The 57,671-nt window shown below is 42.2% G+C and carries 37 protein-coding genes and 1 pseudogene; 22 read left to right on the top strand and 16 right to left on the bottom strand.

What is annotated here, in order from left to right:
- Positions 1-261: 261 nt before the first annotated feature.
- The 5 genes from F824_RS0113130 to F824_RS0113100 form a co-directional block, all read right to left on the bottom strand.
- A complete protein-coding gene (locus F824_RS0113130; protein WP_139189820.1) occupies positions 262-975 on the bottom strand; it encodes a hypothetical protein in 714 nt (237 codons plus the stop codon).
- A 277-nt stretch (positions 976-1,252) separates the two neighbouring features.
- Complete coding sequence (locus F824_RS0113125) at positions 1,253-1,756, bottom strand: thermonuclease family protein (protein WP_019598362.1); 504 nt, start codon at positions 1,754-1,756, stop codon at positions 1,253-1,255.
- A 528-nt stretch (positions 1,757-2,284) separates the two neighbouring features.
- Positions 2,285-3,406 (bottom strand): endo-1,4-beta-xylanase, encoded by a 1,122-nt coding sequence (locus tag F824_RS0113115; RefSeq protein WP_019598360.1) that lies wholly within the window; start codon positions 3,404-3,406, stop codon positions 2,285-2,287.
- A gap of 189 nt (positions 3,407-3,595) precedes the next feature.
- A complete protein-coding gene (locus F824_RS0113105) occupies positions 3,596-5,737 on the bottom strand; it encodes an alpha-glucuronidase family glycosyl hydrolase (RefSeq protein WP_019598358.1) in 2,142 nt (713 codons plus the stop codon).
- Positions 5,738-5,823: 86 nt separating this feature from the next.
- Positions 5,824-6,858, bottom strand: a complete 1,035-nt coding sequence (locus tag F824_RS0113100) for a LacI family DNA-binding transcriptional regulator (protein WP_019598357.1) — start codon at positions 6,856-6,858, stop codon at positions 5,824-5,826.
- Between the two features lie 757 nt (positions 6,859-7,615).
- Between F824_RS0113100 and F824_RS0113085 the strand changes: the two genes are divergently transcribed.
- The 6 genes from F824_RS0113085 to cas6 all read left to right on the top strand — a co-directional run bounded on the left by F824_RS0113085 (position 7,616) and on the right by cas6 (position 16,798).
- A complete protein-coding gene (locus F824_RS0113085; protein WP_019598354.1) occupies positions 7,616-9,004 on the top strand; it encodes a glycoside hydrolase in 1,389 nt (462 codons plus the stop codon).
- Positions 9,005-9,239: 235 nt separating this feature from the next.
- Positions 9,240-10,406 carry a mannonate dehydratase gene (uxuA, locus tag F824_RS0113070; RefSeq protein ID WP_033405356.1) on the top strand — a complete coding sequence of 389 codons (1,167 nt, stop codon included), beginning with the start codon at positions 9,240-9,242 and terminating at the stop codon, positions 10,404-10,406.
- 561 nt (positions 10,407-10,967) lie between these two features.
- Positions 10,968-12,611: a sodium/sugar symporter gene (locus F824_RS0113065; RefSeq protein WP_026333696.1), complete on the top strand. Its 1,644-nt coding sequence runs from the start codon at positions 10,968-10,970 to the stop codon at positions 12,609-12,611.
- 15 nt (positions 12,612-12,626) lie between these two features.
- Entirely contained in the window at positions 12,627-14,120 is a 1,494-nt protein-coding gene (locus F824_RS0113060) for a xylulokinase (protein ID WP_019598350.1), read from the top strand.
- A 103-nt stretch (positions 14,121-14,223) separates the two neighbouring features.
- Positions 14,224-15,537, top strand: a complete 1,314-nt coding sequence (xylA, locus tag F824_RS0113055) for a xylose isomerase (protein WP_019598349.1) — start codon at positions 14,224-14,226, stop codon at positions 15,535-15,537.
- A gap of 472 nt (positions 15,538-16,009) precedes the next feature.
- Positions 16,010-16,798 carry a CRISPR-associated endoribonuclease Cas6 gene (gene cas6, locus F824_RS0113045; protein ID WP_019598347.1) on the top strand — a complete coding sequence of 263 codons (789 nt, stop codon included), beginning with the start codon at positions 16,010-16,012 and terminating at the stop codon, positions 16,796-16,798.
- A 211-nt stretch (positions 16,799-17,009) separates the two neighbouring features.
- Here the strand turns inward: cas6 and F824_RS0113040 are convergent, their stop codons facing one another.
- Positions 17,010-18,569: an SDR family NAD(P)-dependent oxidoreductase gene (locus F824_RS0113040; RefSeq protein WP_019598346.1), complete on the bottom strand. Its 1,560-nt coding sequence runs from the start codon at positions 18,567-18,569 to the stop codon at positions 17,010-17,012.
- Between the two features lie 422 nt (positions 18,570-18,991).
- On the opposite strand from F824_RS0113040, the pseudogene F824_RS0113035 reads away from it, so the two are divergent.
- Positions 18,992-19,849: pseudogene (locus F824_RS0113035) on the top strand (alpha/beta hydrolase); the annotation flags it as partial.
- A gap of 519 nt (positions 19,850-20,368) precedes the next feature.
- Here F824_RS0113035 and F824_RS0113030 read toward each other — a convergent pair.
- Complete coding sequence (locus tag F824_RS0113030; protein WP_236613234.1) at positions 20,369-21,199, bottom strand: glycoside hydrolase family 16 protein; 831 nt, start codon at positions 21,197-21,199, stop codon at positions 20,369-20,371.
- Between the two features lie 677 nt (positions 21,200-21,876).
- On the opposite strand from F824_RS0113030, the gene F824_RS0113015 reads away from it, so the two are divergent.
- Entirely contained in the window at positions 21,877-23,415 is a 1,539-nt protein-coding gene (locus F824_RS0113015; protein ID WP_019598340.1) for a GH3 family domain-containing protein, read from the top strand.
- A gap of 363 nt (positions 23,416-23,778) precedes the next feature.
- Here the strand turns inward: F824_RS0113015 and F824_RS0113005 are convergent, their stop codons facing one another.
- The 3 genes from F824_RS0113005 to F824_RS0112985 all read right to left on the bottom strand — a co-directional run bounded on the left by F824_RS0113005 (position 23,779) and on the right by F824_RS0112985 (position 27,235).
- Complete coding sequence (locus F824_RS0113005; protein ID WP_033405355.1) at positions 23,779-24,357, bottom strand: hypothetical protein; 579 nt, start codon at positions 24,355-24,357, stop codon at positions 23,779-23,781.
- Positions 24,358-24,705: 348 nt separating this feature from the next.
- Positions 24,706-25,866, bottom strand: coding sequence for a lactonase family protein (locus F824_RS0112995; protein ID WP_139189822.1), 1,161 nt, complete (start codon positions 25,864-25,866; stop codon positions 24,706-24,708).
- Between the two features lie 271 nt (positions 25,867-26,137).
- Complete coding sequence (locus F824_RS0112985; RefSeq protein ID WP_019598335.1) at positions 26,138-27,235, bottom strand: glycoside hydrolase family 43 protein; 1,098 nt, start codon at positions 27,233-27,235, stop codon at positions 26,138-26,140.
- Between the two features lie 587 nt (positions 27,236-27,822).
- On the opposite strand from F824_RS0112985, the gene F824_RS0112975 reads away from it, so the two are divergent.
- Entirely contained in the window at positions 27,823-28,323 is a 501-nt protein-coding gene (locus F824_RS0112975) for a hypothetical protein (protein ID WP_019598333.1), read from the top strand.
- Between the two features lie 207 nt (positions 28,324-28,530).
- Here the strand turns inward: F824_RS0112975 and F824_RS0112970 are convergent, their stop codons facing one another.
- Positions 28,531-30,096 carry a PKD domain-containing protein gene (locus F824_RS0112970; protein WP_019598332.1) on the bottom strand — a complete coding sequence of 522 codons (1,566 nt, stop codon included), beginning with the start codon at positions 30,094-30,096 and terminating at the stop codon, positions 28,531-28,533.
- Between the two features lie 1,145 nt (positions 30,097-31,241).
- Between F824_RS0112970 and F824_RS0112955 the strand changes: the two genes are divergently transcribed.
- On the top strand, positions 31,242-31,442 hold the full coding sequence (locus F824_RS0112955; RefSeq protein WP_026333693.1) for a hypothetical protein: 201 nt from the start codon (positions 31,242-31,244) through the stop codon (positions 31,440-31,442).
- 171 nt (positions 31,443-31,613) lie between these two features.
- Here the strand turns inward: F824_RS0112955 and F824_RS0112950 are convergent, their stop codons facing one another.
- Positions 31,614-32,429 carry a hypothetical protein gene (locus F824_RS0112950; RefSeq protein ID WP_019598328.1) on the bottom strand — a complete coding sequence of 272 codons (816 nt, stop codon included), beginning with the start codon at positions 32,427-32,429 and terminating at the stop codon, positions 31,614-31,616.
- 607 nt (positions 32,430-33,036) lie between these two features.
- Between F824_RS0112950 and F824_RS0112945 the strand changes: the two genes are divergently transcribed.
- From F824_RS0112945 to F824_RS28080, 3 genes are all read left to right on the top strand, one after another.
- On the top strand, positions 33,037-33,843 hold the full coding sequence (locus F824_RS0112945; protein WP_019598326.1) for a metallophosphoesterase family protein: 807 nt from the start codon (positions 33,037-33,039) through the stop codon (positions 33,841-33,843).
- Between the two features lie 385 nt (positions 33,844-34,228).
- Positions 34,229-34,399 carry a hypothetical protein gene (locus F824_RS27515; RefSeq protein WP_019598324.1) on the top strand — a complete coding sequence of 57 codons (171 nt, stop codon included), beginning with the start codon at positions 34,229-34,231 and terminating at the stop codon, positions 34,397-34,399.
- A gap of 10 nt (positions 34,400-34,409) precedes the next feature.
- Entirely contained in the window at positions 34,410-34,532 is a 123-nt protein-coding gene (locus F824_RS28080) for a hypothetical protein (RefSeq protein ID WP_262500765.1), read from the top strand.
- A 1,377-nt stretch (positions 34,533-35,909) separates the two neighbouring features.
- On the opposite strand, the gene F824_RS0112910 is transcribed toward F824_RS28080, so the two are convergent.
- The 3 genes from F824_RS0112910 to F824_RS0112895 all read right to left on the bottom strand — a co-directional run bounded on the left by F824_RS0112910 (position 35,910) and on the right by F824_RS0112895 (position 43,086).
- Entirely contained in the window at positions 35,910-40,772 is a 4,863-nt protein-coding gene (locus F824_RS0112910) for a sacsin N-terminal ATP-binding-like domain-containing protein (protein ID WP_019598319.1), read from the bottom strand.
- Positions 40,773-41,104: 332 nt separating this feature from the next.
- The gene (locus F824_RS0112900; RefSeq protein WP_019598317.1) at positions 41,105-42,277 is read right to left on the bottom strand and encodes an IS91 family transposase; all 1,173 of its coding nucleotides are present in this window, start codon (positions 42,275-42,277) and stop codon (positions 41,105-41,107) included.
- Positions 42,277-43,086, bottom strand: a complete 810-nt coding sequence (locus F824_RS0112895) for a tyrosine-type recombinase/integrase (protein WP_019598316.1) — start codon at positions 43,084-43,086, stop codon at positions 42,277-42,279. Before F824_RS0112895 ends, F824_RS0112900 begins: the two co-directional genes overlap by 1 nt.
- 453 nt (positions 43,087-43,539) lie before the next feature.
- Here F824_RS0112895 and F824_RS0112885 point away from each other — a divergent pair, with 453 nt between their 5' ends.
- Positions 43,540-45,435 (top strand): sialate O-acetylesterase, encoded by a 1,896-nt coding sequence (locus tag F824_RS0112885; RefSeq protein ID WP_019598314.1) that lies wholly within the window; start codon positions 43,540-43,542, stop codon positions 45,433-45,435.
- 60 nt (positions 45,436-45,495) lie between these two features.
- On the opposite strand, the gene F824_RS0112880 is transcribed toward F824_RS0112885, so the two are convergent.
- The gene (locus F824_RS0112880) at positions 45,496-46,281 is read right to left on the bottom strand and encodes a hypothetical protein (protein ID WP_019598313.1); all 786 of its coding nucleotides are present in this window, start codon (positions 46,279-46,281) and stop codon (positions 45,496-45,498) included.
- Between the two features lie 520 nt (positions 46,282-46,801).
- Between F824_RS0112880 and F824_RS0112875 the strand changes: the two genes are divergently transcribed.
- From F824_RS0112875 to F824_RS0112825, 8 genes are all read left to right on the top strand, one after another.
- The gene (locus F824_RS0112875) at positions 46,802-47,395 is read left to right on the top strand and encodes an RNA polymerase sigma factor (RefSeq protein ID WP_022582335.1); all 594 of its coding nucleotides are present in this window, start codon (positions 46,802-46,804) and stop codon (positions 47,393-47,395) included.
- A gap of 67 nt (positions 47,396-47,462) precedes the next feature.
- Positions 47,463-48,425: a FecR family protein gene (locus F824_RS0112870; RefSeq protein WP_019598311.1), complete on the top strand. Its 963-nt coding sequence runs from the start codon at positions 47,463-47,465 to the stop codon at positions 48,423-48,425.
- Between the two features lie 227 nt (positions 48,426-48,652).
- Entirely contained in the window at positions 48,653-52,114 is a 3,462-nt protein-coding gene (locus F824_RS0112865; RefSeq protein ID WP_019598310.1) for a SusC/RagA family TonB-linked outer membrane protein, read from the top strand.
- 33 nt (positions 52,115-52,147) lie between these two features.
- On the top strand, positions 52,148-53,608 hold the full coding sequence (locus F824_RS0112860) for a SusD/RagB family nutrient-binding outer membrane lipoprotein (RefSeq protein WP_019598309.1): 1,461 nt from the start codon (positions 52,148-52,150) through the stop codon (positions 53,606-53,608).
- A gap of 35 nt (positions 53,609-53,643) precedes the next feature.
- Positions 53,644-54,087 (top strand): hypothetical protein, encoded by a 444-nt coding sequence (locus tag F824_RS0112855; RefSeq protein ID WP_026333692.1) that lies wholly within the window; start codon positions 53,644-53,646, stop codon positions 54,085-54,087.
- Positions 54,088-54,221: 134 nt separating this feature from the next.
- Positions 54,222-55,397 (top strand): pyridoxal phosphate-dependent aminotransferase, encoded by a 1,176-nt coding sequence (locus F824_RS0112850; RefSeq protein ID WP_026333691.1) that lies wholly within the window; start codon positions 54,222-54,224, stop codon positions 55,395-55,397.
- A gap of 12 nt (positions 55,398-55,409) precedes the next feature.
- On the top strand, positions 55,410-56,546 hold the full coding sequence (locus tag F824_RS0112845; protein ID WP_019598306.1) for an AEC family transporter: 1,137 nt from the start codon (positions 55,410-55,412) through the stop codon (positions 56,544-56,546).
- A gap of 866 nt (positions 56,547-57,412) precedes the next feature.
- The coding region (locus F824_RS0112825) for a transposase (RefSeq protein ID WP_019598302.1) at positions 57,413-57,671 on the top strand (259 nt) is incomplete at its 3' end.

Raw genomic sequence — 57,671 nt, 5'->3', positions numbered from 1 at the left:
CCCGTTGCTGTCGGGTTTGAATAAATTTTGTGCATCATCAATCCAGTTATAGACTGTAAATTCCTAATAATCAGTTAGATGTTTACTTTTTTTGACTCCAGCATCTTGGTAGCATGCATTATTCTTCAATGAGTCTGATTTACTTGTAGTTGTAACCCTCATTTAAAAAAACCAATGTATGTTTAGGGTAAAAATCCAGATATTTGCAGATTTGTCCACGATTCTTAGGGGGTACAATTTTAAGCTTTCAAAAAAAAATCACTACCAAGATCTGCCGAAATATCTTTTGATTACAATCTGGAATTGTCCCATCATGTCTGGTTTGATTCGTTTGGTTTTCATGTTGTTGCCGTCCAATCCAGAATCTAAAGCGGTAAAAAGTGAGAAATCAAAAGAATAATCCCAGTCGCTTTCCAGGTTTGTGCTGACACCAACCCTGAATGGCAGGTAAGCCAATGTGGTGGATTGTTTTGATTTTATGATTTCCCCTTCCAATAAAATCTCATTTTCAATTCTTCCGTTCTTGAGCACCTCCTGATCTCGATTGACATACATGACACCGAGGCCAAGGCCTGCATAGAAGTTGGCGATTTCACCGGCTCTTCCCGGAATGTTCGGGTTGAAATTGACAACCGACATGATGTCCCCAAAGTATGCATTTCCCTTGAAATCGAAGGCTTGGTCATTGTCACCCCACCGCACCACCCTTCCAGTGTTCAATGGATCATATCCACCACTGTTGAGCATTTGGACACCAAAGGTGGCCCTCAAGTCCATGATATCCGCAATTTGGTTGTTGTAGGCAAGAGTGGCAGAAGGCAGGATTTTGAATTTAAAGGCAGTGTATTCCCCGGCATTGTCGCCATACAACATGGAGGGGCCAATGCCAATAGATATATGGTCCCTGATATATTGGGCATTTGAAATTTTCAGGGTACATAACAAAATCAGGATTGAAATGAATGTTCTCATCATACCGGTTATACAAAAAAAGGAAATTAAAAATATAAAAAATCATGTTTAAAGGCTAATTAAACATCCCTAAATAATTTTAAGTTGAAATAATATGAATATATTTAAACCCATGACCAATTGAATTGCAGCCTGTAATTTTTTAAAAATCAATGAATGAAGAATCGCATTAGGCAAGCTCCCTTGGTATATGGGTTGGTTTTTGGCTTCCGTTCCAGTTCAATTCATTTCGAGGTATTGGCAAAATTGTTCAAAGACGCTGGATGCAACTGTCCTTCTTTCAAGGAATATTCCAAAGCCCTTTTTTCTTTTTTCGTGCCATTCTTTGGAGATCGACAAAGAGATCAGCGTGTTTGACGTTGGGGGGGATTGTCATGACAGCGGCATAGCCTTCCTTCACCAAATGTGCATTCAAAAAAGTCCCGTCCTCCAAGTAAACATAGGCAAGGGTTCTTTTGTAGCGGTCGTATTTTGCCACATCATATTCCAGGCGAACCCGCTGGCCATCGAGAAGGTTTTTGACAAAGTCGGAGGCTTCCTTTCCGTAATGTCCGATTTCCTTGTTTTTGGACCGTCTTACTTCCGGAGTATCTACCCCGATCAACCTGATTTTTTCCCGCTCACCTTTTTTGTTGATTACCCAAAAAGTATCGCCATCGACGACCTTTTCCACCTGAAAGAAATCATCATTTTTCGCAGTTCCATTGGTGGCATCGAGATTCCCCGCAATAGAGAATATCAAGAATATTAAAAAAAACCAAGAAAGAGATTTTTGGAGATGCATGGATAAAGGAGTTTTGATCAAAATGAGTGTGGAAGTCGGCGAGGTCTCAAAAGTAATCCCAAAATGCTCAAATTCACGAAAAAGGGATGGATTAAACCATGTCACGCATGAACAATTCTAATCCGGCCTGAAATTGCTGCATATTCTTCAGTAGATTCTGATTTTTGACTTCACCCTATCAGCAATCTGTGGTATGCTCTTAAGAATTTGAATTTTTTGCAATTTCAACTCCAATAGGAAACCCATTGCATTCATCTATCGGGTTAAACCCGTTTTATGCATTGCGAACTCCATTTAATATTTTAATTTGCTGATAATCAATTAGGTGTTGACTATTTTTGACTAAATCCTATTGGTGTCGGGAATTATTCTCCCAATAGTCTGATTTCTTTTTAGTTTCAACCCCATTTGGAAACCTATTGCATATTTCGGGTTCAACTGAATGTGGCAATCAGAAAGGAAGACTTCAGGGAGATGTTTAAGAGAGATCCCGCACCAGAAACTAGAGGGTATAAAGGGGAAATATTTTTATCTGAGGACGCCAAGAATTTCTTTCAGCACCGCTTCTTTCTCTTTGTACTCCTTGTCAAAAGGCAGGGGATAAGCGGTTCGACCTTTGATTGGCCAGTTGTTCAACCAGCTGCCCCCATCGTTGACGCCCCAAAAGGTAATCCGGCTGATTTTGTCACTGTGTTTGACAAAAAGCGCAAAAAGCGCAGCATATCTTTTGGCAAGCTTTTCCTGGATTTCTTGGGGTAGTTCGTTTTTGTAGGGGTTGTATTTTTCATCCGCCTCAAATGTGGCGTCAATATCTGCCCCTTGTCGGTTGACGGGATTAGGGAGGACATCGATATCTACCTCCGTAAACATCACCTGGAATCCAGCCGCTGCGATGGCAACGATCGATGCTTCTATTTGGTCCAAGCTTGGAGAGTCTAGCCCATAATGCCCCTGCATCCCAATTCCGTCAATCTTTATTCCTTCGGAACGCATTTCTCTGGCCAAGGCGATTGCAGCTTCTCTTTTTTCAGGCTTCCACATGTTGTAATCGTTGTAATACAACTCTGTTTCGGGGTCTACCTGATGTGCTTTTCGGAATGCCGCCTTGATGAAATCCTTTCCAGCGGCATTGTACCATTTTGAAGTTCGGTACTGGCCATTGTCGAAGAACACTTCGTTGACCACATCCCATCCATGGATACGCCCCTTGTATCTGCCCGCTACCGTTTCGATATGGTCTTCCATTCTTGCGATCAATTCCTTTTTTTCAAGCAATTCTCCATTGTCATTTTCAAAGACCCAATCAGGGGTCTGCTGGTGCCACACCAAGGTATGCCCGACAATAAAAGCCCCCAATTGCGCTCCCATTTCCACAAATTGATCGGCTGGGGTGAAATTGTAAACGCCCGGCATGGGATGTACAGGACCCCACTTCAGTAGGTTCTCGGGAGAAATACTGCTGAAGTGTTTTTCCAATACGGGAAGTGCCGCCTGGTCCATTCCTGAGACTTGCCGGTTATTGACCGCTGCACCTATTAGGAAATGGTCTTTGAATGCAATCTTCAGGCTGTTGTCTACCGAAGTGGATTTGGGAATGAATGCCAACAAGACAAATGAAATTAAAATCAAAAGGGAAATTCGTTTTTGCATCGTAAAGAAGGATAGGGTTAAAATCATCTCGCAATTAAGGAGCTGTCTTTGTCATTGATTTTTAGAGGAATCGATTGGAAAAGTACATCCGCATGAGACCAGTTGGTTCCATGTACTGGTTCCAATACGAAGGATTCAAGCCAATTCAATACAAAAATGGACCAACTGTATGTTGGTCCCACAAATTCCTCAACCGTTGCCAGGAACAAATTTCGGATTGAAATTCAAGTAGTAATCCAAGTCGTGTTCTGGTTTGTCCACACCATCTGGTAATGGCATTTTAGAAAACTGTTGGAAATAAAGTAAGCAGGCATCTCTCCACCAAACAGCTTCTTCGGCTTGGATTTTCATAAAGGAAAGTACATGTTTGAATCTTTCAGCATCTACATGAGCTTCCATCGATTCCCAGATGGCTACGTTGGCTTTTGCTTCTTCGACCCCCTTTTGGTAATGCAGTGCGATACCGTCCCACAAAGTATTTCCATTGGCCAGTCGGTGGTCCCAAGGCAAGTGATGGAACCAAAGCAAGAATTTTTCCGGTGCAGTTTTCAGGTTTCCCCATTCTTTTTGGATTTCCGGGGCATATTGGCCCAAGGCATCGCTGCCTGATGCGGTTCTGTCAAAACCAACACCTTTTTCGGTTGCTTTGTGATAATAGGTAGCCGTCCAGTCATCTCTTCCGCCACCAGTAACCCATGGCCCAGGTCCATAATGATGGCCCCTTGCCATGATGTGGTGCAAGCCCAGAGGGGTCATGTAGTTGACCACCATTTCATGCGAGGCCAACATCATTTTCTGAATGGGCTCTGTAAATTTTTTATCGGTAGTGAAGGTGAGTTTCAGCCACTCTTCGGCGATATCGGCAGAACGCGTTTCCGGATCCCATGCCAGCTTGCCGAAGGCAAACCAATTCGCTTGATGGAAATGGTGTCCGGTCCAGTTGCGGTCTGTCCCGATATTGGCAACGCCCGCCATGGCAGTCAAGGGATATTTGTGCAGGGAACCGTCGATTACCTTGCTGACCAAGCTTCCCTTTCCATTGGCATAGGTGTCACTTTTCAGGGTTTCTTCAAACATGGGGGCTAAAAATGCCAGGTGTGTGTCGTGACCCAGGTATTCTTGCGTGATCTGGAATTCCATCATCAAGGGCGTCTTGGGCATAGCGCCAAATAAGGGATGGAAAGGTTCTCTGGGTTGGAAATCTATGGCTCCGTTTTTGACCTGGACGATGACATTCTCCCTGAATTCCCCATCGATTTTTTTAAACTCATTGTACCCTTGTTTGTGTCTGTCATCGGGCGTTTTTTCATTGTAGACAAATGCGCGCCACATCACGATTCCACCATAGGGTCTAACCGCATCGGCAAGCACATTGGCGCCTTCCGCTTGGGTTCTCCCATAATTGTGGGGTCCCGGTTGTCCTTCAGAATCCGCTTTCACCAAAAAGCCGCCAAAATCAGGGATGTATTGGTAGATTTCCTTTGTTTTTTCTTTCCACCAAGCTTGTACTTCGGCGTTGATGGGATCAGCGGTGGGAAGTCCACCGATTTCCATTGGGGAAGAAAACCGTGCCGTCAGGTAAAGCTTGATGCCATACGGACGGAATGCATCGGCAAGTGCTTTGGCTTTCGCCAAATATTCAGGTGTCAGAACCAGGGCATTTGCGTTGACATTGGTGACCGAGACGCCGTTGATCCCGAGAGAAGCATTGGCTCGGGCATAATCCAGGTATTGCTGGTCGATGTGCCGGGGCAAACGGTGCCAGTTCCAGATACTGGAACCGGAATAGCCGCGTTCTACGGATCTGTCGAGATTGTCCCAGTGGTTGAGTACCCGATGTTTGATTTTTGGGGAATTGCTAAGTCCTGTATTGGGGATTTGTTCGCCTGTCTGGATGGTTTGCAAGAGTTTGAAAGTGCCATACAACAAACCGATTTCCGAATTGGCGGTGATCAGAATTTTGTTTTGGCCCGCTTCGCTGAATTTTTTGATCAAGTAACCTTCCTCGCCCAATACAGCCATTTCTTCAGGTGTGGTATTTTTGTTGATCGCCGGATCTGTATCTTTAAGGGCAATGATCAACTTTGGGCTATTGCTATCCTTTTGCAGCGTGGCCGGGCCAAAAAATCCCGATCGTGCAATTTCGAGTTCTGTTTTGATGATGGATAGGGTCGGGGATTCTCCGGGTACCCGTGCATTTCCAAGGATTTCCCGGTATTCACTCTTGGGGTTTTCCAAGGGGTAATACTGGAGCCAAAGTTTGTAACCGTCATTGGCCATCAGCAGGTAACTTGCCAAAAGCAAGGTGAAGGTTAGGAATGATTTTTTCATGCTTTTGGGTTTAGGTTTTAAGGATTTGAGAGGATGCTCCACCAACTTCCGTAGCAGTTGGATCACATCGTTTGGGTTGATGTATTTTACTGTTCTTTTTTTCGTTTCGAGGAATCCCGGATGATCAGTTCTGATCTCAGGGTGATTTTGTTGGTATTGGTAAGAATCCCTATTGTTTGCCCTTCCAAATGATTGATTAGGTTTTTCATCGCCACTTCTCCCATTTCAAATCCGGGATAGTTAACCGTGGTGATGTTGGGTTCGATCAATCTGGAAATGACGTCATTGTTGAAACCAACTACGGCGATGTCTTCCGGGATTTTTATCCCTTCCAGTTTAAGGTGTCTGATGCAGCTCGCCGCGCAGGCATCGTTAGACACAAACAAGCCGTCCGGCAATGGTTTCAAAGCCATGATTTTTTTGACTATAGCTTCTCCCGCTTCCTCATTGAGGTCGGAGTAGATAACCAATGCGTCTTCGAAGGCAAGGCCTTTGTCCAATAGTGCGTATTTATAACCTTTCAATCGATCCGCATAGACGTTGATTTTGATATTGCCAAGGACATGGACGATTTTTTTGCAACCCTGCTCTATCAAATGGTTGGTGGCTTTGTAAGCAGCTTGGATGTTGTCAATGGTGACTCCAGTGCAATCCTCACACTCGGCGATCCTGTCAAAGAAAAGAACGGGAGTGCCTTTTTTCATAAATGGCTTGAAGTGGTCGATCTTTTCGGTGTTGGCGGCCAAGGAGACCAGAAGTCCATCTACCCGGCTGTTAAACATCGTGTGGACATTGGCTATTTCTTTGTCGTAAGATTCAAGGGATTGACTGATGATCAGGTTGAATCCCGCATCTGTTGCCACTTTTTCCATTCCAGCGATGACCGAGGATTGGAAACTGCTGTTCAGTCTGGGCACAATCACACCGATGTTGTGTGTTTTTTTGCTCCTCAGGTTGGCGGCAAAAACATTGGATTGATAGCCCATTTTCAGTGCTGCCTCAAAAATCCTCATTTTTGTTTTTTCCTTGACGGCCGGATGGTTATTGAGGGCCCTGCTGACGGTGGTGGGGGATACACCAAGGTCCTTTGCGATGTCGTAGATGGTTATTTCTTTTTCCATGGTTATTGATTGGAATGCTTTATCGGGAGCATGTGCCTGATTGATTTTGATTGCATTCTCTTGGGTAAATCAAGATACCTTTTTTATTCAATATTCGCTTTTCCTTCTTTACTGGGAAAAAGCGTGGTTTTCAAAAGTATCTGATTTTAATTTTATTTCAAAATAAAAATATGAAATCGGTTGTATTAAATTTATTATTTTGTTTTTGATCTCAATTCAATTTTTTGAGTTTATAAAGTGAATAAAAGAAAGCTATTATTTTTCTGTCGGCAAATCGTTTTAGGGTTTTTATGGAGCGCAATGAATTTAAAGTCTTAAAAGCTATGCTGCAACTCGGTCCAATTCTGTTGGGATTTAGAAGTCAAGCTTGATTGTCCAGGATGATAATATTGTCAATTCTACTTAAACGATCTTAAAAACTGAAAATAGCGTCTGTTTTGTGGGATAACGGAACAAAATTCCAATTATTAATTTCAAGAAATTGGAAGGATTGAACCGCTGTTGAATTTTTATAAAATAAAAATATGAAATCGGTTGCAAAAATAAATCGATTTCCTCAAGTTTATGGGCGCAAATCGTACCAATTGACCATCTTCCCATTGCCGAATCAACCTTGTCACGGCCGTAGGGCAGGAAATTGGAGCAATTGGAGGGATAGAATTGGCAATGCACAACAAGGGTTTAATCCTCCGTATTTGATCATTCCGGGGGTTCACAAAGTCATCTGCTGTTTTTCTATTTTTAAAATCAATATAACATGAAGTTTAGTTTAATAAATACTTTCTTTTTTATTCTTGCCCTGGGCGCCGTGGGTTGTGGCGCCGAAATCTCCGTGGATCCAGCACCCAATCCAAGCCCAACTTCACCACCTGCTGCCACCGCTGATATCCTTGCCAATCCCAACGTGACCCATCAGGAAATGATCGGTTTTGGGGGAGCATTGACCTGGTGGAGTGATCGGATCGTTTCCAGTCCCAAATCGGAGGAAATCTATGCATTGATTTTTGATGATTTGGAAATTGATATCCTCCGGCTAAAAAACTGGTACTACCCAAGTGATTATCCCAACAATAAATCGCCGGAACAAATGGTCAGCAACGGTGACCTCACGATGTTCAACGCCACCAATGTTTTTTATGAAAAAGCCAAAACCCGCAACCCGGATATTGAAGTCATGCTGTCTTCCTGGGGACCTCCAGCAGCCTTGAAAAGCAATGACAATTTAAGGGAAGGAACGCTGAGAAAAGATGGAGATCGGTTTATGTACACCGAGTTTGCCCAATATTGGGAAGATATTTTGGACAATATTGCCTTTTCGCCGGATTACCTGAGCATCCAGAATGAACCGGGTTATGTCAACGCTGGCTGGACAACCTGCGCATGGGCCGCAACAGAAAATGAAGCCATGGCAGGCTATGACAAAGCCATCGAAAGTGTTTGGGAGAAAATAAAAAACAGAGCGGAAGTCCCGAAATTGATAGGTCCCGAAACCGAAAACCAAACCGCTTGGAGCAATTTCATGCCCTTCCTTGCCCAGAAGGATTACATTTCCCATTATGGCTGGCATCCCTACAACTTCAACGAGGGCACACAGATCGAGCACACAGACCTATGGTTGGGAGATATCAAAACCAGATTTGGCAACAAACCCAATATCATGACGGAATATTCCAATATGTCTTGGTTCAAGACCGGAAGATTCATCCACAGGTCCCTGACATTGGCCAATGCTTCGGCCTATGTTTATTGGGAGTTGGTCTGGGGTGATCCCAACCGGACAGATTTCCCCTTGATCAATATCGATGCCTCCGGAAATTACAATACCACCGGTTACTATCATTTGATCAAACATTTCTCTAAATTTATCCACAAGGGATATCGGAGGATTGAGGTGACTTCCAGCATCACTTCCCTGGAGGTGTCTGCCTATATCAACCCTGCGGGAACCCAAATCACCTATGTGATTCTCAATCCCGATTCGCGGGAATTGGATTACAAAATTAAAGTGAAGGACAAAGTGGTAAGTGGTCTTAAGGGGTTTCAGAGTACCGAGGGGATTTACTTTCAAGAAATCAAAAACCTTAGTCCGGATTCCTCCATCAAAATCACCCAAAACTCCATCACCACGATCGTAGCTGATATTTGATGGAGTGGCTTGAAAGGAGGAATGCTTGTCAGGGTCAATTCCTGGAAAAACGGTCTTGATCCAATTGGGAAACGCTTCCAACAATTGCATCCAAGATGAAGGGTAAAAATGCAATTTGAATCTGCCAGCAAAATGAATCCAGGGAATAGTCAAATGCGCATGGCTGTCAAGATTTCCTTGGGCAAACACAAAAAGTATAAAGTAAGATTTTAGAATGATCAATAAAAAAGGTTCTATGAAGTTAACACAATCTTGGCGCTGGTACGGACCAAATGATCCGGTGTCCTTGTCCGATATCCGTCAGGCTGGCGCTTCGGGCGTAGTGTCCGCTTTGCATCAGTTGCCACATGGAGAAATCTGGCGAGAAGATCAGATCATGGAACGCAAAAACATGATCGAAGCTGCTGGTTTGGAATGGGTGATCGTGGAGAGTTTGCCGATTCACGAAGCCATCAAAACCCGAAATGGGGATGTGGAGCACTATCTGGAAAACTACCGGATTAGCCTTCGGAATCTTGCTGCTTGTGGACTCAAAACCATCTGTTACAATTTCATGCCGGTCTTGGATTGGACCCGAACGGACCTTGCCTATGCGTTGCCCAATGGGGCAAAGGCACTTTATTTTGATTGGACGGACATTGCTTTCTTTGACCAACATATATTGAAAAGGGCAGGGGCAGAAAAAAGTTACTCCCCCGAAATAAATGCGGAACTGCTAAAAAGGCTGGACGAATTTGACAATGAAAAAAGAAGACAACTCGAAGAAGTCGTCTGCATGGGCGTGCCCACCGAAGGCAGCGTCAGTGTGGAATCCCTTAGGGAAAGCCTGGAAATTTACCGGCCCATCGGGAAATTGGGCTTGAGGAAAAACCTTGCTTATTTCCTGGAATCCATTGCAGATGTTTGTGAGGAAGAAGGGATCAAGATGACGCTGCATCCCGATGATCCACCTTTCCCGATTTTGGGTCTGCCTAGGATCGCCTCCAACCTCGAAGATCTCCAATGGATACTCGAAGAGGTGGATAAACCTTTCAATGGCATTTGCTTCTGTACAGGTTCATTGGGTGCTGGACCTTTCAATGACCTTCCCAGAATATTGCGGACCATTGGAGGCAGGGTTTATTTTGCCCACCTGCGAAATGTGAAAAAGGATGCTTTGGGAAATTTTCATGAATCGGACCACTTGGAAGGCGATGTGGATATGGTGACGGTGATGCGGGAATTGGTGCGGCTCAACCAAGAACGTTCCGAGCCGATCCCTTTCCGACCTGATCATGGACATCAAATGCTGGATGACCTCGAAAAAATCACCAACCCCGGCTATTCGGCCATCGGAAGATTGAAGGGGCTGGCAGAACTGAGAGGATTGGAGTTGGGGATTTTGTCCTCCCAGAACCAATAAACCCCGAAATATGCATTGGATTTCCAAATGGGGTCGAAACTGAAAGAAATTCACATCACTGGAAGACTAATTCCTGAAGATATGAGCATGACGCCAAAAATTGTAAAGGAACGTTGATCATCAAGGGATTTCAGGCTGGTACTGAATGGGCAATGCACCATACGGGTGGAATACAAGAAATCTGGTCTGAGGAGAAACAGACTTATGAGATAGGCATTTCTATTTGTTTCTCAAATTCTTGTCTTCAGGTCTGTGAGGGTACAAAACTGTGGTTGGAGAGCAATTCACCTGTGGGTTTCAAGCATTAGCGTCCAGTATTTTAAGAGATTTTCAATTCAAGCAAATCTATGGTATTGTTGGGATAGTGAAATAAAAACAAACTAAAAATAAAAAATGAATCGATTATATTGGGAGCACCTCCTTTTTTCCCTTATAAAGAGAAGGTTTTGTTTAAGATCGTATGGGAATGTCCAGCATAATTATCAAAAAACTTCAAAATCATAGTTTGAAAAGTTTATCTTTGAAATTCTCAAAATCAAATAACCCCAACCTCGTTTACTTATGTTATTAGAACCTTTAGACCTAGCAGTATTCATAGGGTATTGCCTACTCATTATCGGCATGGGTCTTTTTGTCTCCAGGGAGAAAAAAGGCCATGTCAAAAACTCACAGGATTATTTCCTTGCCTCTAAAGCACTTCCTTGGTGGGCTGTAGGGGCATCGCTGATCGCATCCAACATTTCTGCTGAGCAGTTTATCGGGATGTCGGGTTCTGGATTTGCCCTGGGTTTGGCCATTTCCACTTACGAATGGATGGCGGCGATAACCTTGTTGGTGGTTGCGATTTTCTTCCTGCCGATTTACATGAAAAAGGGTATTTATACAATGCCTGGATTTTTGCTTGACCGATACGATACAAGGGTTAGGACCACGATGGCCATTTTCTGGTTGTTGTTGTACGTTTTTGTCAACTTGACCTCTGTCCTTTATCTGGGTGCTTTAAGTTTGAACACGATATTGAATGTGCCAATGGTTTACGGGATCCTTGGTTTAGCGGCTTTTGCCATGGTTTATTCCATCTATGGTGGTTTGAAGGCAGTTGCCTGGACAGATGTCGTTCAGGTTTTCTTTTTGGTTGCGGGTGGATTGGCCACGACCTACATCGCATTGACGATGGTGGGATCGGGCAGCGCTTGGGATGGAATTACTTTGTTGAGAAATGAAGTTCCCGGACATTTCTCCATGATCCTTTCCAGAGGTGAAATGATGATTCCTGACGGACAGGGAGGCACAAGGGATGCTTATCAAGATCTTCCCGGCATCTCCGTTTTGGTCGGGGGCATGTGGATTACCAACCTGAGTTATTGGGGATTTAACCAATACATCACCCAAAGGGCTTTGGCGGCAAAGAATTTGGATGAGGCGCAAAAAGGGATGATTTTCGCAGGTTTCCTGAAATTGTTGATGCCCTTGATCGTCGTTATTCCAGGAATTGCAGCATTTGTGATTGTACAGAATGGGATTGATGTAGGGTTTGTCGAATCGATGAAAGATCCTGTGACAGGCATCATCAAATCGGATAGGGCTTATCCTACCTTGTTGCAGTTGTTGCCTACGGGCTTGAAAGGATTGGCATTTGCAGCCTTGACTGCTGCGATTGTTTCTTCGCTTGCTTCGATGGCGAACAGTACTTCCACGATTTTCACCATGGACATTTACAAGAAATATTTTGGTCAGAATGCGTCTGAAACCAAGCAAGTAAAAGTGGGAAGGATTACCGCGGCAGTTGCGTTTATTGTGGCTGCACTTGTTGCCCCGGCATTGGGACAATTGGATCAGGCCTTCCAGTTTATCCAGGAATATACCGGATTTATCAGTCCAGGTGTTTTTGCCATCTTCTTTTTCGGGGTTTTCTGGAAAAAAACCACTTCCAATGCGGCCTTGACAGCAGCAGCATTGAGCATTCCGCTTTCGGTTGTGCTCAAAATAGGCTTCCCAAATCTTCCATTCCTGGATAGGATGGGGGTTGTTTTCTTGGTTCTAGCCTCCTTGATGATTATCATCAGTTTGGTAGAAGGAAAAGGCAAAGACCATCCAAATAGCATTGAAATCTCCAAAGACCTGTTCCAAACCAGTACAGCTTTCAAGATTGGTGCTTTTATCATTGTAGGGATTACAGCAGCACTATACATCGTGTTCTGGTAAAATGAACAATTTAAAATGAGAAGATTATTAATAGGATATGATATTGGGAGTTCTTCGGTAAAAGCCACTTTATTGGATGCTGATTCCGGTAAAGTCGTTGTCTCAGAGGGTTTGCCCAAGATAGAAATGACCATCGATGCACCACAAAAAGACTGGGCCGAACAGGATCCCATGATGTGGTGGAAATACATCGTGGAGACCACCCAAGCCATTGTGAAGAATGGCCATATCCAAAAAGGAGAACTGAAGGCAATCGGGATTTCTTACCAGATGCATGGCTTGGTTTTGGTGGACAAAAACCAGGAAGTGATCCGCCCCTCCATCATCTGGTGTGACAGCCGGGCGGTGGAAATCGGAAACAAAGCTTTTCAGGAATTGGGAGCGGACTTTTGTCTTCCCCATCTCTTGAATTCCCCGGGAAATTTTACTGCCTCCAAGCTCAAATGGGTCAAAGAAAATGAACCTGAGAAGTATGCAAGGATTCATAAGGCCATGCTCCCCGGTGATTTTGTCGCCATGCAACTTACGGGAGAAATCCTGACTTCTGAGACAGGTCTTTCTGAAGGGATCTTTTGGGATTTCAAAGCCAATGGCCTTTCCCAAAACTTGCTTGACCATTATGGCATTGATGCCTCTATTTTGGCGAAGGCAGTTCCTTCTTTTTCCGAACAGGGAAAAGTGACTGAAAAGGTCGCTGCACTTTTGGGCATTGAAGCAGGTGTACCCGTGACCTACAGATCCGGTGATCAACCCAACAATGCATTTTCATTGAATGTCTTGGAAGAGGGAGAACTGGCCACCACGGCCGGAACATCCGGGACTGTTTATGGCGTAAGTACACAAGCGGTATATGATCCGAAATCAAGAGTAAATACCTTTGTACATGTCAATCATCGCCAGGAAAACCCCCGTTATGGTGTCTTGCTTTGCGTGAACGGCACCGGGATTTTAAATTCATGGCTGAAAAAAATACTTGGTGGCGAAAGCATTTCCTATGAGGAAATGAATGTTTTGGCCTCGGAAGTTCCGGTTGGTGCAGAAGGATTGAATTTCATCCCCTTCGGCAATGGAGCGGAAAGGATCATGGAAAACAAAGGCCTTGGTGCCCATCTTTCAGGTCTGAATCTATTGAAGCACGACAAGAGACATGTGCTCAGGGCTGGACAGGAAGGAATCGTCAGCGCCCTGACCTATGGTTTCAACATCATGAAGGAAATGGGGATGAACATGAAAACGGTCAAGGCGGGAAGGGCAAATATGTTCTTGAGTCCACTATTCAGGCAGGCTTTCATCAACATGAACCAGGTTTCGCTGGAACTCTATGACACCGATGGTGCTCAGGGAGCCGCTAGGGGCGCAGGAATCGGAGCGGGAATTTATGCTTCTCCGAAAGAGGCTTTTGGCGGTCTGGAAAAACTCGCCTCCCTCGACCCAGAACCGAAATTGGTCGCTCAATATGCCGAGGTGTACGCCAACTGGCTGAGTGCGCTGGAGAAGGTGCGGAGCTGATCAGGAAATGCCAGCGATCTTGTCAAAACAATAATTTTATACAACAAACAATATCCGGAGCCCAAGATGGTCTTCGGTCTATCACAACAAAACCTATTTAACCATGTCGAAAACATTTTTCCCAAACATCGAAAAGATCAAGTTTGAAGGAAGGGATTCCAAGAATCCTTTGGCTTTTAAATTTTATGATGAAAACAAAATCATCGCAGGAAAGTCCATGAAGGACCATTTCAGATTTGGCATTGCCTATTGGCATTCCTTCTGCGGAAATGGCGGAGATCCATTCGGTCCCGGTACCATCGTACATCCTTGGGATGCCGCCGCCGATCCTATCCAACGTGCCAAAGACAAAATGGATGCGGCATTTGAATTCATCACCAAAATCGGAGCGCCTTATTATTGTTTCCATGACATCGATTTGATCGACGAAGGCGCTGATATCGCCGAATACGAACATAGAATGAAAACCATCGTGGAATATGCCAAGCAAAAGCAGGCAGAAACCGGTGTGAAATTGCTTTGGGGCACAGCCAATGTGTTCAGCAATCCACGGTACATGAACGGTGCTTCCACCAATCCTGATTTTGATGTGGTGGCTTGGGCCGGTACGCAAGTAAAGAACGCGATAGATGCTACCATCGCCCTTGGCGGAGAGAACTATGTGTTCTGGGGTGGGAGAGAAGGATACATGTCCTTGCTCAACACCGACATGAAAAGGGAAACCGAACATCTTGCCCAGTTCCTGACCATGGCCAGGGACTACGCACGTTCCAAAGGGTTCAAAGGTAACTTCCTGATCGAGCCGAAGCCGATGGAGCCTACCAAACACCAGTATGATTACGATGCAGCCACTGTCATCGGGTTTTTGAAGCAGCATGGATTGGACAAGGATTTCAAGTTGAATTTGGAAGTCAACCATGCCACGCTTGCAGGTCATACCTTCCAACATGAGTTGCAGGTAGCGGTGGATGCAGGAATGCTCGGCAGTATCGATGCCAACCGTGGTGATTACCAAAACGGCTGGGATACCGACCAGTTCGCGATCAACTTGCAGGAGTTGACCGAATCGATGTTGGTGATCCTGGAAAGTGACGGTATTCAAGGGGGTGGTGTAAACTTTGATGCGAAGCTGAGAAGAAATTCCACCGACATGGAAGATCTGTTTCATGCCCATATCGGCAGCATGGATGCCTTTGCAAGAGGCTTGTTGATTGCCAGTGAAATCCTGGAAAAATCCGAGTACAAGTCGATGAGAAAGGAAAGATATGCCTCTTTCGACGCAGGCAAAGGAAAGGAGTATGAAACCGGTAAACTCAAACTGGAAGACCTTAGGGCACATGCCTTGTCAGTTGGGGAACCCAAGCAAACCAGCGGAAAGCAGGAGCGGTATGAAAACATTTTGAACCAGTTTATTTAGTCTCGAAAGGGTATAAGCTTTAGAAAAGGACCGATGATGGAAATCATCGGTTTTTTTGTGGCTTGGAATTTTTCATAATCCTGTGAAAAACGAAAAATATAGATATATGGATTTTATATAAGATTAAACAGGTAAATGGGGTTGAAAAATACCCTGTTTCAGGTATTTTTTATTAAGAACGGAATGTCTACTTTGCATTACGAAAGATTTAGTCTTTTATCGAAATTTATCGAGACAGGTAGCGTCAATTTGTTGCAGTCGGATCGGTTTTGTACTAAGTTGTTGGCGTTTCCAGACTGTTTTAGGGAAAACAAGTTGTCAGTCGCTTTCTTATGGATGAGGAATAAATTGGTTGTTGCCGCAACGTGGAGCTTGGCAATGGGGCATTGAGAAGCACATAAAGATGTGCGAGGAGGTGGACAAATACAGCAGTTCAGAATTTATTTTTACAGCGTTTTATTTAACATAACAGATGCAATTTTTACTTCAATTACAAAGGATTGGGAAAAGTGGGTTTTTGCCTTTGAATTATCAATATGAATTGTCTTCCGCCATTTATAAGGTTTTGGAGCAGGCGGATGCGGAATACAGTCAATTCCTTCATTTTGAGGGTTATCAATACGAAAACAAGCATTATAAACCTTTTACCTTCTCCTTGTTGAAATTCGATAATTTTATCATCCATCCTGAATTCAACAGGTTGGAACATACCGGAACAAATGTCACTTTGGATATCCGCTTTGCTGTGGATCGGGCAGCGGAAGGATTCATCAGGGGTCTGTTTTTAAACCAAAAGATAGGATTGGGCGACAAGCTGAGCCAGGTGGATTATGAGGTTGTGCGGATTGAAGCAGCAGCCCCGGTTTATTTTTCGGATGAAATGCAATACAGTTGCCTTTCCCCGGTTTTTTTGAGTGCTGTCCGAAAAGATGGAGGAGCGGATTATCTTTCGCCAGAGGACGAACGATACTCCTGCGTTTTTAAGACCAATCTGCTCAGAAGATTTTTGAGCTTTCATCCAGAGGTCGTCGGTTTGAAAGATCTGGACAGCTACTGTCCCGAAATTTCCTTTTCGCTCATAGGTAAGCCAAAAAAGAAAGGAATCACCCTAAAATCCTTCAGCGAAAAACCCATCAAAGTCATCGGTTATCAGTTCGATTTCAAGCTGAAAGCTTCCCCGATCCTTCAGGAGCTCGGGTATTACGGCGGGTTTGGGAGCAAGAATGCGATGGGCTTCGGATGCGTGGGGGTTTTGGCTTGATGGGAGATTGAAATTCCCGCTGTCTTACATTTAAAATCTCGCATCCAGATTTTCAAAAAATGGCAATAATGGTCCTCTTCAGCTTAGGGGATTACAAATCGCTTGTGTCTGGATGCAACATTTCATATATCGAATAGCGTCGGCTGGTCAAGATTTATAATCTTGACCTACAAATGACCAGAATTGAAAATTCTGGTCATATTTCCCGGTGCTACCAGCTCGTGGGCTTATAATCCTTCAGAAACTTTCCGCACCAATGTTTGCCGGTATTGATGCCGTCAAAAAGTGGATCCATCACCCGCGCTGCACCATCGACAATGTCGAGGGGAGGCTGGAAATCATGCAATTCCTGCTTGATACGCGCAAGGTCTGCAGGATCCTCGTCGGTCACCCAGCCGGTATCGACGGCATTGGTATAGATCCCGAACTTCACGAAGTCGGATGCTGCTGTGAGTGTCATCATGTTCAAAGCGGCTTTGGCCATATTGGTATGCGGATGGCGAGATTCCTTGTGGAACTGGTGGAATTTACCCTCCATGGCGGACACGTTGATGATGTGTTTCTTGCCGGTATTCTCTCTTTTCATCAAATTGACCAGCCTGTTGCACAAGACAAATGGAGCCACGGAATTGACCAGCTGCACTTCCAGCATCTCGTTGGTGTGGATTTCTCCAAGTTTCAGCCGCCAGCTGTTCGTTTTCCTCAGGTCCACTTGCTGCAAGTCTGCATCCAGCTTGCCAAGGGGAAAAATCTCCTCCGTACTGATCGAATCGTCTATGCTGTAAGGAATCTGGGTCAGCTTGGCAGAGGAACTCAGGCCTATGCCCAGCTGCTTTCCATGCCAGGAAACCGGCAGGTTTTTGTATTCGCCTTCGGAATATCCCTGACTCAATGTCTTCAGTTCCTGCAGGCAGGCGCCATGATCTGAAAGCAGGTGCTGCGCATCCAAAGAAAGGTCTTTCAGTTCCAGGATTTCATTGGCCATCAGGTGTTGGTAAAATCCTGAAGGTCTCCTTACCGTTTGTGCGGCATTGTTGATCAGGATGTCCAGTCGGTCGTATTGCTGCTCGATAAAATTGCAGAAAATTTCCACACTGGGAATATGTCGCAGGTCCAAGCCATGGATTTTCAATCTGCTTGCCCATTCCTTAAAATCGGGCTCTTTGGCAAAGCGCAGGGCTGAATCCACCGGAAATCGGGTAGTGGCAATGACGGTTGCTCCGGCCCGCAACATCATCAGCGTGATGTGGTATCCGATTTTCAACCTGGAGCCGGTCACCAAGGCAACTTGCCCGGTAAGATCTGCATTTTGGAAGCGTTTGGCATAATTGAAATCCCCGCACTCGGGACACATCGTGTCATAGAAATGGTGGAGTCTGTTGTAAGAAGCCTTGCAGACATAGCATTCCCGGGGAGAATCGAGGAGGACAGCTTTCTCGGCCTCGTCACCCGTCAATGTCAACATGGCCGGCGCGATAAAAATGGATGCTTCCCGTGCACTTCGAATCCCCGTTGCATTGCGGGCTTGAATAGCAATGGCCGCAATTTTCTTTTGATTGACTTTTTTAGCGCCTCTTTTCCGCTTTTTCAATTCCTCCTTGCTCGGGCGGGAAAATTTACCGGCAGCCATCAGCAAAGCCACCCTTTGCTCTTTCGGAATGTCAAAAATCTGATTCGTATCTGCATTCAGTTGCTCCAGAATCGCAATGCACTGTTCTATTTGTCCTTGGCTGATCTTCACTGATTCGCCAGATTCTATTTCCTTCTCCATGCTCCTAAACTTTCAAGGGTGCAAAAGTAGAGATTTTAAAAATGGAAACTGCGGATAAGCATCTTTCTACAGGAGAGAAAGATGTTTCATTACCAACCCGGCTGTTCATTCAGGAAATGAGATTGGAATTTGAGGATTCATTTAATTGTAAATGCTATATTGGCGTCGTTTTGGGCATTTGAGTTTTAATTGACCTTACATCTTGGATCTCCGCTTCAGCGATTGATCAATTGGTAGTCAAGGCCATTTGTTGCCAGGGTTTCTTTATTCTGAATAGATCTCTCTTGGACCAAGCAAGGGTTGTAGGATTGGACTAAAGGAATAATCTTTACGCTACTTGAATTTTACAGTCAAACTATCCTAGCGAGCAGATTAATTTAAAAACAGAATTTGGATCACCTTCAAAAAAAATAAGCAACACAATGAGAAAAATAATTTATTTACTATTTGGTTTCTTTATGATCAGTTCACATGTCCAAAGCCAAGATTTGGGGTTAGAGGCGCCTCAGGGCTTTGACGTCAAGAGAACCGGAATCACCCACGGAAGTATTGATAAAGTCACCTATCAATCGAAAACCGTTGGCGTTTCGAGAAAGGCCTTGGTCTATACGCCTCCCGGCTATTCAGAAAGCAAACAATATCCTGTTTTGTATCTCTTGCATGGGATTGGTGGGGATGAAAAGGAGTGGCTAAACGGTGGGAATCCTCAGGTGATTTTGGACAATCTTCAAGCGGACAAAAAGATGGAGCCCATGATAGTGGTGATGCCCAATGGGCGCGCCATGAAAGACGACAGGGCTATTGGTAATATCATGGACCCCGAGAAAGTCCAAGCCTTTGCAACCTTTGAAAAAGATCTGTTGCATGATTTAATCCCTTTTATCGAAAAAAAATATTCAGTGATAAAAGATAGGGAAAGTCGTGCCATTGCAGGTTTATCAATGGGCGGTGGGCAATCCCTCAATTTTGGGTTGGGCAATTTGGACCAATTCGCTTGGGTTGGTGGTTTTTCTGCTGCACCGAATACCAAGGAACCGGAAATATTGCTTCCCAACCCAAGTGAAGCCAAGGAAAAACTGAAGCTGCTTTGGATTTCCTGCGGTGACGCCGATAATTTGATCCGGTTTAGTGAAAGAACCCATCAGTATTTGCTGAAAAATGATGTTCCCCATATGTATAGCATTGAACCGGGAGCACATGATTTTAAGGTTTGGAAAAATGGCTTGTATATGTTTTCCAGTCTATTGTTTAAGCCGGTGGACCAATCTCTTTTCGCCAAGTAATGTCCCTTGGGCAGAGCTGTATTTACAAGTACTCCAATTGAAAAATCCCTAAAAATTTGTCGGAGAACTGTGTTCTTTTCTAATTTATACCCGATTTATGCATTAACAATCTCTTTCCATCCTGAAAAATCTTCATCATCAGTCTATGTTTACAGTTTATGACTTCACCATTTTGGCACTATAGCGTATTCTCCTAATGGTCTGATTTTTTTGCAGGTTCAAGATCCCTTGGGAAACGGAATGGATATTTCAATCGAACTCACCTCAAGTTAGACGCTTTGCGTTACTTTTCCGCGGTCTTAGAATTCGGGTTAAAATCGTCCGATGCCCAAAAAGAAGTACTTTTTTGAAAGAAAAACAGGGTCTGGTGAAGGGTTTTTTCGGGTGAAGACAAATTCCGTATTGAGTATTCATTCATATTTGCATACCATTTGTACCATATTGGCTATGCATCTAGCAGGTAAAGCTTTTGTGGAATGGGAAGTATTTCGAATGGAAGTGAAGTCTCTGTATCGTTTAGCCGGGGGTTTTTTGAAACACCCGGATGTAATCGATTTTCATTTGTTGTGGAAAAACGGTGCTTGCATCTGGATTCCCCACATAGTCACCCCCTACGGCAACATTAAACAATAAAAAGAATGGTTTTCTAAAGGCATCAAAACTTGCGGACCGAATATCCATTTCAAAATAGGGGCTATTGTCCAAAAGCCAAACGATTTTCTCATTGTCCCAAGAGAGTGAAAAAACATGGGGTTTATCGTTGAATACACCCTTGCTCAGCCTCTTTGTACCGGTTTTATAACCCGAATCCCCATTATTTCCCCAATAAATTGCCCCGAAAATGGTATTGTCCTTTCCATCGGCTTTTCCTCCGATCATTTCGGCAATATTGATTTGCCCTGCGGATGGCCATCCCACCTCATTGATATTTTCCCCCAACATCCATATTCCAGGCCATATTCCCTGACCTTTGGGTAACTGGGCACGAATATCGATTCTGCCAAATGTAAATGTCTTTTGGTTTTCTGTTTTGATTCTGGAAGAGGTGTAATTGCTATTCAGGACGGTTTCTTTTTTGGCGGTGATAATCAAAAAACCTTCTTTTATCTCCGTGTTCTCCGTTTGGTAATATTGCAATTCATTCGTACCCCATCCGCAAATTAAAGGACAACCATCTCCAAAATCTGAAGTCCAATTTGCAGAAAGATTTGACCCTTCGAATTCATCATTCCAAACCAAATTATAACCTTCATAACTCAGAGGGCTTTCACAAGGATCACACAATACTTCCTCTACCTTTTCATCCTCTTTGCATGAAATGAAAGTCAAAAGTAATAAAACCAACAAAAAGGGCAATTTAATTTTACAAATCATATAGGTTATCCAAACAGTAAGATTTAACCAAATAAAAACGCCACCAATTCTCACGTTTTTTTGTTATTAAACCCACTTTTTTCATGCCAAAAGCGATATCGAATGGATGTGACGTGGGGATGTCGAGAAATTTTCAATGGGCAAAGAGCATTTTACCTTAAATAAAACACATTAATTTTTAATATCCTCTTAGTTAAATAAAAACTTATTGAATTCAGTCTTCATCGGGTTTCCCTATAAACAAAATTCCATAAAATTGATTTTTGTTGTAGAAAGCAATATTGAGTTTTGACCTGCTTCGATTGTGAAAATGCAATCTGTCTTCCCAAGTTGTGGATTTTGCAGAGTGAAAAAAGTTAAAATTAACGGCTTTAACTTCCAAAAAAGGAATGGTCTTTGATGAATTTCAAGATCTTGAATTTCAAATTGGAAATTTGCATTTATGCCACTGAAAACTGCCAAGCAAACTCTTTTTTGCCGAAAGGATTGGTTTCAAAGTTGAAATTCAAGGTGCATTTTCGGAAGCAAACAAAAGGGAAAGAATTTTGCAGAATTATTTTTCTTTAATTATTTTTCACGAAAAAAATCCTAAAAGATTGGTTCCAGATTTTAATTTATCCTAAATACCATCATTAAACCAGCCCAGTACCATGCCCATTATTGGAGAAATAATTAAAAAGGCAGTTGAAGTATCCGGTAAAATCTTCAGCCATCCCGATCCTGTCGAGGCACAGGAAACGGTTTTGAAGGATTTACTCAAAAAAGCCAAAGGAACGGCTTTTGGTAAATATTATCAATTTGAGAAAATCCTCAATGAGGAGGACCTTCACCAAGCATTTGCCGCGGAGGTTCCCTATTTCAGTTATGACACCCTCCGGGAGCAGTGGTGGCAAAAGGTGATCGACGGAGGGGAAGACATCACTTGGCCCGGAAAGGTGAGTTATTTTGCGGTTTCCAGTGGGACCACGAGTACCAAGAAACACATTCCCGTGACCGAGGACATGTTGATTTCCATCCGAAAAGCCGGAATGCAGCAAATCAAGGGGATCGCTGATTTTGACCTTCCTGCAGAGTTTTTTGAGAAGGAAATCCTGATGTTTGGCAGCAGCACGGACCTGAAGGAAGTCAACGGCCATCTGGAAGGGGAAATCAGTGGCATCAGTGCCAGTCAGATCCCGTTTTGGTTTGATGGATTTTACCGTCCGGGAAAGGAGATTTCATCCATCAACGATTGGGATGAAAGGGTGGAAGCATTGGCCAAAGAGGCGAAAAATTGGGATATCGGTGGGATTTCCGGGATTCCTGCTTGGATTGAACTGATGATGAAGAAGGTGATTGCCTACCACAACGCAAGCGATATCCATGAAATTTGGCCAAATTTTCAAGTATACACATCCGGTGGCGTGGCCTTTGAACCTTATAGAAAGAGTTTCGAAAAAATCACCTCAAAACCCATCACGGTCATCGATACTTATCTTTCTTCGGAAGGATACCTCGCTACCCAGATCAGAAAGGACACCGATTCCATGGCGCTGATTACGGACAATGGGGTGTATTTTGAGTTTGTCCCTTTCCTTCCCGAAAACATGAACGATGACGGGACAGTGAAGCCGGATGTGAAGTCGCTTAAAATCGGGGAGGTTGAAGTAGGTGTGGATTATGTATTGATAATCAGTACAGTATCTGGTGCTTGGAGATACATGATCGGGGATACCGTCGCCTTTACGGATAAGGACAAGGCGGAAATTAAAATCACCGGCAGGACCAAGCACTTCCTGAATGTGGTGGGTTCACAATTGTCTGTCATCCAAATGAACAAGGCTTTGGAACAAATTGGGGAAGAATTTGACTGTGACATCAAAGAATTCACGGTTTCGGCGATCCTGGAAGAGGGCGAATACTTGCACCGATGGTATCTGGGATTGGATGGAAATATCGATCGGGACGAAAAAGCAATTGCCAATCGCATAGATGCGCTTCTTCAGGAAAACAACAAAAATTATAAAGTAGCAAGAGGCAAAGCCCTCAAATCTGTTGAGGCCAAATTGATCCCTGTGAATTTATTCCAAGAATGGACCGAGGAAACCAAACAAAAAGGAGGGCAGGTCAAATTCCCAAGGGTAATGAAAGAAGCCGATTTTAGGGACTGGGAAAAATTTGTGCTTGACAAAACAAAAGGTTCAACCTAAAATATGCATTCTGCTTCCAGGGGATTGACACTTCAACCCGAAATATGCAATAGGTTTCCAAATGGGATTGAATTTGAAAGAAAATCAGACAATTGGGAGATCAATTCCTGATACCGATAGGGTGAAGTCAATAGAAGTCAACAAGGGACCAATTATCAGATAAATAAAGTATTGAAAGGCATTCGCAATGCATAAAACGGGTCCAAGAAAGTCTGTCGATTGGGAGAATACTTCATGACACCCAACTGCGAAAGTCAATAAGAGTCAATAACTAACCGATGATTAGGCAATTTCAGTCGCACGTAGCGCTTGGAATGCATCGCATGGGTTCAAAACAGGTATCCGGGGGAGGATTTGGTTGATTTAGATTTCCTCCTCCGATATTTTGTTTTCCATCAATTCCATGATGACTTCCGGAGAAAGATAAAGCCGTTTGATTTTTTGGATATATTTTTCCGACATTCCTGCCTGATGCAGGATAAAATCCTTTGTGGCCAAAATATAGTCGCCCAATCCATGGTTGACAGCATAAGTGTCCGCATCCCTTTCTGCTGAAATCACAAAACGTTTGGAAGACAAATAGCCAATGCCAAAATAGACCATGGCCAAATTGCTTTTGTTCAAATAATCCATGATATGGCCCAATTCGTGCCCAATCCATCCGATCAGGACCGCTTCAGGCAGATCTTGGATCGGGGTACTTTTGCCCTTCAAGGAAAAATTCCTGCTCACCTTGATCACATAGGTCCTGTTTTCCTTGGCCCCGAGCATGCTGGTGAATTTTGGTTGCGCCTGCATGACGGACTTCCGGATATTTTCATTGAACAAAAATTCAATTCCAACCTCCTTTAATTTCGGGTAGTGGGAAAGTGCCTTCAGGGTGACTTCCCTGATTTCCAATGGAATGTTGTGGTGGAAACTGATGTGGGGTTCTTTGGACATATTTGGGTCTGCAATTGATCCGAATTGCAATTTCAGCATAAAAAAATGGCTGGGGGCATGGATGTGATATTTTTTGAAGATTGCGATCCGATTCATGACAAATCCCATCCAACATGGATTTTCGGTAATTCACCTGAGTCATGCATTCCTTTTCAAACTGGGATTGAAACTGTATGAAAATCAGACTGTTCGGTGAATAAGGCGAAGTACCTGTAGGGTGAAGTCAAAATACCGAAGCAAATGAAGGATTTTCATTCAATTTCAGGCTGAAATTGAATGGGCAATGCAGTTCCCGGGTTTAAGATGCTATAATTGATAAATTCAGACGGAGGCAAATTGTCCAAACAATCATGGATAAAGGACCATTTGCTTGATCACCACTGCTGCGGGAACCTGCACTTCCATGGTTGTTGGACTTAACAATCCCGTATCCAAATCCCTTTTGAAAATCACCAAATTGTCCGAATCTCGGTTGGTGACAAACAGAAATTCTCCTAAACTGTCCATCGCAATTCCCCGTGGGTGCTCGCCTGCGCTTTTGATTTGGCCGACATATTGGATTTGTTTTTTGCTGGCATCCACGGCATAGATGACGATATTGTCCAAGCCACGGTTGCTTGCATACACAAATCTCCCATCTGGGGAAATGGCGAGGTCAGCGGCTGTATTTTCCAAAGCGGATGCTTCTTCCGAAACGAGCATCGCTTCCCTGTCCAGAAAATTGAGGCGTCCCGACCTTGAATCGATTTCATAGACAGCCAAAGTGGAATTCAGTTCCTCAACTGAAAATGCCAAGGGGGCATGAGGATGCAGCTGGAAATGCCTCGGACCGGAGCCTGGCAATACTGCGGTCGAAACTGCTGTGGATAGTTTTAAGCCTTTGTTTTTTCTGTCCACTTCAAACTGTAGGATTTTATCTGTTCCCAAATCGGAGATGTACACAAAACGGCCGCTTGGATCCGGGATAACCGAGTGGGTATGCGCGCTGCTTTGTCGCTGTGGATGGATACTGGAACCCTGCAGCTGCATGGAAAACGATTGCTTCCCTAATCTTCCGTTTTTTTTGATTGGAAACATAGAAACATGGCTACTGGCATAATGCGAAATGTAGAGGAATTCACCAAAAGGATCCACGCTGAGGTGACAGGGGCTTATTCCGCCGGAAGCCTTCGTGTGGATCGGTTTCAATTTCCCGGATTTCTGATCGATTTTGTAGCCACTGACTGACCCTTCATCTGAGGAGCGTTTTATTCCTTGGCGGTTGGCGGCATAGAGAAAGCTTCCATTGTTATGAAATTCCAAATAGGAGGGACTGTCTTTTTGGGTTAAAGATTGGATTTTTTCAAGTGCATTTGATCTTCGATCAAATGAAATCACATAAATTCCTTCACTTCCTCTTTCTGAAAAAGTCCCGATGTATAGGATTTCCTGAGTCCCTTGGGCAAAAAGACCTTTGCCCATAAAAGGAAACAAAAGAAAAAGGACAGCTGCAATACGGTTCAATTTCATGCTTTGAATTTGAGGAAATACTTTGGAACAAAGGACTTTTGGAACGAAAATATTCCCAATGGAGGCGTTTGATGAAGTAAAATACCTTATGGCGAAGCCAAAAGTAATAGACAAATAACCGATGCTATAGAAATTATACCCTGAAATTGAATTGGTAATGCATAACACGGGTTGAAACCCGAAAGAAAACGGGTTAAACAGGTTTGGATTTGGAGCAAAAAAAATCCCATCCAATTGAGGGATGGGATTTTAGAGTCCTGGATTTGACTGTTTATTTTCCTGTCAAAGGAGAAATAGTTTGGATGGTACCATCAGGATTGTGTGTCAATTCGGTCATCTTGATGTTTCTAAGATGTGTTTTGTCCGTAAGTTCGGTGTCGTGATAGAAGATGTACCATTTGCCTTCAAATTGGACAATGGAATGGTGGTTGGTCCAGCCTTGTACAGGTTTGAGGATGACGCCTTGATAGGTAAAGGGTCCGTAAGGACTGTCACCTGTGGCATAGGCAATGTTGTGTGTATCTCCGGTGGAATAGGAGAAATAGTATTTGTCATTGTATTTGTGGACCCATGCGGCTTCGAAAAACCTTCTTTCATGGTCACCGGCAAGAATAGGCGAACCATCCTGGTCCAGTATTTTTATTTCCCTTGGTTTTTCTCCGAATTCCAACATGTCGGCGCTCAACTTTGCCACAACCGGACTGATGGCAGGCTCATCGTCGGCAGGCTCATCATCATAAGGTAGATTTCCGGTGGAGAGGTATTTCCCGGTTCTCCATTTCTGCAATTGGCCGCCCCAAATTCCACCCCAATAGATGTAATACTCATTTCCATCCTGAAATACTGCAGGATCGATGCTGAAACTCCCTTTCATGGGTTCAGGCTGTGCCTTGAAAGGACCTTCTGGGCGATCCCCTACGGCCACACCAAGTCTGAAGATGTCATCCTTGTCTTTGGCGGGGAAATAGAAATAATATTTCCCATCTTTTTCTGCTGCATCGGGAGCCCACATTTGTCTTTTTGCCCAGGGGACATCGTCCACATCCAAGGCACGACCATGGTCGAGTGGCGTTGCACCTGGTGAATCCATCGAAAACACATGGAAATCCCGCATATTGAAATGCGCCCCGGAATCATCCTCCTTGACATCCGATTCCACATCATGCGAAGGATAGATGTAAATTTTCCCTTCAAATACATGTGCAGATGGATCGGCAGTGTACATGTGGCTGATCAGCGGGGAATTGAGATAGGGATTTACCTTCTCTTCAACCGTTTCTACCTCGGTTTTTTGGGGAGAATTGCAGGAAATCATGTAGGTAGAGGCCATTACCAGAAGGGCCGTGTTTCCGAGAAATTTCAGGTTCATAATAGGAGTGCGTTATAGATTTCAATTTATTTTATTTTGAAAAACCTAAATTATAAAAATTGAAATCGGTTTCAAAATAAAAAAGCATTAGAAATATACTTTAAACTCCAATTAAAGAAATTACCCGAAAACAATAATCTGCTGGATTTTTTGGAAGGGTTTTGAGCGAAATCGATTGGGATTATAAGGCCGCATCGTTTGGTCTCTTTGCCGAACATTAAGGCATTGATGAAGGATAAGCTTTTTTTTGAATTTCCATCTTCAATTAGGACCATTTGGAGCAGAGAAATCTTCAAGTAGCCACTTTAACTTTATTTATTTTAAAATCTTTTCCGGAATGCTTGCGGGTGTTTTAAGAAAATCATTGGATTTAGTTTTAAAATAATTAAAATTTAAATTAATATTAAAATAAAACAATTAGTATAAAAAAAATGATAAATAATGATTTTTTATAAAACAATAATAAAATTAAACTGTGTTTATGGTTTTTTATTACTTAATAATCAATTAAATTTATAATGAATTCTAATGTACTAAAAATTAATGTTTCCAATTTTTCTCATTAAAAACTAAAACACCTAAAAGTCATGAAAAAAATCATTCTTGTTTTGTTCGTTTTTGGATTTATGATCCAATCTTTTGCTCAGGTGATCACATTGCCTGAGGTTGAGGTACTTGCTAGAAACTACAAATACCTCGATGACGTAAATTTGCCTGGTGTGGGGTCGGCGGTGGAAGCACTCCAACGCTATGCGACTGAATTTGACTTAAAAAACTCGGAGTATTATGAGGATGAATATGAAAAATATTTCATCTCTTTCTTTATTCCAGATGGTAAAATTCTTGCGGCCTATGATAAAGATGGAAATATTCTAAGGACCGTCGAAAAATACAAAAACATGAAACTTCCGATTGAAGTTGCGCAATCCATCACGAAAAATTATTCGGGATGGACCATTGCGGAAAATGTGTATCTCGTCAATTATCATGACAATAGAGGAGTGATGAAAAAAGAATTCAAGATTTTATTGGAGAGGGGGAATCGTCGGATGAGAGTCAAGACCGATGAACTCGGAAATATCCTCTAATAAAAACAGGCTTTGTTTGCGCCATGACATTAGAGTTTGATCGTCAAGGAAAGGAACAATCATTTTTTCGAGAATTGAAAGAGGAAGGATAGGGGACATACTCCCTATTCTTCCTCTCTTTTTTGATCCGAGATTTGCCAGAGATTTGAATTTGATAAAATTATTGGTCCCTTGGCTGATTGGTCGTTGGAAGCTGATCAGTCTACCCTAACGTTTGAAGATTTTCAGGATTTCAACCCGGTTTCCATACTGGATTTCAACCAGCAATAGTCCCGCGGGGAACAATTGGATGGGTCCATCCAGTTGAATGAAATTGCCAGTGGCTTGCGTCTCAAAGGTTTTTTGAAGTTGTGGGGATATTATTTTGATTAGGATTTTTTCGTCCTTTGCTTCCAAACTTCCTGAATAGGCCAATTGAAGTTTGTTATGGACTGAAGGATTTGGAAATGCCTTCCAACCTATTTTGTCAGTCAGTCCGGACACCATGATCGATGAAACATGGGTGAAGGATGCCTGCATGTTTCCGTCAACTTGTTTGATCCGGTAATAGACCCGGACCTCATGGCTTGGCAAGTGATCGTCGGTAAAGCTGTAATCACTTCGCATTTCACTGAAACCCGTACTTTTGATCTCCGCAATTTCCTGGAAGTGAGTAACGTCTGCGATTGCCCTTTCCACTATAAAGGTACAGGCTGTTCGCTCTGATTCGGTAGACCAATTGAGGATGGACATTCTCTTGGATTTGTCTATTTCTACCTTAAAATCACTCATGGGATTGCTTAAAATCTGGGCCCAATCTATAAATACACTGATGGTTTCTTTGCAGCCAATGGCATCTGTTACGGTAATGGAATAAGTCCCATTGCCAAGATTGTAGATGGTGTAAGTGTTGTCGACGGTGTTTGCCGAGCCAGAAAACCCTTCCGGATCACTGAGCCAATCGATGGTGTAGGGTGAATTTCCTCCGCTGATATCGACTTTGATCGATCCGGTATTGGCATTCAGTTTGGAAGGCGTCGCGTCCACCAGGATGGTGAGTGTCGGAATTGTGACGTTTTGGATAATGGTGTTGGAATTGCCGTTCACATCCGTGGATGTCAAAGACACCGCATAGGTTCCTGTTCCCGGAAATGTAAAGGATGGATCTTTTAACGTGGAAGTCCCCCTGCCGGCAAAGTCCCAAAGGTAGGTGTAAGGTGGTTTTCCTCCCATGGTCAAGTCTTTGAATTGGACCACAGGGTTACATACCGAGGCAGTATAGGAAAAGTCCGGAAGGACAGGAAGTTCTGCCGTAAATCCTGGAATGGAAGTATAGCATTGCGAATTACTGGTTTCATCCAATTCTGAACATGCCTTACCGGCACTTGTAAACCAGCTCATGTATAAATTTTTAACCTCCACCAAATTTCCCCATTTCCAGCTGAGGTCGATTACATAGATGGAAACACCGGTTGGCAATTGTGTTTTATCAGAAATACAGATTGATTTTCTTCCGGTATTGACGCCTCCAACAATCAAGTCAAAAAATATCTTGGTGGAATACGCATTTCCGGAACTACTCACATTTATAGTAACAAATAATTTACCATTGACGACCTCTCCTAATTCATAATTGCTGCCGCTTGTAAATGGATTGCCGTTGCTATCCAAAAGCAAGAAATTTTGAACACTTACGTTATTTTGGCTGCAGTTTTGTCCAGACGCTTCGCCTGTATTCAGTAAAAAACCGAATACAAAAAGTAGGGGCAATATGATGTTCCATTGGAGTTTCACTTTGAGGAACGTTTTGTGAAATTAGGGCGAATCCTTTTTTTTTTGAGGAAATAAAATCCTGTGTTTTGGATTTATTTCTAGATAAATATAAGTACAAAGCATCAATAAATAATGCAATATAAAAATACTGTTTAAGTCATTTTTTTAAACTATTTCCATCTATTTCAAGCTCCTTTTTTTGATTTATCCGGAGCAAAAAAATGTATGCAAACTGAAATATCAGAAATGTTCCCGTTTTTCAAAAAGCAAATATTTTTTTCAAAAATGGGAAATGGAAGATAAAATCGGTATTTAACTTTACGATCAAGTCAACTTTAGGGAACCAATGGATTCTTTTTTCTAATTCTTTCCTCTTGTTTTGTTATTTCTTTAGCAGGAGAGTATGATGCCGCAAAGCAAATTTCAAATTGATTTTTATAGGGTTAAAAGTCGAATTTAAGCATGCCAAAAAATTGTAATAAATCTATATTTTAAGTAAACATATTAAGCCTGGATGATGAAGTATTGGTGATGGATTTTCAAACCAAAAGAAATTTTTGAGTGTTTCCGAGGTCTTTCGTAATAGTTAAACCCGTTTTATGCATTGCGAACTCAATTCAATATTGTGATTTACTGGGAATCAGTTAGGAGTTGACTGTTTTTGACTTCACCCTATTGGAGTAAGGAATTATTCTCCCAATAGTCTGATTTTCTTGCCGTTTCGATCTCATTTGGAAACCTCTTGCATATTTCGGGTTCAATCAAAAAAATATCCTAAACCAGTATTTTATCAATGACCCCCGTTAAGTTTTTGATGGTTATTTGATTTTTTGTCAAGGGCGTTTGTTTTCCGATCGGCCTTTGATTTGTTGGGATATCATCTTGTTTCTTCATCGAATCAAGATGATATTTTGGCGGCTTTTTTGTTCCAGATCAAGCGAGACAGCAATGCCCATATAGTCCCGGCAGTATCAAAGATCCAAATTTCTGGAATCGATCAAATTTGATTCCTTAATTTCAGGTAAATCCTTAGGGTTTTTTTTGGTTTTTTTTGGGAAAATACTGGTAATATAAAATCTTCTTGGTCAGTATTTACCTAAATGAAAAGGTTGACTTTTTCATCCGATAATTTTTCCTATATTTCAAACCTAAAAAAACTAAGCGTTATGAAGACAGCAGGAATGATTTTATTGATTTTAGGTGCGATAGGCACCGTGGTTTTTGGCATACAGGCCATGCAGGATTCTGAGAGTTTCAGTCTCTTCGGATTGGATATTGCCGTAAGTTCCGCCAATTGGACGCCGGTAATTATAAGCGGTGTGATGCTTGTCGTCGGTCTTGTCTTGACTGCACAGGGGAAAAAATAATTTCTACACATTCACCGGATCAAGCAACCTAAGTTTTGGAAGGCAATTTTTTTTAGATTGTCAATTCAGGGTTTCTTTATCGAACGGGGACTGGGGTGAACTTACCGTTCGCCCCATCCATTATTTTAAAACTTTTTGAAATTACTCTTGACTAATTGGGGCTTCCCCCATTCAATTTTTTTTCAGGTTCAAAAAGGGTAGGGTGCTGTAGTTTTTGGCAGCATGGATTCCCGAAAAAAGCAATAAAATGCCGGATGCCAGCAGTGAAGCCCAGACTACCGTTTGATTTGCCTCCCATTGCTGATGGGAAATGGCCAACAATCCCCAAACACCGACCAAAGCTGCTTCGCGCATATTTCGCTTCTGGATCAAAAACAAGTAGACCATCGTGGCGATTGAGATCATCAGCACCGCCCAAAATTCAGGGGAGATAACCTCATCCAATGCGTTCACGCTTTTTAACCAAACGGCCACATTCAGTACGGAAGCCAGGATCACCCAACCGATGTAGATACAAATCGGCCACCATACGAAGAAAATAATGCGCAGTGGAGCATCCCAAATTTCCAATTTCAGTTTGAGTACGAGTTGAATCAATGAAAATAGCAATACGGCCATGATCATAACCGAAAGTCCCAATTCTATATTGGCCCAAGCCACGATCCAGGAGCCATTGGCAATGTTGGAAACCGAAAACCAAATACTGCCTTTCTCGAGCGATTCGAGGTTGCGGTTATTGAAAAAACCGTACCATTGATAGGCAACAAATCCAAAGAGCATCAGATAGATCAGGCCCCAAATGGAAAATGCATATCCCGAAGGGCTGATCAAGGTGTTGTACTGATCACTGACTTCTCCAATGGAATTCCCCCCTATTTTGCCAGTGCCTGCGGCAAAATTCAAAAAAAGCATCCCGAAGAATGTAATTGTGTTGAGGACTAAAAGCGCAAATGTTTTTTTGCTTGAAATGGCTGCGGTTTGGTTCATGTGCGAAAATACAAAATTTCGGTTGTGTTAAGCGATGGGTTTACATTCCCTTTTCTTTATTCCTCCCAACTTGTACATTTTGCCAAAATAAAATGTGTCCCCGCTACCTTGCCAATAAACCACTGGGGCAGTTGAGAAACCCGTAAACTCAGAAATTTAAAGTTCCCCCTCTTTGTCACGAAATTCCCGATGTCCGAGGCGGGGCCAGCCCATTTTTTTAAAATCAATACCACTTGCCCAACGGCGGGCAATCACATTATATCCCTGTTACGCATTACCGTTTCTATTCCAGTCCAAAATTGCGTCACTTAATATTCAGTCTTAGTCTCCAATTTTTGACTTTCACCAAATCGGTAATATGCTCAATTCCATAATTAGTCTGATTTTTTTTAATTACAAGCCCATTGGGAAGCCTAATGCATATTTCGGTTAAATTTTTTTCCGCTAAATTTAGAATGGCAAAAGTTAACCAATAGCTTGGCAAGCTCAAGCATATGCAAAGTCTAAAATTCCTGATTTGGTTTTTAACTTTGCAAAGCCAGGGAATTTATCGATTCTCAATGCCTCCGACGGTTTCTAAATCAATGGACAAACATTCTTGAAAACCATGCAGCGAAGACCTTTTCTCAAAAACATCAGCTTGATTGCCACAGCCACTGCGGTAATCCCATTTCCCCTAATCGGCAAAACCATAACCAACATGGAGCCTATTCTGAAATTCATTGTCGCTTCCGATGGTCATTACGGCCAGCGGGAAACTGCTTTCGAAAGTAGCCACCAAAAGCTGATAGCTGCAATCCATCTGGAAGAAGGGGTGGATTTCGTGGTGTTTAATGGGGATCTGATACACGATGAACCCGCCTTTATGCCACAGGTCAAGAGGGTTTATGACTCCCTAAATGTGCCGTATTATCCGGTAAAAGGCAATCATGATCAGATTTCGGAGGAGGATTGGGAGGCGATCTGGGGAATTCCCGCGAACCATGCCTTTGTCCACGGCGATGCATTCGGTTTTGTCCTGGCCAACAGTTCCAATCAACAGGGGGAATATCTCTGCGTCGACACAATTTGGCTGAAAGAGCGTCTGGAGGCATTCAAGGGATTTTCCCATGTCTTTATTTTCATCCACATTTCCCAACGGGATTGGACCAAACATGGGATTGCTTGTGAAGAAGTTTTGGACTTGATTGGGAGTTATCCAAATGTACGTGCGACATTTCACGGCCATGACCATGATGTGGATGGCATCATGTACCACCTCAAAAAACCCTATTTATGGAGTGGACATTTTGGGGGAAGTTGGGGCTCTCCCCATCCCGGGTACCGGATCTGTACGCTTGGGGAAGACGGAAAAGTGACCACCCAGCTCAAATCCATGAAGGATGGTTCGGTACTGAGTACGCATGTTTTGTGAGGAAGGGGACTTGCTACATTTTAATGTGCAATAGGCTAAGCTTTTTTATTGCGTTGGCATGGCTGTTTTCAAAATCACTAAATGGTCCACTCAAATCCTGAAATCCCCACCAAAGGGAAGGATTATCCCTAAATAGTCTGATTTTCATTCAGTTGCAACGCTATTCAGAAGCCCAATGCATATTCCATCTAACTTAGTCAAGTTAGATGCCCTACGTTACTTTTCCGCTGTCTTAGAATTCGGGTTTAACCCGTTATATGCCTTACGAACTCAATTCAATATCATTATTCACTGATTTTCCTGCAGTTTCGATCTCATTCAGAAGCCCAATGCATAATTCGGGTTAAAATAGAATACATTTGTTTTCTATAAAAAAAAGAGAGACATGAAAGCATCAGCACCCTCGAAATTTGTATGGATTATTGGTCTTATTCTGGGCATTGCCGGAATCATCGGTCATTTCACGTCCATCGATTTTATCACGGCCAATAGTTTTAATCTGTTGTTGGCAGGTTTCATCCTCCTTGCATTGGGAACCTCCTTTAAGGGAATATAACTTGGAAATAATGAAACAAAAAATCTCCCTTGGTCGTGATCAAGGGAGATTTTTTTTTGTGCTGTGCATGGGGAGTACCTGGACGGTGAGCGTTCCTGATTTCCCGGATACTACCATGTGCCTGTATGCATAAAGCATTTGTGGGTTGACGGCTTGGAGTAGGGGGCCAAGGCTTGGCTTTGAATCACCAGGGGATGAACAAGAAAAAGGGGAGGAGGATATAGCCCAAAGTCCTATTCTGATTTCTACGATCACTTTGTTGCGTGTGAGAAAAAATGGGCATGTCGATGCTTTCTTATTCTCCCAAGTAGCCAGCTACATAGAACCCGAAATATGCATTAGTTGTAAATTCCCAATAGGGTTTAAACTGTAAAAAAATCAGCCTGTTTGGTGAAATAGAAAAGTGCTGAAAGGATGAAGTCCATTGCCAACCAAGAATGATGATGAAGCAATTGCAGGACGGAAATGATCTGGTCATGCATTCCACAGGTTTTTGCCGATTTATTTCAAAATCAAGAAGAGGAGAAGCCCATAAACCAGGATGGGCAGCGATACACAAATCCACACGGAAGAGGCAAAATAATTACTGCCATACCTATTGAAATAATTCAAAAATGAAACTGATTTGGCAAACAACCAGTCCGAGTACGTTTTAAAATCCCTGCAACCCACAAAGAATCCTATTGTGAAAATCACAAAAGCGATTTTCAAGTGATGGAAATTAAATATAATGTCTAATAGACACAGCCATGAAAAAGGAATTAATAAATAATATACTATAATATTGATTTCATTATATGTTAGCTTTGTCTTGTCCGCTATAAATGAAAGAAGTTTCGCTATTATTTTAAATATTTTATTGTTCATTTATAAGAGTAGTTTTACTTAAAATATATCAGCTCTCTGGAATTCAATAACAACATTGCTTTTAATTTGTCATTTTCTATTTGTCGATACTCATATGTTTCGTTGTTGCTTTTTATCCAAATATATTTTAGAACGCTAAATTTATCTGAATTTGTTAAGTAATTATTCTCTATGTGACTATTCATCGAATCTTCTATTTGAGTTGTTATTTCATAGGTCTCATTTTCTGATAATAAGTACCTTATTGTTTTTTTGTTTTCAGAATTAATATTAAAATGATTGAATCTGATATTTAATTCACCAGAAATCCATTCAGGTCCGTATTTATTTCTTAAACCTTGAGAAATTCCCCAAACCATAAATAGGAAGAATAGAACACCTAAAATAATTAAACTTATAAGAATTATCAGTATGACCCAAAAAGTATTCATTTGATTGTTGTAGTATTAAGTTGTTTTCTCATCTTTTTAATCTAACCGCCAACGTTTTGGCGCTTGGCGCAGTGGCGGATTACGGAGCACAAAACTGTCAATACACCACAAAAGTTGATGCAAGGTAGAATGTTCAATTAACCACTTAAGCCGCCATTGAGCCAAACGCCTGTTACAAGCTGGTGTTTTTTGATTTATTGGCAAAACTGAAATCATTTAAACTTAATTTTATAACTGTCATTTTCTACATGAAATTTTGAATTTTCCAAAAAACTCTCATTGTTTGTATAATCAAATATATTTCTTAAATATTTGAAATTAATATCATCAGATAAAAGATTAGTTATTAAAAGTATATCAAATGATTTTTCTATTGAATGTCCAACTTTAACCTCATTCATACTTATGTTAAATGAGTAGTTATTGGTGACAGAACTTTTTACTTCAACAAAACGTGTTTCAACTCCTTTTTTACATTCAAAGTCATAACCCAAGCCGTCTCTACCATTAGGAAATCCTGCCTTTATTGCATATTCTGAGACCCATTCAACGCTTTCAAATTCTTTCTTTAACAACTCAAAAGCATATTTTTCTCCTATAAAACCAATATTCTCATTTTTGTATTTTTTTGATTTTCCATTAAAAGATTGACCGCCTGAACTATTTCCATTACCAGATTTAACGGATTCTAGGACTTTTGTTGGGTCATAATAATCCATTGTTAAATCATTATTTTTTACTTGCTCTTCAATGAAATCAAATAAATCGTTTACATTATTGTTAGAAAAAGAAACTGAGGTATTCGCAATATTAATTTTCAGTTCGGTATGGTCTTCGGTTAGATTATTGAATTTTTGAATTAAATCTGTTTTTATGTTCTCTACCTCATTAAAATATAAAGCATTCCTGAATGAAAGTTCATATTTATTATCATTGAAAATAGTATCATTAAAATTTGGTAGTAATCTCAAGTCAGATTCTAATGTCTTGATGTTTTTACTATATATTGCCTCTAAATCAACTTTTAATATATCCTCAATAGCATTATAATTTATACCTTTAAAACTTTGTGAAATTGCTAATTTATGAGCCTTTTTGACATCAAAATTGATTGAATTACTTACTTTAAAGGAATTGAATTTAGATACCTGTTCCCATTTTTCTATAAAACCATTTGATTGCTTTTTGTTGTATAAGAAGGTAGCGTATTTTTCTGAAAAAACCTTGTGATATGTGTATAGTTGATTCTGTAAATAACTTTCAAAATTTAAAATCTTATAGCCAAATGAATTAAAGTCAGCTAAATCAATTTTTATATATTGGAATATTTTTTGGATATGTAAGAAGTTTTTACGGTCAGAAAGATTGTTGTAATCCAACTTTCTAAATATTTCAAAAAAAACATCTTTATGCAATTTTATAAATAACTTATCGTGAATAAAATCAATATTTAAATCTGTTTCAGATTTAATTTTTATTTTTTTTAAATCCAACAACAGCTTCCAAAATCTTTGTTCAGATGATAAAACTCCTTCAAACTTTCCTATGATTTCTTTTTCAATAGTTTCATAATCTTCAAACTCTCTTTTTAAAAGATGAATCCAGTTGGCAGGACTTTCACCTAATAATAAAATAAAATCTTTTCTATTTTCTGTTACTTTTAATGCACCACAGATGATGTCAGCAATTGTTTCCTTAAATCTATAATCCTTTTTTAATTCTTGATAATTTGCATTATCACTGTCTAATTTAACATAGAAGATTTTTGAAACTTCATCTTGTATATATTCATATTTGTTTAGGGATAAATCATTGTCAACATCATTTAAACGGTACCTTACTTCAAGACTATATGCCATAATAATCTTGATGTTTTTTATTGCAGATAATTCAAATTCCAATTGTGTTTTTTTCAATCCTTTTTGAAAACGGTATGCAAATAAATGAGGTTTCATTTCATTTAATTCTCCAACAAAAGCTTCATTGAGCTTATGGTTTAATTCTACATTTTTCTGAACATTAAATTTTATATAATCTAATGGCTGTACACCAAATAAACTATTAATTCTTTGGTTTCCTGAACGGTGTGGTAACTTGGAAACTTTCAATTTTTTTAATAAATCCTGACTGAAATTGGGATTATCAACATAGGTTACTTCACTTATGGGAGCAAAGCTGTTCTTACCTTCAAAATAGGCGTAAATCTTACCTGTTTCGATATATTTTCTCCTTTCGATGCTGTCTTCTATAACCTCTCTGTTTTTGGTAGCTTCTATAATAGCCATATAAAAACTTTGAATATTGCTAGTTGCTTCTGAAAAATGTGTATTGTGTTGGTTTAATAATTTATAAAGTGATTGAATAGTTAAATCTTTCAAACTGTCTTTTAATCCAATTCTTTTTAAAAAATAATTGATTTGCTCTTCATCAATATTATTGTGAATAAATGGTATTGCTGTATAATTTATTTTAGGTGTTTTGACTAATGGACTTAAATTATTGCTGTCTAATAAACAATTGTTTGGTGTTGATTTTTCGCCATTTTCAACAGGAATAAAAGCTGTTTTTTGAAGGATGAAAAAGATATACGATTTAATATATGATTTTGGTATGTAACGGTAATACTGCTTTTTAGGATATGCAAATCGAAAATCACTTAAACCAAATTCTTGGTTTGTAACTAATGAGTTAATCAGCTCAATATCTTTTAAGAACCAAGTTAATAAACTTTCAAAAGTTGCCCCGCTAACTATTTCATTAAAATGCTCATACCATAAAACATTGCATTTAAAATCCCAACAGTTTTTCATTTCTGCAATGTTTTCTATTTTTTCATTATACCCTTGCGTTGTGAAAGGATATCTTATTGATTGTATAATAAACTTTAAATAATCATCATTGCTGAAAGATTGTGATTTTATTTCTTTTATTTCTTTCTTTGGAAAATCAGCAATACCAAGCCATTTCAAATATTTTTCAATAGAATGATTTGACATTAAAATTTCTGATTCTTTCTGTTCTTCAAATAAACCATTTTGTTCTAAAGAACCCACAAAAACATCTTTATTAACCTCTTTTAGCAAATCTTCCATTAAATACCCTAAAGCATATTCTTTACCAAAATATAATTTGTTTGCTTCTTTTAATTCATTATTTCTTGTGAATAGATATGGAGAAGTTAATGTTACTGGAAAAGTGTTTTTAGCATCTGTGTTGTCATCTAATGAGTTATAAATACTAAATAAAGCTTTGTGCATTTCTTGAATTGCATTGACCTTGTCTTTTTTACCTGCTCTAACAATTTCATTTGTGCTTGAAATAATTTTTTGAACCACAACATTCATCGCATATTCTGCTACATTGTATAGATTTAGTTTTTCAATTACTTGACGTGGAGGAATATTACCAAATCGAGTTCTAATTCTTCTGTACAAATCTTGATTTAAAAATTGTAATTTAATGCCTTTAGGAAGTTTATAGGTTACTTCTTTTGGTGGTACAATTACAGTATCAAAGCTTTTGATTTTTTTATTTTCCGAATTTATAAGTAGAAATGGCAACGCTGGATTTTTACTATTGTAAATATCTTTCGTTTTTTCGCAAACCAAATAAATCCAATCAACACGTTGTCTTTCTGTTAAATAATTACTGTCAACAATTTGATTGATTTTACTGGTAAACTCGTTGTCTGGATATTTTAAATTAATCTTTAACGTTGATAAATAGTAGATAATCTCTTTATCGAAAGTTGCTTGCAAAAGCGTATTAAATAGCGAGTACGCTTTTTTAGGAATGCTATTATGTATAGGCACTTCATAAAACTTTATGTTTTCTGAAAGCTTTAGATATTTGTTGTTAATAGAAGGAAAAATAGATGTATCTGCAATAGAAACATCTATAGCTTTATTAAAATTCCAAGGTGCGTTGTTTAAGCTGCTATTATTTGTAATCGATGGAATAATAAGTTTTAATGCTTCATAATTACATCTATTTTCTTTGGTAAGCTTAATAGAACAATCCACTAACAACATTGCTAATTTGTCTAACAACATTTTATTAAATCCGTTTTCGTCTTCAATTAGCTGATTTCTATTTCCAGTTAATTCAAAGGAACCGTGAGCCAATACTGGATAAGGAAAATCTACATCGGTTCTGAAATAAGAAAAGAGTTTTTGAATTGATGGTTTACTATTAGGATTGTATGCGATTTTTAATTCATAATTTTTGGTGACTTCATTGTTTGTAAGTTTTCCTTTTTCTTCAGAAGTAAACCACAAACAACTGTCATTATTTTGATCGTCTAAAAAGTCTGTTTTGGTAATCAGTATACCATTATCAGTAGTTTCTTTTTTTAATAGAAAATGATGTTCATCAGTTTGTACTTCAATTTCTTCAAGCTTGTTTAAAAAGATTAATATTTCTGGAATAATATCTTTCTCAATTTGGTCTTTTATGTCTTGATTGATACCTTCTTTTAAGCTTAATTCTATTACTGTATCATAATCGGTTTCTTTTTTATGACTGGTATCTTCTTCTAAATAAGGGCAACGCAAAAGAGAAATTGAAAAAGACTTTTTTGTTTTACGCTTTAAAACTGTTTGAATTTCTGAGTTTTCTGCTATTAACCCATCCAGAAATTCTCTAGCGTGTTGTTTTGAAAATTTTAAATGCAGGTCATAACTGGCAATATAAATTTCTTCGGACCAGTTAAGTACTGAACGGAAACCAAGCCCTTTTTGACCTACCTTGTTTTCTTCCATTACTTTAGGGCTCAAATCACTATAGATTAGTGATTCTACGCCACCAATTGAAAATGGGTTTCCATTGTTAGCAATTAACAATGTGTTATTCTCTAATATTATTTTAACTTTTTTAGGTTTAAAAGTATCGCTTTCGTCATTTGCATTTTGAATCATTTCCAGCAATTGACGACCGTTGTATTCATCAATGATTTTATTTTCATTGTTGAAATGTTCCACAATAAGCAATGGGTCTTTGATATAAATATCCCTTCTTTTAGCAATTAAATCTAAAATATCCTGATTGGCAATTGTTTGAATATATTCTTTTTCCATTTTTAGTCAACCTATTTTAGGACGGGGCAGTCTTTACACTTGCTTGTAACGTAAAGTGTTTTAAACGCAATTCAGGCAAAAAAATAACTATTTTATTCGATAATCCAAAATTGCGGTTAAAACATAGTTGGACGGAGCCTCCGGGATTATGGGCATTTATTTGCCTTGGTTTTGGACGAAGATGACGGAAAATTCCTTGGGGACGTTCTTTTTTGTTGTGTTTGACATGCTTTTGGACACTTGTTGATTGTTTTTGGGCATACCTTTTCCTCGCAGCGCCCTGCCTTGGTTGTTTGCTTCAAGATGTCAAAGAACTTTCAACCTTATCCTTTTCAGGGTATTCCATTATCTGGTTGTGGTTTTCCAAAACCCATTGTTCCTTTACCGCAGCAGGTACATCTGAAGATATTTTCATCCAAAAGCTTTCTGAGAACTTCATACGTCGTTAGCCCTTCATAGTGAGAGACCTGTCTTTTTTGGTTTAAAAGACAATGGCAATCATTCATTTTGGTCCTGCTGTTGGCTGGTGCCAATATACCGAAGTACCTGATTTTGTAAAACCCGTTTGGTAGTATGTGTTGCATAAATCGTCTGATGAATTCCCCGCAGGGCAGCTCCATGACCTTGTGCCGGTTGTCACGGTAGTCTTTCCATCTGAAGCTAACGGTTTTCCCGTCTGTATCCAGTATCCTGCTGTTGCTGATGGCGACCCTATGTGTGTACCTGCCAAGATAGCTGACGACTTGGTTTGCTCCCCGGAAAGTTTTTTTGATATGTATGTGCCAGTATTTTTCATATGCCAAACAATTAAGTTTCTTCGGGTTTGCATACAGTGCCGACTGTTTTTGCGGGATGTTGAGTGAACCTGCCGCAATCGCTTTCCTGAGCCTGTCCATGAAAACACCTCTGAAGATTTTCGATATGGCCTTTACCGGAACAAAGAATTTTCGGTTTGCCTTTACCCATTCCATTCCATCTGGATCCAGTCCGCCCGCAGGTACAAGCATGTGGATATGGGGATGGTAATTCAGGGATTGTCCCCAAGTGTGCAATACGGAAAGGCAGCCCGTTTCAGCACCGAGAAATTCCGGATTTGCTGCTGCCTTTTTCATTGTCTGGGCCGAAGATGAGAAAAGCATGTCGTAACATTCCCGCTGGTTGATGTAAAATATGCTGTTGAGAAACTCCGGGACTGTGAAAACGATATGGAAGTATCTCACGGGCAACAGTCTTGCCTTGAGTTTCTCCACCCAGACTACCTGTTTGACATATTGGCATTTGGGACAGTGGCGGTTTCTACAGCTGTTATAGCAGGTCTTTTTGTGTTCGCAGTTGTCACAGACCAGCGTGTGGCTCCCCATTTTGGAGGTCCTGCATCCGATGATGGCTTCATATGCCTTGATCTGGTCCACACAAAGCTTGTTATGGGAAAAGAAGGCATTTTTGTTCAAAAGAAGGATATCCGAAAGCTCTGCGCCTGAATTCCGGGCATTGACGGCTTCCATTACAGGTTGTCCAGAGGACTTTTGATCTGGGAAGGCTCAATATGGCTCACGTGAAGATATACAGTGGTAGTCTTGAGAGAGGTGTGCCCCATCAGCTGCTGAATCATCCTCAGGTTGGTTCCCTGCTCCAGCAGGTGGGTGGCAAAGGAGTGTCTCAGGCTGTGAAACGACACGTCCTTGGTGATGCCGGCACGTTTGGTCGCCTGTTTGAAAACTGTCTGGACAGTTCGATGGCTAATCGGTTCCCCACGTTTGGCTCCTTCAAAGAGATAGTTTCTGGGATGAAACTCCCTGTAATAGTCCCTGAGTTCTTTCAGGACCCTGTTGGACAAAAGCGTGAATCTGTCTTTGCTGCCTTTTCCGTACCTTACCTTAAGTTGCATCCTTGCTGCATCAATATCTGGGAAACGGATGTTGGTGACTTCATTGAGTCTGAGTCCGGCGGAATATGTAAGTGAGAAAATACAGTAATGTTTCCGGTTTTGGGTAAGGCTGAGGATCCGGGTCAGCTCTTCCCTTGAAAGGATATTGGGAAGCTTTTTCTCTCTTTTAGGTCTTTTGATACTTATGTTATCCCATTCCCTGCCCAACACTCCTAAAAAAAGTATTTTTAAAGCACTGATGAGTTGGTTGACTGAGGAAACGGACAGTTTTTGGTTATAGTAGGAATGGTGGATGAAATCCTTGATCTGCTGAGTTTCCAACAGCTCGGGAGACTGCCTGAAATGCAGTGCGAGACGTGAGATGGATTCGGTGTAGTTCCGGATGGTTCTTGCAGCATAGTTTCTGATCTGCATCTCTTCCACCATCCTTTGGCGAAGGCTTTTTTTTCCATGATTGAAAGGAATTTAGATTAAACATGCTATAAAAATAACCCATCTGTCTAAAAATCAGAAGGATAAAGATAAAAATCATAACTAACTGCCGAAATAACTACCGACGCAGGAGGTTTTGTTCAACAGTTTGATTCCCGCCATTATGGCGTAAGGCATGCCATTTGCCATACATGCCACCAAAACTCCCCCTTATTTTTCACCTATCTAAAAGTATAACTAATTCCTAAATATCCAAATACGCATTTAATCATTTAATTTTGACAGGCACCTCAATTGGAATCAGGGCAAGATATACTTTAATCCGGTTCTGAAATGTCACAATTTTAGCTTTTACCTCGTACTTCTTTCCCCAAACACGCATAAACTTGACAATTGAAAACCGAAAGTCTATCTTTCATTCCGTTTTCAAACCTCTTACTTCCTAACATGAAAAACTTCCTTTTTTTCGCAATGCTGTTGCTCTTGACTGCCTCATGTAAAGACGATGAACCTTTGACCGAGGTATTTCTCCCGAAGATTTTTGGGGACCAAATGGTCTTGCAGCGGGAGCAGCCGATCCGGATTTGGGGGGAGGGCATTCCTGGGAAAAAGGTCTTGGTCAAATTTAAAGGTCAGGAAAAGGAAACCAAAATTGACAAAGTGGGGAAATGGCTGGTGGAACTGGATCCACTGCCTGCCGGTGGTCCCTATGAACTGGAAGTCAATGGAAAGAAATTCTATGATCTACAAGTGGGTGAGGTCTGGCTCGCAGGCGGCCAATCCAATATGGAATGGGTGCTGAGTGCCGGTGTGGAAGGATTGTCCCAGGAAATAGCCGACAGCGATTATCCCTTGATTCGGTTCTTCAAAATCCCGCATGATTATGATGCCAAGCATAAATTTGACGTGCGGGGCGGGGAATGGAAAACCGCGGACGCGAACAATATCCTGAAATTTTCGGCCATCGCCTGGTTCTTTGCCAAGCAAAACCACCTCGAAAAAGGGATTCCCATTGGGATCATCGAAAGCAACTGGGGGGGAACTCCTGCGGAAGGATGGCTTGCGGCGGAGAAATTGACGGAATTGCCGGCATACCAAGAAAAAGCCAAGGACGTGATCAGCCGGGCGGATTACTGGAAGCAGGAGGTCATTGACAACAAGCTCAGGGAATTGAAAAGAAATGAATTGGTGGCCGCTCCTGAAAATGGTGAGATCCAAGGGGTGGCAAATCTTGCCTACAATGACAGTGCCTGGTCCACGGTAAAGCTTCCACAGGACAATCCCTTTCGGGATATCGCCTGGTTCAGGAAAAAATTCACCGTCAATCAGACCGAAAATGTAAAACTGAACCTGGGCGATATCCAGCAGATGGCCTATGTGTATCTGAATGGGATGCGCCTTTTCTACAAGGATTGGGGCGACCAGGTGAATGAAATGATCATCCCCGCAGGGATGCTGAAGAAGGGGGAGAATCTGATGGCCATCAGGATCATCAATACATGGGACAACAGCCCCGTTTTGGGAAAGGAGAAGCAGTTTTATCTGAAAACCGAAGGCAAAACCATCTCCCTGGAGGGGGATTGGAAATACAACAATAGGGTAGAAGAAGCCATCCCCATCGTGGAAAGCCACCACTATCAGCCCGGCTTTATGTACAATGCCATGCTAGCGCCCATCCTCAACTATCCCATCAAAGGGGTGATCTGGTACCAAGGTGAAAGCAATGCGGATCAGCACGAACACTATCAGGAATTGTTTTCGGCATTGATCACGCAATGGAGACAGGCTTGGGGCATTGGGGATTTCCCCTTCCTTTTTGTCCAGTTGGCCAATTGGCAGGAAAGAAAGGAAGTCCAGCCGGAATCCAACTGGGCATTTTTGCGTGAGGCCCAAACCAATACCCTGGCGCTTCCCAATACCGGGATGGCCGTGACCATCGATGTGGGAAATGCCGAAGACATTCATCCCAGAAACAAAAAAGATGTCGGCCACAGACTTTGGTTGGCGGCCAAGAAAGTGGCCTATGGGGAAGAGTTGCTTTTTTCGGGACCAAAGCTCAAAAATGCCGATTTTGGTACCGATAAGGTCAGGCTCGAGTTTGAGTATTGCGGAGAGGGCTTGAAGCTCAGGTCAGGGGATGCCGTGTTGGGATTTATTCTGGCCGGGGAAGATGGCGTTTTTTATCCCGCCAAAGGAAAGCTCATTGCGCCCAATCAAGTGGAAGTTTCGCATGCAAGCGTCAAATCTCCCCTTGAAATCCGGTATGCCTGGGCGGATAATCCCGAAGTGAATCTGTACAACAGCGGTGATTTGCCCGCAATTCCTTTCAGGGTGAGGAAGTAGCGGCAGCGGAAAGGGGGATAAACGGTTCTGCCCTAAACGCTGCAAAATATCTCGACAAGCTCAATACCTGCTTTCCCAAAGGCCCAGAGGAATGACGATGCCAATGCGTAGGATGGGTCTTTCCATTACATGAGAAATTCCCCTGTTGGAGACATTTACCTTACGGTCCACTTCAGCGCCCCGGGAATCATCCACTCTTGATTTTCCTGAACGTGAGCTGTTTCTTTCGTAGCGAAACAACATCAGGTTGGCATTCACCGCTAAGGATGGGTTGATGAGATAAATCAATCCAACCTCTGCGTTGCCATAAAGGACAAGCTCCTTGAATTCCCGGTTTAGGATGACATTGGATTCTCCGGTAAAATTGACATTGGCTGTATTTTCAAAACAGTTCTGGCAGTTCGTGTCTTTCAATATGCTTTGTTTTCCCCTTCCTTGCTCCAAATTGGCCAGGACAGTTGCTGTTAAGTAAAAATTTGGACTCACTTCAAAAAATTTTGTGAGGAAAGGCCCCATTCCAAAAAGTTTGTTTTCCAGGTTATAATTGTACGTGCTGGTAATTCCAGAAGGCTCATTGTCAGGATAGATGGCAGTTTCTTTTTGATTGTAGGATCGAAAAGTAACATTGAATCCAATGAACATTTCTCCAAAAATCCTCATGCCCAAACTGTTTCTCCATTCCAGACTCTGGCTTTGGTAGGGGTTTTCAAGGATTTTAGCTTTGTCCGTTGGAAAGGAAGGGGAAAATTCGGAGATAAAAATCCATCTCGAATGGTATTCCTGTGCGTCTGCCGTATGGGTCAATAGCGCTAAGCAAAATATTGAACCCAACAAAAATTTTTTCATACTAAAAGGTGATTTCCTTAATCAATAGGCAAAGATAAGACCAAAAAAATAAAATGATCCTATCCAAATCCCTACAAGCCGAAATATGCATTGGGTTTTCCAATTGGCTTGGAACTGCAAGAAGATCAGACCCTTGTAAGAACAAGTCGCATTACTGATATGGTGAAGCCATGAACAGTGTTTAACGGATTGATTATGAGTGAATTCCAGTCTGGAATAAGAAGGGCAGTGCACCACACGGATTCCTAGCCACGAGGAATGTATCTTTTTGGGAAAATGAATGTGGATGCCTGTCTTAAATAGGCAGCGCATTCTTTCAACTGAAAATCTGATTAGGTTTAAAAATAAACCAGTATTATTAAAAAAAGTGTAAATAATCTAAAATATGGTTTTAATATTGACAATGAATTTTTAAATTGTTGCATAATTTATAAAATATGGTTTTAAAAATAAGCAATACCTTAAATACCCTGCCATTTAAAATTTCGACGAGGCCTATTGGAAAACTTTACCTATTCAGATGATGTCAAATTTAGAACAAAGTGATGAATCCTTGGTGGAGAGGGTGAAAAACGGAGATGAATCCGCCTTTGAGATCATTTATGATCGATATTGGAAGAAACTTTTCAATTATGGTTACCAAAGATCGGGAAAACGAGAAGTGGTGGAAGGGATGGTTCAGGAGGTTTTTATTGATTTTTGGGCAAAACGAAAGGAGTTGAATATCCATACCTCCCTGGCCTCTTATTTTTTTACGGCGATCAAGTACAAAGTCATCAACCACCACAAAGCCCAGTCTGTAAGGGAAAAATTTGCCTCGGCAGAGAAGTCCAAAGGAGAAAAAAATGTGTCCCATGTGGAAGAGCGGGTTTTTTACAAGGACTTGAAATCCTGTATCAAGAAAGTGGTCACCCACTTCCCTACACAAAGAAAAAGAGTATATGAATTGAGGTTCAATGGCGGCTTGAGTTACAATGAAATTGCGGCGAACATGGAGATTTCTGTAAGCACGGTGGAGAAACACATGATCAAAGCATTGAAAGAGATTCGCGAACAATTGACAAAGTATTCCTTTTCATTTCTGGTCCTTACGGGGGATTTGATATTATTTTGAAAATTTTCGGTTTTGCGATGGAGGATTATTCCGTCATAAGTGACTTATAAGATAGAAGACAAAAGCAATGAAGGAAAATCCTCTCCATTTATTTCATGAACCACTGGATCTCCAGTCGGAAACTTTCGAGACCACAGAAATGGGTGTCGATGGTGAGGGGATTGATGGGGGAACTTTGTTTACCGATTCGATTTCGGAGGCGGAGTTGGTTTCCCTGAGGAATAAAATGTTTGGGGCAATCACCGTTCAAAAAAACCTTGCCGAAGCAAAATCCAGGAAAAAACATCTGATTCTCTCTTATCTGAGGGTTGCGGCGGTTTTTGGTCTTGTGGCGGTGTATTCTTATTTGTTTTGGACAGCGCGGCAACCGGATTTCATTTCTTATGAAACACAGCCCGGGGAAGTGGCCCGGTTCGAATTGCCGGATGGAACGAAGATTACCCTGAATGGAAATTCCAAATTGTCTTATGCCAATTCCCACTGGACAACCTTTGACCGCAAGGTACAAATGGAAGGAGAGGCCTACTTCGAAGTGGCCAAGACCAGTGATCCACAAAGGTTTCATATCAATGAGGGGGATCCATTTGCGGTGGAAGTGTTTGGAACCACTTTCAACATGAAAAACATGCAGGATCTCTTTGCCGTGGGGCTGATCGAGGGAAGTGTCAAAATCAATCTGAATAAAGAGGGGATTGGGCATGAAGAAGCTTATTTCCTTGAACCCGGAGAGTTGGCGAAATTTGATGGGAATTCCCGGAAATTGACCGTGGAACCCCACAAAAACCTTGACCGGATTTCAGCTTGGAAAGAGGGGAAACTGAAGCTAAAAGAGGATGACCTGCAAGAAGTCTTGGCGATCATCGGGGAAATCTACGGATTGGAAGTGGTGCTGGCTTCAAATGAATTGGATCTGAAAAAAGTAACGGGAACACTTCCCATTGGCTCAGATTTCCATGAGATGGCGGCAAACCTTTCCATTCTTTTCGATAAACAGATTGCCTATAAAGAGCATACCCTAACAATCTATTGAATACCGGAAACTGTTTGGCCAGACAGTGATTTACCTCCCAAAATAATTCTGTAAAAGTAAAATGTGCTTGCAATGGTGTCCAAAAGAGACCAGCTTGAAAAATACTGCCTAAACCCAGTATTGGAAAAGCAGCAAAGCGCCGAGATGAGATTGAATTAGGATTAAGAATGATTGACAATAGCCCAAAGGAAGCACAATGAATCATTCAACCACTAATCAAGCGATCTATGTTCAACAAATTTACAAATTATGTATTGGTTGCGCTGCTCCTGGGAATCACAGTTCCCCAAAAAGCGGAGGCACAATCAGGAACGGAATTGGCAAAGGGTCCAGTAAATCTCAAAGGACTGGGCAATACCTCCCTGGACGGGGCATTGCAAAAATTGGAAGAAACCTTTAAGGTTTCCATTGCCTATTCGTCTGATTTGACGGAACAGGTAGCCGCAAGAGCATTTGAAGCCAATTCGAAGCTCAGTTTGGAACAAAACCTGGACCGCCTGCTCAAGGGATCCAATTTGACCTATACCAAAGGAACCGGCAATTTTTATATGCTGGTCAAGAACGAAACGCAGCGCCCATTCTCTACTTCCACAAGCCTCAGTGCTAAAACCGCCCGAACCTATAAAGAGGAAAAGGAAATCAAGGGAATGGTGCTGGATGAAACGGGAGAGCCGATTCCCGGCGCCAGTATCCTGATCAAAGGAACGCTTAAGGGAACCGTTACCGATATGGAAGGGAAATTTGCCTTGGCAATCGACAGCAAAGCGACCGAAACTGTTCTGGTCGTTTCCTTTATCGGTTTCAATACCAAGGAAATGAAAGTGGGTGCGGAATCGGTGATGAACATCCAACTCCAATCCGTTGACATTGGGTTGAGTGAAATCGTGGTCACCGCATTTGGCTTGGAAAGGGACAAAAAAGCCCTGGGCTACACGGTTCAAAGCGTGGATGGAAATGCATTGAGTGAAGCCAGACAAGGCAATATTGCCAATAACCTTTCGGGTAGAATCGCTGGGGTTCAGATCACGGGAAACTCCATGCCGGGTAGTGGCGCCCACATCGTCATCAGGGGAGCTTCTTCGGTCGCGGGAAACAACCAGCCCTTGGTCGTCGTGGATGGCGTGCCCTTGGAACAATCCGCCTCCCGGCAATATGGGAATGGATTGTCTGAAATTAATGCGGACAATATCAAGGAAATCAACGTGTTGAAAGGAGCGACCGCAGCGGCGCTTTATGGCTCGAGGGCTGCAAACGGCGTGATCATGGTGACGACCAAGGATGGTTCGGGAACAAAGGGATTGGGGGTGGAATTCAATACCAACATGACTTTTGACAGACCATTGGTCGAGCCGGGATTCCAAAATGTCTATGGTGGCGGTGCCGGTTACCGGACATGGTATGTGGACGGAAGAAATGGATTTGACGCCAATGGTGTTCGGGGAACAGCCGGAGTGGATGAAAGCTGGGGTGCTCCCATGGATGGGAGAATGGTCCCTCTTTGGTATTCCGCCCCTGGCCTCGTGGCGCTCACACCACAGCCCGGCAACTGGGATGATTTCTGGGAAACAGGCAGGAGCGTGAGCAACAACATTGCGATCTCCGCTGGAAATGAGCAGGGCAATTTCAGATTGTCCATCGGGCGCTTGGATCAGCAGAGCATCATGTTTAACAATGATTATTATCGAAACAACTTCAAACTCAACACGGGGTATAAATTTACCCCGGACTTGCAGGTCACGGTCAGTGCGGAGTATGTGAAATCAGGCTCAGAAAATAGACGGTTTGCGAGCAGTCAGGACTTCATTTGGTCACACCGGCATACGGATTTTACCAAATTGAAAGATTGGAGAGATTATTATGAAATCCAATCCCAGACTTTTCGGCCAGGGGATGATTATCCCTATGCCAACTGGCAGCATGAGTATTTCAGCAATCCCTACTTTTTGCAGGAAAAATACACCAATGGGAATGAGAAGGACAGATTGGTCGGCAGCATCGCGCTGAATTATCGGCTGAATGACAATTTCAGTGTCTTGGTTCGTTCGGGAACAGATTTTTGGTCAGACACAAGATTGAATGTCACCGGGGTCGAGTTCACCAAAAACAACGTGAAAAGATTCGGCTCTTATCAGGAAATCGTTTTCAGGAGTCAGGAAACCAACAATGATGTCATCCTGACTTTTGACAAGGATTTTTCAGACCGCCTTTCTTTAAAGGTTCAGGCAGGTGGAATCAACCGCACCAATTACAACAAAACGAATCAGGTAAATGTGGGCGAACTCACCATTGATGGTCTCTACAACTTGGGCAATTATGCAAGTCCAGTGACGCCAAGCAGTGTGATCCGAAAGCAGGTGGTGAACAGCTTGTTTGCCTCGGCACAGTTTGGATTCAACAATTATCTCTTTGTCGATGTCACCGGTCGAAATGATTGGTCCAGTACACTGCCCATTGCTGCCAATTCTTTCTTTTACCCCTCTGTTTCTTTGAGTGCTGTGCTGACAGACATGTTTGATTTCAAAAGCAATGTCTTGTCTTTCGCCAAAATCAGGGGGAGTTGGGCACAAGTGGGAAATGATGCCGATCCCTATGTCCTCAACCAGGTGTACCAATCCAGGGGGTTGTGGGCAGGATCCATTCCCACCTATTCCGAATCCAAGGCGATTGCCAATAGGAATCTGAAGCCTGAAATCACGACAGGAAAAGAAATCGGATTGGATCTTCGGTTTTTGAAAGGAAGACTGGGATTGGATTTCACCTATTATCACCAAGCGACCGTCAACCAAATCTTGGCCGTGTCCATTTCCACAGCATCCGGATATGCCAGTCAGATCCTCAATGCAGGAAAGATCACCAATCAAGGGGTGGAGTTGATGCTCAGCGGCAGACCCATCGTCTCCCGTACCGGCCTGAACTGGGACATGAATTTCAATTTTTCCAGGAACCGGAACCTAGTCGTCGAACTGGCGGAAGGACTTGAGAACTACATTCTGGGCACACAAAACAGTCTCACCTCTGAAGCCCGAGTGGGCCAACCCTATGGCACCCTTTACGGAAGAAGATATTTACGCGCTCCGGAAGGACAAATCGTGTATCGGAATGGATTGCCTGTGTTGGAAGATGGCACTTTTGCGATCGGCAATATCCAACCCGATTGGATCGGCGGTTTTTCAAATACTTTTTCTTACAAGGGACTTTCCGTCGGAACCCTTATAGATGTCAAAATGGGGGGTGACATTTTCGATGTGGGAACCGGTTTGGCAAGGAAAACAGGGATGTACCAAGAAACGGCCATCGGTAGGGAAGAAGGAATCATCGGTCAGGGAGTGGTCAATGTGGGTTCCGCAGAATCGCCTGTCTATGTGCCCAATGATGTCATCGTGGAAGCATCGACTTTCTGGAATGCCCAGAATCCAAGGACCTTTCATGAAGCAGGGATTTTCGATGGCACTTATGTGAAATTCAGGGAACTGACATTGGGGTACAATTTTCCAAAGAGCATCATCGGTACCCGATTTATCCAGTCGCTGAAAGTATCCGTGGTCGGAAGGAACTTGGCCATTCTGTACAAAAACCATCCCCACATGGATCCTGAAGTGGATATGAAAGGTGGGAATGCCCAAGGATTTGCTTATGGGGAAATGCCTTCGACAAGAAATGTCGGTTTCAATCTCAATCTCACTTTCTAAAATCCCGGTCTTCAACCTTAAAAGAAATTCAATATGAAAGCAATACGTTTACAAGCCATTCTGCTGCTGAGCCTTTCCTTGGTTTTTGCGCAGTCCTGTACGGAGGATTTTGAGGAAATCAATACAGATCCAAACAATCCCATTGCCATTTCACCGGCGCTTTTGCTGCCCTATGCGATTCAAACCTCGGTAGATCGGTACTGGGGACACAGCACCCGGTATGAAAGATTGAACATCGATGGAGCGATGTGTTGGATCCAGCACCTTTCCCGAAACATCTACATCAATGTCGAGGGGGACAGCTATGAAATTCCGCTCACGATCTCCACAGCCACCTGGAACAACATTTACAATGAATCCCTGGTCAATTTTGAGAGTGTATTGAGGCTTTCTTCACCGGAGGGACCCTTTCCCAATTCCAATTACACGGGAGTTGCCCTGACGATGAAGGCCTTTTCCTTTGCGTTTTTGACCGATGTATTTGGACCGATTCCCTACAGCCAAGCGCTCAAGGGAACAGCAGCCGTACCGATCAATTCTCCTGAATATGATGGGATGGAAGTGATTTATGCGGGATTGCTGGAAGAGCTGAAAATTGCCAATGAAAAGTTGGTGGTTGGTGGTCCTTCCATCTCCGGAGACATCCTTTTCAAAGGGGATATCCTGCGTTGGAAGAAATTCGCAAACTCACTCAGGCTCCGCTTGGCCAACCATCAAGCGGCAAAAAAACCTGCAGAATCCAGGGCGATTATGCGTGAAATTTTGGCAGACCCTGCGACTTATCCGGTTTTTACGGGGAACAATGACTTTGCACAGCTTCTGCACGTGGATGTGATTGGCAGTCGGAATAAAATGTTCGACGTGTTTTCCACCCGTTCGGATTGGAACATGAGCAGAACTTTGATCGACAAGCTTGTTGCGCTGAAAGACGATCGGATCAAGGTGTATGCCCAACCCATCGATGACGGCAGCTATGCTGGACTTCCCAACGGACTTACCGATGCAGCAGCTGGAGATTTCAATGTTTCCCGGATCGGTACCAAATTTTTGAGTCCGACGGCCCCAAGCATCTTGATGACCTATTCTGAATTGCTCTTTATCCAGGCAGAAGCGGCCCTGGATGGAGATATCATGGGTGACCCCGTCCTGCTTTTGGAAGCAGCGATCAAAGCTTCATTTGAACAGCATGGTCTTGCTTTCCCAAGTGATTATATGAGTAGAATCGGGACGGTGGACAAAGAAACCATCATGACGCAAAAATGGCTCGCCCTGTTCGGTCAGGGAGTGGAAGCCTGGACGGAATACCGAAGGACAGGTTTTCCCATCATGCCGCCAGCCCATCCCAATGCAGTCTTCAGCAACGACGGGATTCTTCCCACAAGGATAGAATATCCTACCGCCGAGTATTCACTCAACCGTGACAATCTTGAGGAAGGCCTTCGCAAACTTGGTGGAGATGACAACATGAGATCACCACTCTGGTGGAAAGAATAAAAACTACTGCATCTACAATCTAAATGCTAAAAACCATGAAAAAATCAATAGTTCAACTTTCGTTCACCTTGATCGCTTCGGCCTTTCTGCTTCTGCAATCTTGTGTAGAGGCCGATGGATTGGCTACTCCAAATGTAGCTTCACCGGTTTTGGTTCTCCTTCAAGGTTCCACTTTCCCTTCTACGGCCAGAGTAGAGGTGACTTCCACGGTTTTGGAATTGGACAAAACCAATATCCTTGACCATACCAAAGGAATTGATTCCATTCCGGTTTCCAATTTGGTCCTTCGGGTATTTATCAATGCAACCAATGAGGTCGGAACGGTGACCACAGGGTCCGATGGCAAGGCTTCGCTTTCGGTTTCCTGGGCAGATTTGGGATTGACCGCAGCGCGTTCGGGCAGTCAGGTTCGGCTTGAATTTGCCGGCATGCACAAAAATCTATCCTTTCGGAAATACCACACCGTCCGGGTGCAATGAATATATCTTTCTAAGAATTCCCAATTCAGTTTATACCCCAAATAGATTGTTGGCAGTGCTTTCGGGCATTGTCGACAATTAAAAATTCAAAAAAATCAAAAATAAAAATCAAAACACTTCAACCAAAAACCATCATGATCAAGAAAATCAACAGAAGAGATTGGCTAAAATCGGGTCTTCTCGCAGCAGGAAGTATCGCCCTCACGCCAGCCATGGCCATGTCAAAAGGAGTAAAGAATTCATCGCCCCTTTTGAATGCCAGCAGTATCATGAAAGAGAACTTCCCCAATTTCAAAATGGAGGAGGCCAGAATCATGGCGAGGCTTTCTGCAAATGAAAACCCTTATGGACCGGCGCCTGCAGTAGTGAAGGCCATTTCGCAATCCGTGGCTTTGGGGAATAGATATGGACATGGAGATGCAGCCACTTTGATCGCCATGATCGCGGAAAAAGAAGGCGTGACACCTGAGCACATCATGCTGGGACCCGGTTCTTCGGATCTTCTTGAAAAAACCGCTTTTGTCCGGTTCAAGGACGGGGGAAACATCGTGTCTGCAGATCCTTCCTATATGTCCCTGATCAATACCGCCAAATCCCTTGGGGCTTCCTGGAAGCCGGTAAAGCTGACCACAGATTATGCTCATGACTTGGATGCCATGGAAAAAGCCGTGGATTCGGAAACCAACCTGGTCTACGTCTGCAATCCGAACAACCCGACCGGTTCCATCACAGATCCCGTGAAACTGAAAGCTTTTTGTGTCAAAGTATCGGCAAAAACCCCTGTTTTTGTGGACGAAGCCTATTTGGAATTTCTGGACAAACCCGAAAATCATTCGATGGTGGGCTTGGTCGCCGAGGGCAAAGATGTGATTGTCGCCAGGACGTTCAGCAAAGTCCATGGAATGGCTGGGTTGAGAATAGGGTATATCGTCGCGCAACCTGAAAGATTGAAGTCCATCACCAGTTTGGTGCGCAGCACAATGGGCTTGTGCGTGACTTCCATACGCGGAGCCATCGCCAGCATGAAAGAGGAGCGTTTTTTGGCGGATTGCAGGAATTTAAATTCCGAATGCAGGGACTATGTTTTGGGAGAAATAACGGCTTTGGGGTATGAAAGCATTCCTTCCTCTACCAGTTTCATGATCTTCCCGATCAAGATGGAAGGCCAAAAATTCATGAAAGGGATGTATGATGGGGGAGTGGCTATCCGGGTGTTTAACATTGACGATAAACCTTGGTGCAGGGTGAGCATGGGGACCATGTCTGAAATGGAATTGTTTGTACAAACCTTTAAATCCGTCACTGTCTAAACTTATTTTACTATGGGTATTGCACTTCAGAAAACCATATCATTGCTTTTATTGATTTTAATAGGTGTGTTTCTTAAAAACAAGCTGATAAAAGAAGATCATAAAAAGGGCCTCAAGACCATCATTCTGGACATCGCATTGCCAGCGATGATTTTTGTGGCCCTGCTGAAAATCGAAATCAATTCAGATTTGCTTATTCTTCCTGTGTTGGCCTTGGTTTTCAATGTGTTGATGCTATTGGTGACCCGATATGTGATGCCCTTTTTCGGAGTGGAAGCAGCGACACCTGCCATGAGGACTTTGATGATGCTGTTGCCATCATTGGCCCCAGGCCTGTCCTGCTTCCCTTTCCTGGTGGAATACTTGGGCGATGATGTGCTTGCTTGGGGAGCTTTGGCAGATATCGGGAACAAAATCTTTGTTCTGATTTTGGCTTATCTTCTTGCGATGCATTGGTTTTACAAAAGCCATGGATTGGCAAATCGCTCAAACGGGCAGAAAATAAAGGAGCTTTTGATTGCAATGGTCAAGGAACCGATCAACATGGTCATGATCATCGCCATTCTCTTGCTGAGTTTTGGTTTGAATTTGGAAAAGCTGCCCGTCTTTCTTAGCGAAAGCATTGTGATGATGAAGAACATGATGACACCCTTGGTGCTCTTGTTTATCGGAGTGGCGGTGATTTTCAAGTGGGATCAATTGCGGTTGATCACATCCTTGTTGACTTTCAGGGCCGGGATTACCTTTCTTCTGAGTGGAATATTTATCCTATTGGTGCCTTTGCCCAGCGAAGCGGCGATCTTACTGGCAGTGGTGTTTCCTCAAAGTGCCTGCAGTTTCTGGCCCTTTGCACACATGTCGGCTGTCAGGACCATGGAAAAAGCCAATCCGGCTTTGGAAAACAAGCCTACATTTGATTTGGAATTGGGCATCAATGTTTTGGCCGTATCGATGCCATTCAGCATCCTGTTGATTTTGGGGGTGTTTACTTCCGGTAGTTATTTCACCAATCCCTATCATGTGTTGATCTTGGGCGGTATTTTGACAATCGGGGCAGCATTGCCAAGGATTCTTCAGTGGATCAAAACCCCTGAATTTTCCTTTATCCCTTTTGAAAAGAAGGAACTGAAGGACAGCTCCGCAGATTGATTTTCAATATTCCACAAGGATTGAACCCGAAATATGGGATCCGTTTCCAAATGGGATCGAAACTGCAAGAAAATCAGATTATTGGGAGACTGTTTCCTGACTCCAAAAGGCTGAAGTCAAAAACAATCAACAGCCAATTGAACATCAGTTAATTATACTGTTGAATGGAGTTCGGAATGCATAAAACGGTTTAAACCTGAAATATGCATTCGGTTTCCAAATGGGTGTTGAATTTTAAAGGCAAAAAAATCAGACTGTTTGTTGAATAAAACGAAGGGCCAATGTGGTGATTCAAAAACAGTAGGCAAAGACTGATTGGGTTGTTTTCTGGCTCGAATAGAAATGGATGGGAATACATATCACGGGTTAAAACAAGAAAATTTTATAGGTTCTAAATAGGTTTTTAAGAATGATGCCCTGGCTTTGTCAGGGTTTCTTTTTTTTAAACCCGAATTCCAATACAGCCGAAAAGTAGCGGAATGCAGCTAATTTGAGGAAAGTTAGATGGGAAATGCATTCGGTTTTCTGAAGGAGTTGAAACTGCAAGAAAATCAGCCTATTTGGAAAATAAGGCCTGATCCTACTCCGCCAATAAACCAATGGTCCTTTCGAAAAACCTGAACAACACAGAATTTCAGATTTCTCCCGTCTCCCGTCTTCCACCTTCCGTCTTCCGTCTTCATTTTCGGTCTCCCGTCTCCCGTCTTCCGTCCCTCTTCCAACTTCCGTCTTCCGTCTTCATTTTCGGTCTCCCGTCTCCCGTCCCTTTCCCTCCTTCCGTCTTCCGTCGTCAGTCTTCATTTTGATAGTGCCTGAAATACGCTGACCGTTAAACCGTGATAAATTTTAACCAAATCAGTAGAAAGATGGCGAATAGAAATCAGTTTAAGATGAGCATAGCCCAGCGTCGAGTCCGTAATTTCAGTGAATCCTTTAAGATTGAAAAAGTCCGGGAATTGGAGTCAGGGGTCGTCAGAATTTGCGAACTTGTCAGGGAATATGAAATCACAGACAGCACCGTCAGAAGGTGGCGGGCAAAATATGGCAAGATGAAAAAGAAAGCGGAAAGACTTATCGTTGAAACAGACAGTGATACCAAAAAGCTTCTTGAACTCCAAAAGCAGG

Source organism: Rhodonellum psychrophilum GCM71 = DSM 17998 (assembly GCF_000381545.1).
GTDB lineage: Bacteria > Bacteroidota > Bacteroidia > Cytophagales > Cyclobacteriaceae > Rhodonellum > Rhodonellum psychrophilum.
This window is presented reverse-complemented; position numbering and strand designations above follow the sequence as displayed.

Excerpts from the sequence above, each read along its gene's own strand:
- F824_RS0113130 (WP_139189820.1), bottom strand. The coding sequence starts at position 975 with ATGATGAGAACATTCATTTCAATCCTGATTTTGTTATGTACCCTGAAA.
- F824_RS0113125 (WP_019598362.1), bottom strand. The coding sequence starts at position 1,756 with ATGCATCTCCAAAAATCTCTTTCTTGGTTTTTTTTAATATTCTTGATA.
- F824_RS0113115 (WP_019598360.1), bottom strand. The coding sequence starts at position 3,406 with ATGCAAAAACGAATTTCCCTTTTGATTTTAATTTCATTTGTCTTGTTG.
- F824_RS0113105 (WP_019598358.1), bottom strand. The coding sequence starts at position 5,737 with ATGAAAAAATCATTCCTAACCTTCACCTTGCTTTTGGCAAGTTACCTG.
- F824_RS0113100 (WP_019598357.1), bottom strand. The coding sequence starts at position 6,858 with ATGGAAAAAGAAATAACCATCTACGACATCGCAAAGGACCTTGGTGTA.
- F824_RS0113085 (WP_019598354.1), top strand. The coding sequence starts at position 7,616 with ATGAAGTTTAGTTTAATAAATACTTTCTTTTTTATTCTTGCCCTGGGC.
- uxuA (WP_033405356.1), top strand. The coding sequence starts at position 9,240 with ATGAAGTTAACACAATCTTGGCGCTGGTACGGACCAAATGATCCGGTG.
- F824_RS0113065 (WP_026333696.1), top strand. The coding sequence starts at position 10,968 with ATGTTATTAGAACCTTTAGACCTAGCAGTATTCATAGGGTATTGCCTA.
- F824_RS0113060 (WP_019598350.1), top strand. The coding sequence starts at position 12,627 with ATGAGAAGATTATTAATAGGATATGATATTGGGAGTTCTTCGGTAAAA.
- xylA (WP_019598349.1), top strand. The coding sequence starts at position 14,224 with ATGTCGAAAACATTTTTCCCAAACATCGAAAAGATCAAGTTTGAAGGA.
- cas6 (WP_019598347.1), top strand. The coding sequence starts at position 16,010 with ATGCAATTTTTACTTCAATTACAAAGGATTGGGAAAAGTGGGTTTTTG.
- F824_RS0113040 (WP_019598346.1), bottom strand. The coding sequence starts at position 18,569 with ATGGAGAAGGAAATAGAATCTGGCGAATCAGTGAAGATCAGCCAAGGA.
- F824_RS0113015 (WP_019598340.1), top strand. The coding sequence starts at position 21,877 with ATGCCCATTATTGGAGAAATAATTAAAAAGGCAGTTGAAGTATCCGGT.
- F824_RS0113005 (WP_033405355.1), bottom strand. The coding sequence starts at position 24,357 with ATGTCCAAAGAACCCCACATCAGTTTCCACCACAACATTCCATTGGAA.
- F824_RS0112995 (WP_139189822.1), bottom strand. The coding sequence starts at position 25,866 with ATGAAATTGAACCGTATTGCAGCTGTCCTTTTTCTTTTGTTTCCTTTT.
- F824_RS0112985 (WP_019598335.1), bottom strand. The coding sequence starts at position 27,235 with ATGAACCTGAAATTTCTCGGAAACACGGCCCTTCTGGTAATGGCCTCT.
- F824_RS0112975 (WP_019598333.1), top strand. The coding sequence starts at position 27,823 with ATGAAAAAAATCATTCTTGTTTTGTTCGTTTTTGGATTTATGATCCAA.
- F824_RS0112955 (WP_026333693.1), top strand. The coding sequence starts at position 31,242 with ATGAAGACAGCAGGAATGATTTTATTGATTTTAGGTGCGATAGGCACC.
- F824_RS0112950 (WP_019598328.1), bottom strand. The coding sequence starts at position 32,429 with ATGAACCAAACCGCAGCCATTTCAAGCAAAAAAACATTTGCGCTTTTA.
- F824_RS0112945 (WP_019598326.1), top strand. The coding sequence starts at position 33,037 with ATGCAGCGAAGACCTTTTCTCAAAAACATCAGCTTGATTGCCACAGCC.
- F824_RS27515 (WP_019598324.1), top strand. The coding sequence starts at position 34,229 with ATGAAAGCATCAGCACCCTCGAAATTTGTATGGATTATTGGTCTTATT.
- F824_RS28080 (WP_262500765.1), top strand. The coding sequence starts at position 34,410 with ATGAAACAAAAAATCTCCCTTGGTCGTGATCAAGGGAGATTTTTTTTT.
- F824_RS0112910 (WP_019598319.1), bottom strand. The coding sequence starts at position 40,772 with ATGGAAAAAGAATATATTCAAACAATTGCCAATCAGGATATTTTAGAT.
- F824_RS0112900 (WP_019598317.1), bottom strand. The coding sequence starts at position 42,277 with ATGGAAGCCGTCAATGCCCGGAATTCAGGCGCAGAGCTTTCGGATATC.
- F824_RS0112895 (WP_019598316.1), bottom strand. The coding sequence starts at position 43,086 with ATGGTGGAAGAGATGCAGATCAGAAACTATGCTGCAAGAACCATCCGG.
- F824_RS0112885 (WP_019598314.1), top strand. The coding sequence starts at position 43,540 with ATGAAAAACTTCCTTTTTTTCGCAATGCTGTTGCTCTTGACTGCCTCA.
- F824_RS0112880 (WP_019598313.1), bottom strand. The coding sequence starts at position 46,281 with ATGAAAAAATTTTTGTTGGGTTCAATATTTTGCTTAGCGCTATTGACC.
- F824_RS0112875 (WP_022582335.1), top strand. The coding sequence starts at position 46,802 with ATGATGTCAAATTTAGAACAAAGTGATGAATCCTTGGTGGAGAGGGTG.
- F824_RS0112870 (WP_019598311.1), top strand. The coding sequence starts at position 47,463 with ATGAAGGAAAATCCTCTCCATTTATTTCATGAACCACTGGATCTCCAG.
- F824_RS0112865 (WP_019598310.1), top strand. The coding sequence starts at position 48,653 with ATGTTCAACAAATTTACAAATTATGTATTGGTTGCGCTGCTCCTGGGA.
- F824_RS0112860 (WP_019598309.1), top strand. The coding sequence starts at position 52,148 with ATGAAAGCAATACGTTTACAAGCCATTCTGCTGCTGAGCCTTTCCTTG.
- F824_RS0112855 (WP_026333692.1), top strand. The coding sequence starts at position 53,644 with ATGAAAAAATCAATAGTTCAACTTTCGTTCACCTTGATCGCTTCGGCC.
- F824_RS0112850 (WP_026333691.1), top strand. The coding sequence starts at position 54,222 with ATGATCAAGAAAATCAACAGAAGAGATTGGCTAAAATCGGGTCTTCTC.
- F824_RS0112845 (WP_019598306.1), top strand. The coding sequence starts at position 55,410 with ATGGGTATTGCACTTCAGAAAACCATATCATTGCTTTTATTGATTTTA.